We start from the raw sequence: 46,191 nt of genomic DNA on the forward strand, positions 1-46,191 counted from the left end.
GGAGAAATTGGTCCTGTATGTAAGTTTCCTGACCCCATAGAAGTTGGAAGCGGTGAAGATACAATTTCTGTTCTTTGCGCCTGAATATTAGAGACGATTGGAGCTGAAGAATTTTTTTTCACTTGCGTGATTTTTTCTTTTTCAGCGTGATGAAATCCAAGGCCTTTATTAATTGGTCTAAAATCTATATCATCGATGTTAAATTCATCCATTTCTAACTCCAGGTTAAGGTTAGAATCTCATAAAATGCACAAAGCATCAATTCTTTTGCATAAGCCCAAACACATAACCAGCGCTAACGCATACAGCAGTTTGAGAACGGAGAATCCAAGTTGGGAATTGTTTTGTCTTAATATTTTTTGAAGTTATTAACAAAGACTCTTCTTCTGGAGAAAATCCACCTTCGGGTCCAATAATTAACAGGATCTTATCAGATTCTAAAATTGCCTTTCCTTCATTTTTATCTGAAACAGATGAAAAATAGAAAACGTGGTCATATTGGGAAAACAAATGCTCTAAGTTCTCAAAAGTCACTTCCTTCTCAACCGATAGCGCAAATGGATTATTAGACTGAATTAGCCCCGACTCAATTAGTCTTTCTAATCTATCACCTGATTCCAAACCATTTTGTGAATATGCAGACTTTAGTGGAATGATTTTTCCAACACCAATTTCACATGCGTACTTTACGATATCTGAAGAAGCGTCTTTTTTTGGTGGTGCTAACAAAAGGTCTATATGGGCCTTTCTTTTGGCATCATTCACTTGTTCAACAATAAGTGAAACTGTTTTCTTATCGCAATCTACAACTTTGCATGTCGCACGCTGTCCGAGACCATTTAATACTAAAATTTGCTCACCAATTTTAATGCGAACAACTTTTATCAAATGAAACGCTTTATCCTCAGTTACAACAAGGGATGGTTCAGAAAAACTAATATCTTTAAGGTATACTGCTCTCATAATTAGTTTTTGAGTAGAATAGCACTCCAATCACCACGAGAGACTACATCAACAACACTTAGTTCACTATAAGCATCAATTATTGTTTCAACTTGTTCATTTAGAATTCCAGAAAGAACTAAGTAAGAACCATCTTTTAGTGAATCCATTAATGTTGGTTTCTCGCTAATTAGAACGTGCTGAAGAATATTTGCGAATACTAATTCATATTTTTTTGGCTCAAAACGATCTCTTATCACAAGCCTTTGCCCATTTAGCTCATGCTCGTGAAAGTTCAACTCTAAATTTTGAACACAATTATCTAGGGCAGCTTTGTCGATATCAACATATTCAACATACATTTTTTTCATCTTCATCGCGCCAATTCCAAGAATACCTGAGCCACATCCAAAGTCCAAACAGTCAGCACCTTCAGTTAAAACGTCTGCAATACTATCTAACAACTTTAGACATAAATATGTTGTATCATGCTCTCCTGTACCAAATCCCATTCCAGGATAGATATAAATGGCCTTCTTATTGTCTTTGTAATTTTCTTCTTTAAACCATTCTGGAATTACTGTCATTCGTTCAGAAACTTCAATTGGTTTATAGTGTTTTTTCCATTCATCATTCCAATCTTGGTAATCAAGACTTTGAACACTATGAGCTAGCTCTTCAAAACTAGATAAATAGAGAGAAAAGTTTTTGGCCGATTCGGCGTGATTGTCATTGAAGAAGTAAAATTTAAATTTGAAGTTATTTGTTTCTTCATTTGCTCTTTCTTCAACTTCAGAAATAACAGACTCAGGAACATCTCCACCAGAGTAAGCTCTTTCACCTAGCAGCTCATCAACTTGTGGCTCATCTAGTGAAAACTCCTCAATCCCATCACAAGAATATTCTTCAACAGCTTCATATTTAACTTCTTCTTGTAAATTTGGTGCTTTTTCAAAATCAACTTCAACAATAGTAAATTTTTTAATTTCCACAACGACTCTCGATATGTTCGAGACCTAAAAAACTTCCATTAGGATATACGCGAATTCCGCCTAGACAATTTTTATAGATCCATAGATTATTTGGGTGCCATAGGTTTATATACGAATAGTCATCATTTGCAACCTTCAGGGCCTCTCTATAATAAAAGTTTCTTATGAGTTCATCCTTCTCACTTTGGGCCTTGGCCAAAAATGCATCCATTTTCGGGTTCTTATATAGCCCTCTGTTTCCACCCTTAGGGGGGAAGGACTCCGATGAGAATACAAAATTAAGCATTTCTGGGCCTGTAAATCCAACCCATTGCCCTATCATTAGATCAAATTGGGACTTTTTAACACCTTTCATAAAGGTTCCCCATTCTTGAACTGTTAAATGAACATTAATGCCAAACTTCTCAAAATCCTGAATGATTGTTTGAGCAATTTCAACTGTGCTTTTTGTATTTGCCGATTTCCAGTCTAATACAAATAGTTTTCCATCTTTTTGCCATTTTCCATCAACCTTTTTGTATCCGGCCTTTTCAAACAACTTTTTTGCTAATTCAGGATTATAACTATCAATTTGAAAATCCGGATGCATCGATTTAAATGACTTTGAAAAAAGTGAATTAGATAACGTAACATTGTTTTTAAATTTATATTTTTTAATCGCTTCTCTTGATATTAGATGTGATAGAGCTTTTCTAATATTCACATCCATCATTTGTTCTTTTGAGTGGTTGATATTCATATAAACAACATTCGAACTTGGAACAGATAAAAACTTCAAATTCTTTGCATTTTCTTGCAGCCAATTAAATTTACGTGCCGACATATCTGTAACACTAGCATCTATTTCGTTATTTAATAACTTAAGCGCAAGGGTTGTTTCATCTTTAACGACTTTGAATTCAAGATTAGGGTATTCTCCTCTTAGAGATTTAAGTGTAACCGCAAGTTCCTCACTCTTTATTAATTCATAGTCTCCGGCACCTATTATATTTGAGATATCTCCATTGAATGGGGCATCCGGATTCTTAAGCTTTATGATCTTAAAGAGTACTAGATTAGATAAATTATCTAATTTAAATTCATCATAATGAAGTTCAAATTCGTAATCATTAATAATTTTCACTTGCTTAATTCGACCAAAAGCAAATCTGAAGATAGATTTGATGGATGTTTCATCAGTGATATATTTCCAAGAGTTCTCAACATCTTTTGCGGTAATTGTTGAGCCATCCCAAAATTTCTGATTTCGTTTTAATTTAAATGTGATGATTTGCTTATCTCTTTTATGTGATTCTCTAAAAGATTCACACAAGCGACAAGTCGCAGACATATTTTCATCAAAGTCGATTAATGATTTATGAACGAGCCTATTTATATTTTGAGAATTTGAATCCGTTGAAAAGAAGGGATTTAAATTACTAGGTGTAGATGAGATTCCAACTTTAATTGCACCGAAGCTTCCGTGTGAAAACAAAGTAAAAACGGCTAAAAGAATAAAACGGTACAACAATTCTAACCTCTTAATATCTTGAGTTAATTTTTCTGCTTGATGTTATAATTATTACCTTGATCCTTTAATCCGTAAACAGTACATGTTACTAAGACTCTAAAATTATTCATGAGCGGAGATAATTATGTACTTAATTGGCATAGCAGGTGGTTCTGGTTCGGGAAAAACAACATTTGCAAGTAAATTACAAAATTTTGCTTCATTTGATCTCCCTATTCTGCACATGGATTCTTACTATTTACCTAACCAACCGACTGAACATTACACTAAAAACGGCAAGCCCAACTACGATCATCCTGCAGCATTTGATTGGGAACTTTTAAGACAGCATTTACGTGATCTTAAGGCCGGTAAAGATATTGAATGCCCTATTTATGACTTCAAAACATCGTCTAGAAAAGAAGAAACTAATCTCGTTAAGGCCAATAAGATTGTTATCTTCGAAGGTATTTTTACTCTATTTGACATTGATATTCGTGAGCTTCTAGATATTAGAGCATTTCTTCATGTTGATTCAGATATTCGATTCGCAAGAAGATTAAATCGAGATGTTAAAGAGCGTGGCAGAACTATTGAATCTGTAATCGAACAATACTACGAAACAGTTAGACCGATGTATCAAAAATACCTTGATCCACAAAGACAACATGCTGATTTCATTGTTGGCGAAGAAACAGATATTGCAGCTTCAATTTTGGCCGCTAAAATTAGAGAGCTGGCCTTTAATGATGATATGGATCATGGACTTCATAGAGGCAATATTAATTACAAAGATCCAGGACTAAATATTAAAAATGTCTAAGAAAATTACTCTCACGCCAATAGGGGGAGTTGGTCAAATTGGTTCCAACTCTACACTCATCAAATATAAAAACGAAGTTATACTTATTGACTGTGGAATTTTATTTCCTTACGAAGACTTTTTCGACATCAACTATCTTATTCCAGATTTATCCAAAGTCGAAGAAACACCAAATAAACTAATTATAACTCATGGTCACGAAGATCATATTGGTGCAATTGTACATTTCATTCTCCAATATCCAGAAGTCGAAGTGCATGCACCACTTTTTGCGAAGAAATTAATCGAAAGAAAACTTGGGCACAAAAAAATGTCTAAGAAAATTCATCTATATAATCGAGATGGTTATATTGAATGTGATGGCCTTAATGTTCTTCCAATTCAAGTTAATCATTCAATTCCTGATACCTATGGAATGCTACTTAATATCGATGAAACAAGTATTTTCTTTGTCTCTGATTTTAAAATCGATCAAAAGGCTAAATTTGAACCAAATTTTGATTTTGAAAAATTAAAGAAAAATTCAGAAGGGAAGTTCAAAATACTTTTGGCCGATAGTACAAATATTAAAAGTAAAAATCTCCATACACCTTCTGAAGAGGATATTTTTCCTGAGCTTGAAGAAATTATTAAGAATGCAAATGGTCGCATTTTTATAACGTCATTTGCATCCAATGTTTTCAGAATCCGCAATTTCATTTTACTTGCAGAAAAGTACGGAAAAAGACTTGTTCCACATGGTCGCTCAATGATTAATTACATTGCTACAGCAACAGAGTGTGAGCATATTCACGAGACAAAAGTATTAAGAGAGTTAGATCAAATTGATCCTAATGATCCTAAGCTAATCGTTCTTCTTTCCGGCTGCCAAGGTGACTTTAAAGGTGCCTTTAGAAGGGTCGCAAAAGGCGAGGATAGCAACTTCAAAGTTAAAGAAACTGATACTTTTGTGATTAGTTCAAAGGCCATTCCTGGTAGTGAAAAGAAAATCTCACTTCTTATTAACTCGCTCTATGAACTTGGGGCAAAAGTCATAAACAATGACGAGGCCCATATTCACGTCTCAGGTCACCCAGGAAAAGAAGATCTAAGAATTCTCTATGACCAATTCTCACCAGATGTGGCAATTCCAATTCATGGTGAAACTGAATTTTTGTATCAACATGCCAAATGGATAGATGACAATTATCCAAAAACAACATCTCATGTTATTAAAAACTTTGATTCAGTTCAAATCGAAGGAACAAAAGTAACCTTAGTTCCAACCGACTCATCTCCAGAACCAATATTGATTCATGGTCAGGATCTTCCAATCGAAAAGTCGGCCATTTCAGAAAGAAGAAAAATGGCCTGCAATGGCGTGATCTTTATCTCAATTAACAAAGAGAGCTTATCAAAAAGGAAAATTTCTATTGAATGTAATTTTATGGGCCTTCCTTTATTATGTTTAGACCACAAAGAAGTTCTTCTAGATTATCTGCACAACTTTCTTGCAACCAGAAAGGTAAAACTCCTAGAACAAACTAGCGAAGATTTAAGGGTAGAAACAAGACGATTTATGAACAATATCTTAGGGTATAAGCCGATCACTATTGTTCAGTTTGTTTAATTCTCTTATAATATTGAAATGAACTTCTCAGAACAGAAAATTTTAATTTTCCTGGCAATTGCCCTTGTCATTCTAATGATTGGGCTCTTTGTTCTCGCTCTTTTTGCAGTTTATCTGCTTTATAAGAAAACCAAAAACAATCACCACCCAATTGTTTTACCGCCAAAAAATAGAGAACGAGTTAAAATTCACCCTGTTATAGATGCGACTAGTTCAACTGGCCTGTGCTTAAATCACAAAGAACGAAATTCTGTAGGAATCTGCTCTATTTGCGAGCAAGAATTTTGTGCTCAATGCCTCAAAGAAATGGATAAAGTTTATTTGTGCCCAGAACACTTCAAGCTTTATACTCAGAATAAATGGATACCTATTACTAACGAAAAAACGACTCCAGATACGCCACAAAACGGTGTATACATCTATAACTACAAGAAAAACATTTGGGATAAAGATAAAATTCCGTCTTATATCTTAAATGAATATAAAATTAATATGGAAGGTGATTTTGTTGAAACTTATGTTCAATTACATGTAATTGAAGATGATGCTCCAAAGTTAAAATCTGAACTCGTTCTGTTAAAGGATATTAAAAGTGAATAACCCTCAAAACAAAGCTGATTTGCAAAACATGATCAATATGATTATGGAAAAAGAGGCACCAAAAAAGACAATATCTTCTAAGCTCGATAGAGACATTCTCCATATTGAAAGAGAGTTGAGAGATAACTCAATCGCATACGAATATTCAATTCTTATTTCAGAGCTTATTCCAGAAAAGGCCAATGATAAATTTGGGACAGGAACATTTGGACGTGACAAGTACTCACTTGCTTGGAAAATTCATCACGATGGTCCATTTAGAATCGTGCTGACGAATATTGAATATAATAATGAAAAGCTACTGTTAGAATGTCCCGAATCTTTCAAATCTGATTTATGTCCATATCTCCAACGTTTTGTTGAAAATATGGCCCGCGAAGTGAACAACCTACAAAAATAAAAAAGCGCCCCTTTTCTTGCGATCCGGGGCGCTTGTATATTGAGTTGGGGGAACCCAATAAAGACTTAGTTTTCTAGATTTCCTTGAAAATCTCTCTTAACTGAAGTTTCTTCTTTTCTCAAATATGAAGGAGTATCTAGTTCTTCTTCATCAAAGTTGATGAATCCTAGTTTCTCAGCGATCGACTTAGCTCTAGTTGTAGATGAAGTCGATTCAGTCACTCTATGAGTAGGAGCGCTGGCCGCGTGAATATTACCTTCACTTTGGAAATCATTTTGCTTTTGGCTCTCATATTTGTGAGCAGCACTTTGAATTGATTGAACTAGAGGAGAAACTCTTGGAGCTTCAGCTCTTTGCATAGCAACTTCTTGGTGAGCTTCTTCATTCCAAGCATGTTCAAATCTTTGTTCAGTTGCTTCTGGAGCAGCATATACTTCTTCTTCATATACTGGTGCTTCTTCTACGAATTGTTGAAAGCTTTGAACAGGTTGTTGTTGAACGTGAACCTGTGATTGTGGTCTATGCATTTGCTGTTGAACAGGAGCTTGCATTTGTACAGGTGCAACATGTTGTTGAACTTGTTGTTGCATCTGAGCAGCTTGCATTCTTGATTTATCTTTTCCACCAAGACCTGTCGCAACTACAGTAACTTTAATTGCATCTTCTAGGCTGTCATCAATTGCTTGACCGAAGATAACTTCAGCATCTTCATCTGCAGCTTCCATAATAAGCATAACAGCTTCGTTAACTTCGTGCATAGTAAGTGACTCACTACCAGTGATGTTAACGATGATACCTGTTGCACCATCAATTGAAATATCTTCAAGAAGTGGTGAGCTGATTGCTTCTGTAGCAGCTTTAATTGCTCTATCAGGACCAGAACAAACACCTGTACCCATAAGGGCAAGACCTTTATTGGCCATAACTGTACAAACGTCTGCAAAGTCAGCGTTGATATTACCAGTTGTATTAATTAAATCAGAAATACCTCTAACAGCATTTAAAAGAACTTCATCAGCTTTTTTGAAAGTATCTACAAGAGATAGGCTCTCACCAGCAAGGTAAAGTAGTCTTTGGTTAGGGATAGTGATTAGTGAATCTACGTTTTCTTCTAGTGTCTTAATCCCTTGGTCTGCTTGTCTCATTCTTTTCTTACCTTCGAAGAAGAATGGCTTAGTTACAACACCAACAGTTAGAGCACCAAGTTCTTTTGCAAGTTTTGCAATTACAGGAGCTGCACCAGTACCTGTACCACCACCCATACCAGCGGTGATGAATACCATGTCAGAACCTTCAAGAACTTCACTTAGTTGTTCATATTCGTCTAGTGCAGATTTTCTTCCCACTTCAGGGTTTGCTCCAGCACCAAGACCTTTTGTGATCTCAGCCCCAAGTTGAATTTTAACTGGTGCTAAGTTTGCGTTTAACGCTTGTGAATCCGTGTTAGCTACAATGTATTCAACTCCAGAAAGTCCAGATTTGATCATTGTGTTGACAGCGTTACATCCACCGCCTCCTACACCGATAACTCTAATTTTTGCGCCTTCATGTAATCCAGCACTTCCATTGTCAGAAATTTCGAACATGGCGTTCCCCCTTTAATTAAAAAATTTCCTTGAACACTGATCGTAGCGATTCGCTTAATCGACCTATCAGATCCGTCTGATTACCAATATCTTCTTCAACAATAGTGTGACTGCCACCGCGCTTGTTGGCCTCGATGAGTAGTCCTAATACTGTAGAAAATTTAGGATTTTGCATAATATTTGTCATGCCACCAAATGGGTGAGGATAACCAACCTTAGTTGATCTTTGTAGTAAATACTCCCCAAGCTCTGGCATTCCTTTGATAAGAGCTCCACCACCAGTTAATACGATTCCACCAGTGATTTCGCTATCAAGTCTCTTATCAATAATAATGCTGTTAATGATTTCAAATAACTCTTCAGCTCTCGCACCAAGCACTGTAGCAACAATACTTAACTGAACTTCGCGAGGTTTTGTTCCAGGAAGACCTTGAACAGTAATATGAGCAGATTGATTTAATTGTTCAGCTAAAACAGATCCATGATTGATCTTAATTCTCTCTGCCTCTGCGTGAGGGATTTTAAGGGCAACAGCTAGATCGTTTGTGAAATGATTTCCACCGACAGGAATAATCTGTGAGTGAATTAAGCTACCTTCTTTCCAAACTGCGATATCAGTCGTTCCACCGCCAATATCGACGAGGATAACACCCATGTCTTTTTCTTCAGTAGAAAGAACTGCTTCTGAAGAAGCAATCGGTTGAAGTGTTACATGTTCAGCTTTAATACCTGTTTGTTCAACACACTTAACTAGGTTTTGAATAAGTGAAATTGAACCCGTAACTATATGTACGTGAGCTTCAAGACGAACACCACACATTCCTACAGGATTCTTAATTCCTGGAGTATTATCTACTCTAAACTCTTGTGGGATAACGTGAAGAATTTCTCTATCCGATGGGATCACTACAGCTTTAGCTGCTTCAAGAACTCTATCCACATCTTGCTCAGTAATTTCTTTACCTTTAACTGCTACGACACCAGAGCTATTGAAACTATAGATATGACTTCCGGCCACACCGATAGTTGCGCTATGGATATTCACCCCGGCCATTAAACGTGCTTCTTCTAGTGAATTTTGAATCGACTTAACTGTCTTATCAATATTCACTACTGAGCCTTTTTTAAGACCGTAGCTTGGATGCGTTCCAATACCAATAATCTCTAATTCTTGATTAGCGTGTTTGATTCCAACAATTGTGCAGACTTTAGTTGTTCCAACATCAAGTCCTACGATGACGTTTCTTTCCATGAGATTCCTTTCTCACTGTTAAGATTTATTCATTAAATCTACCTATCTATGTAGGAAAAATTTTCCTCATAAATAGGTTACAAAAAAATTTTAGAATTTGTCTTTGAACTTGACAACAACTTTTTTTGGATTTGTAAGGTTTATAATGGCGGGGATTTTTTGCTTCGTCTCCATATAAGAGACTATTTTTCTCAACTTTTGAACTTTTTCTTCCCATTTATCTGGTCCCACAAAGACACTAGAAGGGTGACCCTTAATAGAAAGAATGATTGTTAATTCCTTGGATTCATTGATGATCACTTCAGATAATTTCTTTCTGAAAATCAAATCCATATCTTTAACAAGACTTGTGACTTTTGTTTGAATTTCATCTTCCATCTCACCTACAGGCAGTGCCAAGAAAGGAAGATCGTAATTTAATTTTTGTTCACTTCTTAATAGAACTTCATAAGTAGGATCAAAAAGTTGGCCGTTATCTACAAGGATGGCCTCATAAGATTCAAGTCCATTGCTCTTATAGATTTGAACTTTCATCAGTGGTTCTGGACACTCGTAAGTAAATTTCAAAAATTTTCTTAGAGGATCGTAGCTAATTTTATAATCAGAGATGAAGTGCTTCTCTGCTAATTTTTCATGAAGAATTTTATACTTTAGATCTTTTAATGAGTGATTTGCTTCAAAGTTCTTCATCAATTGAAGAGTAAGCGTACCTGCGGCCCTGGCCGGACAGCTTCCGAAAGAAGTTCTGTAATTAACATCGCCACTTTGCTCATCTACAGCAGCAAATGAAGTTGAACTTAATATGAGTGTGAATAGCGATATCGTTTTAATCAATTTTGACTTCCGTTTCAAAATCAACTCCATACTGGAGTTTTAGTTCAGACTTAACAATTTCAATGAGTTTAACAACGTCATCGTAATTACTGCCACCAAAATTTTCCATAAAATTGGCATGCTTATTACTGACTCGAACACCTTTATACGTTAAACCCTTCAAACCCATTATATCAATAAACATTCCGGCCCTGCAAGTAACAAGGCCTTTACTATTTTTAAAAATACAACCACATGTCTTTTCACTCATTGGCTGAGTTCTATTTCTAAGGTCGAGATAGTTTTTAATTTTTTCTCGAAGCTGTGCATCAACACCGAAATGTTTCATTGTAACTTGAATGATGATGTCACCTTTTTTCAAAAAATTGCAATGTCTATAACTGAAACTTTCACTAGTTGGAGTATGTTCACAAATTTCACCGTCACTATTTACATACTTCACAGACGTTACAAGAGGACCAATCTCACCAAGGTTAGTCCCAGCATTCATCACGATCGCCCCACCTAACGACGCAGGAACACCAGTGAAAGACTCCCAACCAAGTAATCCAAACTTCGAGGCCATACTTGTTAAGGTACTCAACCTAACACTTGCTGGAAAAACATATTCGTCACGAAGTTCATCACAACTTTCTTTTTCAAAGGGAAACTTTAGAATGAGGTAGGGGGCATCACTTTGGACTGGTAATAACTGATTCGCACCCATTCCGATAATTCTTGGAGAAATTTTATTTTCTTTAAAAATTTTTTGAATTTCAATTAATGAATCGACACTTGTAACCGTGACCAAGTCTCCCTTGGCCACAAGTTTCATAGTCGAATATTTTGTAAGATCTGCATCTTTTTCAAACGTAACATCTGAAAGATTTGCGATTTGATTTAAGTAGCTCATTTTATTTTTCGGCCCACTCTCTAGCGATTTTTCCGATAGAACCAGCACCTAAAGTTACAACCGTAATCTGTTCACCATTTTTTTCTAATTCTGCAGATAATGATTCAAGATCTTTTGTCTGAGATAACTTACGAGCAAACTGGGGATGAAGTTTATTCAAATCTTCAATGAGGCGATCTGATGTGATGCCATCGATTGGTTGCTCACTTGCTGGATAGATTGGAGCAATATAGAGCTCATCTGCATAATTAAAACAGTGTAAGAAAAGATTCCAACAGTCTCTTGTTCTCGTGTATCTATGAGGTTCAAAAATACAAACAACTTTTTTTTCTTTTCTTGTTTCTTTAAGAGTCTTAAGTGTTGTCGCAATCTCTGTTGGGTGGTGAGCATAGTCGTCAATCATTTCAAAATTATCTTTTGTCTTTAACAACTGGAAACGTCTTCCAACACCATCAAATTTGCAAATTGACTTAGCAATTAACTCAAAACTTACGCCCATATTATAAGCAATACAAATGGCCCCAAGAGCATTTAAAGTATTGTGCTTACCTGGAAGATTAATATTAATCTTTGCTACAAATTTACCATCATGGTGTAGATCAAATGTTGAGCCAAAAGTTTTGTACTCTACATTTTGAGCAGAAAAGTCTGCTTCAATTTCTACACCAAAAGTTACAGATGGTTTTTTCATATTGGCCTTAATCTGCATTAGCCTTTCATCATGTGCATTAAGTGCACATACTCCGTAAAAAGGAACTTTATTCGCAAAGCTTTCGAAAGCGTCGAAAAGTTTTTCCTCACTTCCATAAAAGTCCATGTGATCATTATCAATATTTGTGATTACAGACATGATTGGATTTAATAGAAGAAATGATCCATCGGATTCATCGGCCTCGGCAACAAGACATTGACCTTGACCAACTTTAGCATGACCATTTAAGTTCTTAACGATTCCACCAATGATATAAGTTGGATCGTAATCACTCTCTTGCATAATTGTCGCAAGAAAACTTGTCGTCGTTGTCTTTCCATGTGTTCCCGCGATAGCAAGACCATACTTAAGTCTCATAAGCTCGGCCAACATCTCGGCCCTTCTCATAATAGGAATATTTAATTCTCTCGCCTTTTTGACTTCAGGATTTTTATCATCAATAGCTGAGCTGTAAACGATGACTGTTACGTCTTGAATATTTTCTTCTTTGTGACCAATATAAATTTCGGCACCAAGATTCTTTAACTTTAAAACGTTTGCTGATTCAGAAATATCTGAACCTGAAACTTTATAACCAAGCGATAGTAGAACTTCAGCAATACCGCTCATTCCAATACCACCAATACCAATAAAATGTATTTTCACATTCTTACGAATTGTAAGCATGATGTACTCCAATTAAAATTATGCTTCTTTTCTTACACCTTGGAGGCGCATTCTGTCACGAAATTCGCTGTGAACATCGATAGACTCATGCGTGCTTTGTTCTTCCTCTTGTCTCATATCTCTATTGCGACTTGCTGATAAAATCAGTCCAATGGCAAAAAAGTTTGCAAGTAATGAAGATCCCCCATAACTAATAAACGGTAAGTTTAGGCCTTTCGTAGGTAGAAGTCCAAGAACGACTCCCATGTTTAATAGAGTTTGTAGTCCTAAGATAAAGACTAAAGAAGTAATAATTAAATATGAAATTTTTGACTGGGCCTTTACGGCCAATCTAAATCCAAAATATATAAGAGAGACATAAAGTGAAATGATAAAGAAGACACCAACAAACCCCAACTCCTCACCGATCACAGAAAAAATGAAATCGTTATGGGCCTCTGGCAAATAAAATAGTTTTTCAATTGAATTTCCTGGGCCTTTCCCAAAAAATCCACCATTCGCAAAACCTATCCAAGATTGAATAACCTGAAAACCACTTCCTTGTGCATTTTTCCAAGGATCCATGAAGGCCAACAGTCTTCTTACACGATATGGTTGAGATACAAGGAGAATAAGTCCAAGTACAAATCCAGATGTTACAAAGCTATAAAACCATTTGCGAGGAAACGAACTAAGAAAACAAGCGAAGGCCACAACCGCGAAACAAATTGAAAATGTCCCAAAGTCAGGTTGTAACAATAGAAGCATCAAAGGATAAACGAGACTGATCGCATATTTAATTTTTTTATTTTTATCGAGTAATGAAAAATTCTCAAAGAAGTAAATTGCAGATAATAAGATGGTGTACTTCACCATCTCACCTGGCTGGAATGATAACGGCCCCAAACGGATCCAACGATTAGCACCTTTTGCGAGGTTACCTAGGCCCGGAACAAAAGTTAGTGTCAAAATAAACGAGGCCGCAATATTTAACTGATAACTAAATTTATACCAAAACTTATATTTTGATTTTGCGACAAAGATACATAGACCAACTGAAACAATAAGATAGATACACTGACGCAACAGGTAATACACTGAAGAGCCGTAAACTTCTTTCGCATACATATAGCTGGAAGAATAAACCATTATCACGCCAATAATCACTATGGCGGCAAGTGTCATTGTGAAATATTTTAATGTGTTTCTATAAGATAAAGTTTCTTCCATATTATCAGTGTAATCACATACGGAAGAAAAAGCAAAGGCCGCTTTTAGGCGGCCTTAACTTTATTAGAGTTGGTATACAAGTTTTTTGAAGTAGTTTCCTCTCTCTTCATAATCACGGAAGAAGTCAGTAGCTTCATTCCCTGGCGAAAGAAGAATAACGTCACCTGTACGTGACTTTTGGTAAGCAAAAAGAACAGACTCTTCAAATGAACCAACGATAAACGTTTGATTGTGAATAGCAAGTGCTCTGTTCATTCTTTCTTTAGACTCACCTACAAGAACAATAACTCTAGAGTTACTTGCTACATCCTCAGCGAAATCTTCAAACTCTAACTCTTCATTGTCTTTACCACCAGCAATTAGGATTACTGGAGTTTTGAAAGAGTGAATTGATTGAATCATATCTTTCATTGTTTCAGCTTTAGAGTCGTTATAGAAACTTACACCATTTTTTTCCATTAAGAATTCAAGACGGTGAGGAATTCCAGGGAATTTCTCAATACATGCTTGGATTGCCTTGTCAGAAATATCTAGGGCCTTACAAGCTGTAATAGCAGCAAGTAGGTTCTCTCTATTGTTTTGACCAACGATTCTCATATTCTTTACTTTGAATTCTGAGTGGCAGTAAATATTTGAGTGGATTCTTCTATCGTGGAAGTGTGTTCCTTGAATCTCATTCATTACGCCCATTTGTACAAAAGATTTTCTTGAGTACCAGTATGTTTGGCAATTTGCATTTTTGAAGAATGCATTGTTAGCAAGTCTATCAAAGTTACAAACAAGAATATCATCTGGTGAAAGAGACTTAATGATTGAAAGTTTTGTTTCAATATAGTCACCAACAGACTTAAAGTGTTTAGTTGGGTAGCTTTCTGAGATGTTTGTGAAAACAACTAATTTAGGGTGAAAGTTTTGTAGCTTTCTCATTTGAGCTGCAGAAACCTCTACAACAACGTAATCAACTTCATCTCTATTAGGTAGCATTGCATATTCAATAAATGGACTCTCTGAAGTTCCACCAATAAATACTTCCTTACCGTCTTGCTTAAGAGTAAAGCCAATCATGTGAGCAACGGTAGTTCTACCGTAACTTCCACAAACAGCAATTACTGGCTTCTTACATAATAAGTTAGCTAGAGCAAATTCAGAATAAACTTCTTTACCGTGCTGTCTTGCAAGCTCTAGTTGAGGAAGTTCCGGGTCTACAGAAGAAGAATAAACAACAACATCAGCTTCTAAGAAATCCTCATCCTTATGCTCACCAAATGACATAGCAGGATTAGGAGTGATCTTTTTAAGTTTTTTTACGGCCTTATTTAAGTCGAAAATTGGCTTAATATCTGTAACTCTGATTTCACAATCAAGTCTATTGAAGAAGTTGATTAGTTTAAAACCTGTTCTTCCAACTCCAACGATTAAAACTTTTTTTCCTGTAAATCTATCCATTATATTTACCTCATTTTTAGAGTTGCTATTGATAAAATTGCTAAGAAAATACTAATGATCCAAAAACGTACGATTACTTTTGGCTCCGGCCAACCCTTTAATTCAAAGTGATGGTGAATAGGCGCCATTTTAAAAATTCTTTTCTTTCTAAGTTTGTAAGAGCCTACTTGAAGAATTACCGACAAGGCCTCAATTACAAAAATTCCACCGATCACAACAAAGAGAAGTTCATTCTTCGTCATCACAGCAAATGTTCCTAGTGCACCACCAAGAGATAGTGAACCAACATCACCCATAAAGATCTGAGCAGGGAATGAATTATACCACAAAAAGCCAACCCCCGCGCCCACAATAGCGGCGGCAAGAACTGTTAACTCACCCGCATTTTCAATGTAGGGGATAAATAAATAAGATGAAATCTCTTTATGCCCAGCTGCATATGCAATAATTCCAAGAGTTGCTGCACTCGTTACAATTGGACCAATGGCAAGCCCATCAAGTCCGTCAGTTAAATTTACTGCATTACTCGAACCCACAATAACAAAGGCCACAAAGAAGATATATATTGTACTCAAATTAATCACTGAACCTTTAACAAAAGGTGTATAAAGTTCAGTATCAATTGAACCTGTTTTCACAGCGAAATAGCCTGCTATAAAGGCCGTTGCAAATTGCCAAAGCAACTTACCCTTGGCCGAAACGCCCTTCGTGTTTTTCTTTAAAACTTTTAAATAATCATCCAAAAATCCAAGAGCGAAATATGAAACCATAACCCCTAATGTAATCACTAGAGGTATTGAGTTAAAGTTTCCTGTAAACAATAAAGTCAAAACAATTGTTCCAACAATAAAGACGCCACCCATAGTAGGTGTTCCTGCTTTTTTAAAATGGCTTTCTGGTCCATCATCTCTAACAACTTGGCCAAATTGTTTTCTCTTCATGTAATTAATAAACAATTGACCCCAAACAATAGATACAATTGTTGCAATAAGAAATGCCGCGAATGAACGAAATGTAATGTAACGGAAAATATTAAAAGCTGAGAACTCTTGACTCAGTGGGTAGAGAAAATGATATAACATAGCGTCTTCCAGACAAGATTAAATATATACAACCCTATCTTATATCTATTATTGACTCTAGTTGTAAAGAGCGGCTTGCTTTTAAGAAGAAATATTCATTATTTGCGTAGTGTAGAGGCCACTCTTTTTTTAACTCATCTGTCGTTTGGAAAACTTTTGAAAACGTACCTCTAAATTCATCAGCGTAGTAATGCGCATAGCGTCCGACAAAGAATGCTTTATTAAGACCAAGTTCATTTAAAAGATTGGCCACCGCATGGTGATGTTGCTCGGCCTGATCACCAAGCTCATTCATATCGCCAATGACAATTAAACTTTTTTCAATATCTAACTTATTTCGCACCAAGTAATTTTTAAAAGATCTCAATGCGGCCATCATTGAAGTTGGGTTAGCATTATAGGCATCCAAGAAGATATGCTTGTTTTTATCAAAGATCCATTCAGAACGATTCAACTTAGGAAGCTTAAAATTCTTTAGGACTTCGATCAAATCAAATGTGTGCCCAGGAATACATGCATTGATTAGCAAAAAGGCAGCAATCAAGTTTTGAATATTGTAATCTTCTTGGATATTTGAATTTTTGAATGAGATTTCGCTATCATTCCAAAACAAATCAACGGACTGATCATCCTTGATTGTAAAAGTAACTTCTTCTCCCAATCTTATAACTCCAGGAAAACTTGGCAGAGTTTTAAGATTCTTATCAAGTGCATTCAGAAGAAATATAGATTCTTTATCGGCATGATCACGAACGTATCTATAAAGAGCACCTTTCTCTTCCAGAATTTTTTCTACTGTTCCAAAAAATTCGATATGTGCGACACCAACACTTGAAATCATTCCAGATTGTGGACCAGCAAGCTCACATAAAAACTGAATTTCTCCAGGGTGATTCGTTCCCATTTCTACAATGGCAATTTTTTGTGAGTCCTCTAAATCTAGTAACGTGAATGGAACTCCTAAATGATTATTGAGGTTCCCTTTCGTTTTAAGTACACAACCGGGATAAATCTTATCTGCAAACGCAAATAACATTTCTTTTGTTGTCGTCTTACCATTTGATCCCGTAATGCCGATTATTCTACCGCCATTACTAACCCATTCGTCACGACGCTTCTTTGATATCTCTTGTAAAAATTTGATCGTATCTGAAACTAGAACGATTTTACTTTCAGGATATTTTTTTGCGATTTCTTCAACACTATTTAATTGAAATGTCTCATTGCTTATTACGGCCAAAGGACATCCCTTTTCTAAAATTTGCTCTAAAAATTTTCCACCATCAAACTTCTCACCCTTTATACCTAAAAAGGCCATTCCTTGTACGAACGCTCTGGAATCAGTACAAAGCTTCAGATCCTTTTTAAAAGAAGGGTTAAATGTATTAGTAATATACTTAGAGTCTTCTAGAATTTTTGAATCAAACATTATTGTTCCGAAATAATTTGTTCCACTATAGAAAAGTCACTAAAAGGAAGTTTCTCACCTTTTACTTCTTGATACTCTTCATGCCCTTTGCCTGCAATTAAGATTATAGATGGACCCTTCTTCGCATCAAAAGCTTTTCGAATAGCATCCGCTCTATTTTCTTCAATAATATAATTGGCATTTTCAACGCCCGGAAGAACATCATTAATAATCGCAAGAGGTTCTTCACTTCTTGGGTTGTCACTTGTAACAACTACAAGGTTTGAATATTTTGCAGCGGCCTGTCCCATTAAAGGACGCTTCGTTCTATCTCGATCTCCACCACAGCCAAAAACTGTAATCAAATACATATTTGGGAATGCACTGGCGATGGCATGACAAATATTTTTAATAGCATCTGGAGAATGGGCATAATCAATTACAAATAAATGATCGCCACATTCATATGCAGAAAATCTTCCCTTTGGAAGCTTTAGACCATAAAGATTATGATTCTTAATTCCTGTCAGATTTTCAAAAAGTTTAGTCGCTAGGAGTAGATTGTTAAAATTATACTTTGCTCTAAAAGCATAAGGGATATCATCTTCTTCAATATAAAAATCAGAGACAATCTCATAAGGAATATTTATCTTCTCAAGCCCTTGATAAACGCTTTCTTCATGCTCTGGAACAAAAAGATAGTTTTTATTTTTCAACTTGTCGCTGATTTTACTCTTTGCTTGAAAATACTCTTCTAATGTCCCGTGATAATCTAGGTGATCTTGTGAAAAGCTAGTCCATGCCCCTGCATCCAACATGACATCATAAAGTCTGTCTTGCATAAGAGCGTGACTACTCACTTCCATAAAAACTAAATCAAATTCATCTTGAAATTTATGAAGAATTTTTCTTAACTCTAAATATGATGGAGTCGTAGCACTGATCTCTGGATAAATCTCTTCATCAGCATCAAAAACGCCAAGAGTTCCAATGGAAAATGCTTTAACATTGTTGAGCTTTGCAATTTGAACAGCTAAGTTAACAGTTGTCGTCTTTCCATTTGTTCCTGTCACGCCTGCGATCTTCAACTTGTTCGTTAGCGGGTAGAGCTTATTACATATTGCTCTTTGACCTTCAAGAAAATCATTCACAACTATATAGTTCGCCTTAAGATCAGGAACTTCTCTATTTAATACGAGTAAACCGGCATTGGCCTTACTACTTCGTTCTAAGAAAACTGCAAGTGCTTTTTCATTTTCATGAATGAAGTAGAATACTAAATCATTCATCGAAGAATTTTGAATATTAGTTGTCGCATTACTAATATTAAAATCCCCATTAATAAATGAGGATTTTAAATTAGGACCTAAAAGTTCGATTAAGTTTTGTTTATTCATAAGTAGGTGGAGTGTAAATTAGCTTAACAACTGTGCTCTCGTCAATCTTTGTTCCGGCCTCAGGAATTTGCTTAGAAACAACCCCAATTCCTCTATGCGATAGCGACAATTGGAGCTTATCTCCTAATGCATTTGCAGATCTCTTATCAAGGCCAATGAAATTTGGAGCTTCACCTCTTCCGAGAATTCTCGTAGATGAGTGTTGGACTTGAACAGTATCGAAGGCCTTAGCATTTTCAAAATTTTCATTATTTGCCAAGTTAGAGAACTCTTTATTTTTATAGAGAATATACTGTGTAACCTTCTTGAATACCGGCGCAGTAACTGTCCCACCATAATATGATTTTCCAGCGCCCGGTTTATCAACATAGACATAAACCACAAATGGATTATTAACTCCAACAGGATATCCTAAAAAACCTGGAATATATCCATTATAGCGGCCTGTTTCATCAGTTCTTTGTGCAGTTGATGTTTTTCCAGCAATTGTATAATAAGGAATTTTCGCTCTCGTCCCTGTTCCATTTTCTACCGCATTAACAAGCATTCTTGTCAGTTCGTTTGCAACGTTCTCAGGAATCACTCTTTTTGTTTCAGGTTTTTCACCCTCTTTGCGCTTAACAATCGTAGGCTTCACAAAAACCCCGCCATTAGCGACTGTGGCATATGCTGAAAGCATTTGAATACCCGTTGTGGCAACACCTTGACCAAAACTAATATTAGACAAACTAAGAGGCCTTACATTCTCATCTTCAGTAAAAATCCCACGAGATTCACCAGGCAATTCAATATTAGTCTTCTCTCCAATACCAAAATTAACTAGCGTTTTTCTAAGTTTTGGAAAAGTTAAATCGAAAGCAATTTTAGTCGTACCGACGTTAGAACTGTATTTGATAATCTCATCAACACTTAACCACTCAAATTGTTTGCGCGATTCGGCCTCAGAAATAATGTGACCTTCAACTTTAATCTGTCCTCTTTCGCAATAATAATTAGTATCACTCTTAGCAATATTATTTTCTAAAGCAGATGCTACAGTTAAAATTTTAAACGTTGACCCTGGCTCAAAAGGATCACTAATAAAAGGAAGTTTTCTCAATTCTGATTTGTAATCTTGTGGTTCATTTGGATCAAAATTTGGATAATTTGCCATCGCCAAAATTTCACCCGTTCTAATATCAATAACGCCAATTCCACCGCGTTTGGCCTCAAATTCATCAACTGCTTCTTTCAAGGCCTTCTCGGCGACCGCTTGTATATCTTTATCAATTGTCAGATAGATATCTTTTGCACGATCACCAATTTCAGTACTTTCATAGCGTACAGGTCTTCCCTTTCTATCTATAATATACTTCATAATCTTAGGCTCTCCCCTAAGATCAGAGTCATAAGCATATTCAATTCCTGAAAGACCGGCATTATCAATACCAACAAAGCCTAAGGACTGAGATAGAAGTTCGTGATTTGGATAAAATCTTTTTGGAACAGCTTCAATATAGATTCCTGGAAGATCTTTGATCTTCTCCACCTGCTCATCAGTTAGTCTCATTTTACGACCCAACCAAGTGAATCGTTCTCTGTTTGATACTTTTTTAACTATTGTATCGTATGAAAGTTCAGGAATAATTTTTGCTAACTTTTTATACTCATCTTTCGGATTTTCCATATTTTTAGGAATTGTAAACAATGAGTATGTTTGAATGTTGATAGCCAATGGGTTTCCATTTCTATCATAAATATTACCGCGTTTGGGATATACTTTTCTTTCACGAAAGAACTGCTTCTTTGCTTTAGTAATCAGTTTCTCTTTATCGAGGACTTGAACTTTAAAGGCCTTCCCTGCCACAATTAAAAAGGCAAACATAAAGCCTAAGAAGATTCTAAATACTAATTTCGCGTTTCTTTCTTTATCGTTCATGGAATTACAATAATCTGATGCTGTTTCGGCTCACTAAGATCAAACTTCTTCGCCATTTTTCTTAAGTTATTAACAGAGAGCATTCTCGCCTTGCGGGCCTTAAGCTCTTTTCCTTCAACTACAACTTGCTCTATATCTCTATTGATACTTGTAATGTTGTAATTAAGTTCAACACCTTTCATTCTAAAAAGAACAAAAAGAATACCTATAATTGAAATTGTAAGAAATATTGGTAGACCTTGGGAACTTAAAAATATTTTTTTTAATTGTTCCTTAGCTTTGGTTTTAAATGCCGAAGAAGTCGGCACTGCCTTCTTCTTTTTCTTGATAACGGCCATATTCACTCCTTGAATAAAAAGCTGTTAATTACCTTTTAGGTGCTCGTACTTATTTTTGGATTTTTTCCTTTCAATCCTTTCTAATATTCTTAGTTTAGCACTTCTTGATCTAGAATTCTCTAAAATTTCTTCTTTTGTTGGTACAATTGGTTTTTTAGTTAATTGCTCACAAGGAATGCTGCCATCTGTCATATTTTTAAATGCGACTTTTGTAATACGATCTTCTAGTGAATGAAAGCTAATTATTGCTAATCGGCCACCAACTCTTAGTAAAGGTAATACTTGATCGAGGAGCTCTTCTAATACTTGAAGCTCTTGATTTACTTCAATCCTTAATGCCTGAAAGCTCTTCGTGGCCGGATTGATTCCATCGTAACGCATTTTCTTTGGGTAACAATGAAAGATGAGATCTTCTAATTGTTTCGTTGTCTTAATTGGCTCAACGGCCCTTTGTTCAACAATCCTCTCTGCAATTCTTCTTGCAAACTTTTCTTCTCCGTATTCGCGAAGAATTTTTTCCAATTGAATTTCAGAGTAATTATTAACGATATATTCAGCCGTCATGATGTCGTCATTATCGACATCCATTCTCATGTCGAGAACAGCATCACTTCTAAAAGAGAATCCCCTCTCACCTTTATCAAAGTGATGAGAAGAAACACCAAGATCAAGAAGGATTCCATCAAAGCCACCTTGTTCGATGATGTCTTGTCTCTTCTCTTTTATATATGTTGGAAAATTGCGAAAATTAGAATCAACAAGATCAATTCTTGAGCTTGCATTTTCTTTTTCGATTCTATTTCTTCCGTTATTCAATGCATCTGGGTCTTGGTCAAAACACACAAGTTGATTTTTAACATTCTGATGAAAAAGCGCAAAGCTATGTCCACCACCACCAAATGTTAAATCGGCATAAAAAAACTTATCGCGAGACTCTTCCTGAACTTCAGTTAGAGTCTCGATACATTCTTTTTTTAATACTGAGTAATGTTGTGTGTATGTCATTATTTAACTAAAACCTCAATCCATTGCTTTTGCTCTTCAGTCATTCTTTCCTTCGGAGTCATGATTCCACCAGCGTTCTCTTTAATCACATTGATTGGATTTGTATAAAGATCTGGAAGAACTTTCAAAAGAAGTTGTTGAGCAGCAGCGTTGTTTTGGTGCATTACTTTCATAATTTCTTCAACTGTACAGTGTTCTTCTTTCCAACAATCGTAATCAGTAACCATGGCCACTGTTGCGTAAGACATTCCCGCTTCTTTTGCGAGATATGATTCAGGAACATTAGTCATACCAATAACATCTGCACCAAACGATCTATAGATTGCCGACTCTGCTTTACTAGAAAACTGTGGACCTTCAATACAAATATAGCTCCCACCTCTGTGATACTTAAGTTCAAGCTCATCACAAAACTTTGCAAGTCGAGATTGTAGCTCTTTGCAAATCGGCTCGGCAGTAGATACGTGAGCAACAATTCCATTTCCAAAGAATGTTCTCTCTCTCTTACCTTTTGTCCAATCGATGAATTGATCAGGTAGTACAAATGTTGTTGGATTGTGTTCTTCTTTCAAAGAACCTACTGCTGATACACTTACGATCACTTCAACACCTAATTTCTTAAGTGCGAAAATATTCGCTCTATAATTTACTTCATGTGGCAAATAGCTATGGTTTCTTCCATGTCTTGGAAGAAAATAAAACTTATTACCATTATATTCAGCTTCAAAAATTTTATCACTAGGGGTACCAAAAGGTGTTGAAACTTCATGTTCAGCTACAATATTAAACCCTTCAAGTTTATATACACCGCTTCCACCGATTACGCCTACCGCCTTCATAGAATCCCCTTGTTTGACGAGATAATTGTTAGATGCCACAATTTTATACTCATCATGTTAGAATGGAAACTCTATTTAGTAGTGTAGGGGCCAATAGAAAAGATTACATTATGATGAAAGATCAAATTCACGACATAAATCTTCATTATAAATCTCTTCTTAAGAAGATTGGGCACCATAATGCGCGAAAACTGCGTTATAAAAAAATTCTAACCAGTGCTTCGAAAACATCATCTCGTGAAATTTTTGAGAAGATTTGTGATTTTAAAAATGGCATTTCACCAAATGACTTAACAGATCTTATAAAAAAAATGACCAATGCAAGTACTTGGATTGGTCATACATATTTGCGCTATCTAATTTCTCACGTCAATTTCACAAGCTATGGCAATAGCATTTCTAATTCAGATAAAGTTGAAGATATTTTAGAACACGTTAGGCGAGGAATACCATTAAATGGAAGATACTCCCACGATGATATATTCAAAGCAATCTATGATGAATGTGAATTACGTCATTATTTTCCAGATCATAAACCTGCGCTAAGAATTCCAAAAACAAATGTTACCGTTGTCCTCATTTCTGGTGTTCTTAATGAAATTTTTTCTACTGCTGCTTTTGAAAGAGGAGCCGATCATCTTTGTCAAATCAGTCACGCTAAATACATTACTACAAATGTAAAAGGGACAAAGAGTAGTGAACACAATAGTGAACTCATTGCAAAACAGCTAACAAAATATATTGATGAAAATCCTGAAGAGAAACTTTGGTTAATTGGCTTTTCAAAAGGGGGAGTAGATGCTCTTCACTTTATGAGAAATCATAGAATATTCTGCGAAAGAAATGTCATCGGACTCTCGACTGTTGCGAGCCCAATCCTAGGTTCAGATCATGTGAATAATAAATTCATTGGTGTTCTTAATCAGCTTCATAAGTTAAGTGACAATCCTATCTACAAATATATAGAAGAGACTAGGGGAACACTTGGTCCAGAATTTCAAAAATCACTTTCATCTTCTCACCAACGAGTGTGGTTTCGTCATAATCATCAAGAACTTCCCAAGTCACCGTTTTATACTTCTGTAGCTTTTGAATCAAGCTGGTATGAAAGTCATCTTTGGATGATTCTTACAAAACTCATTTTTAGAAGTCGTAAAAGTAATGATGGGGTAGTGGATGTTGAGAATGCAACCTTCCCAAGCTATTTCAACGGGATCAATTTAGGAATTTTACGAGGGCATCATTTAGTTGGGACTCGTTCAAGCCACTTTTGCCAAGAGGCCCTAATGGAATCCCATCTTATTTTTTTAAAATATTTAGGCCTTATTGATTAATTAAGGCCACCTTTCAAATTCATAAGAACTAACTTTGAGATACTTTTTAAAGTTTCAAATACTCCATTTCCACTGACAGCAATACCATCAAATTCTGGGGCATCCCACTTGTTAAGCTTCTCTTTCAAATCTTCCACAGAGACTGCGTTTGGAAGATCACGCTTGTTCCATTGAAAAACAAGAGGAATCGTTGAAATATCATAACCTTGCTCTTCTAAATTTTTCTCAAGGCCACGCAAACTTTCAATATTAGCTTCCATCCTCTCAACTTGTGAATCTGCAACAAATACAATCCCATCTACTCCGCGAAGAATCAGTTTTCTTGAAGCTTCATAGAATACTTGTCCAGGTACTGTATACAGGTGAAAGCGAGTTTTAAAACCTCTTACTTCACCAAGTTCTAGTGGTAAAAAATCAAAGAATAGAGTTCTTTCATTTTCAGTGTTTAGAGTAATCATTTTACCCTTATTATCGCCACTTGTTTTTTGATACACATATTGAATATTAGTCGTCTTTCCACCTAGGCCCGGACCATAGTAGACGATCTTACAATTAACTTCTTTAGTGTTGTAATTGACAAAAGACATCCCAATCCCGCCCTAGTTTCCAAATGCAAATAATGAATCAACTTCATCATCTGTAATATCGTTAAATAAAAAATCACTTTCACTTTTCAATACCGGAGTTTCATTATTATCTACAAAAACTTCCTGTAAAAAATATTCAAGCTGATCTCTTGTTGTTCTTATTTTATTTTTAAGTTGTGCTGGATTTGTCATGTCTTTGAATACTAATCCAAGTTGATACTCAGCACCTGCATGTTCAACTGGAAGTAGATATAAACCACCTGAACTTGTATCAAAACTTAAACGAAAATCATCTTCATCTTTAGTATTTGGAATCATGTCAATTAAGGCCTTCGCCGCTTGCCACAAACCACTTGTTAGAGCACCAATGGCCTCTTTTTCAATTTCATTTTGAAAATAAGATTTCGAATAAAGAAGTACACCGTCCCTACGTGCAAAGATAACTGCAAAATTATCTACGACTGAGAAGTTTGCTACATTTTCGAAAAAGTCATTCACAGAATTTATAAACTTTTCTTGATTCACAATGTGACTCCTTTCACATTACATTTTTCTTCTATTCTCTAGCGCCTTTGAAATTGTGAGAGAGTCCAAGTGTTCTAAGCTACCACCCATTGGAATCCCAAACCCAATTCTATCAACGACAACATTGTCCGGTAACAATCCCTTGATATACGAACAAGTTGCATCTCCTTCAACTGAAGGATTTACAGCTAAGATAACAGTTCCGACACCTTCGTTTTTAATTCTCTCTACGAGAAAATCCAAATTCAATTCATCTGGACCCACACCAAGAAGAGGATTTAAAACGCCACCTAAGATATGAAACTTCCCATCATATTGACCACTGCGCTCGATCGCAAGCAAGTCACTGGCCGTTTCAACAATACACAGATTAGGGGAGTTAAAGCGCCCCTCGTTGCTACATATTTTACAAATATTATTATCTGAAAACATACCGCATTTTTCACAGTGCTTAAGATCACATAGTCCATCCATTGCTTTAGCAAAGGCATGGAGTTCAGTCTTCTTCCACTTTGTCAGAAAAAGTACTTGTCTTAAGGCCGTTTTTTGACCAACTCCCGGAATTTTCGAGAATTGGTCAACTAAATCCATGAGTGTCTTAGGTAGTTCCAACGTCTATTCCTAAAATAGTCCAGGGATATTTAATCCACCAGTTACTTTAGACATCGCCTTTGAAACCATATCTTGTGATTCTTTAACAGCTTGATTAACAGCAGTAAGAACTAGTTCTTCTAATGACTCAACATCATTTGGATCTACACATTCTTTATTAAGTTTAATTTCAAGAATTTCTTGCTTTCCATTAACTTTGATTTTTACCATTCCACCACCAGCAGAGATATCTAGTTCACGAGTTTCAAGCTCTCTTTGTAGAGTTGAAATCTTCTGTTGCATCATCTGTGCTTGCTTCATAAGGTGATTCATATTTTTAGACATCTTGCCTCCAATTATTTTTTATCAATTACGACTTTATCTACTTTTGAATTAAAAATATCCTGAGCTGAAACGATTAGAGGATCATTTAAAATTTTCTCTCTTTTTTCATTCAGCTTTTTTTCTTCATCCATTTCCTTGATATCTGCCCTAGAAATAAAATTTTCTTCCTCAGACTCAACCATCATAATATTTAGTGAAACATCTTCGCAGTTGAAATATTTTTTCAAGTTATCAACAAGTTTTGCACGAGATTCACTTTCATTAATGTAATCGAAGAATACTTTTCCAGACTTTGAAAAACCTAATTCGACCATAACGCGTCTACCGTCATAATGAAGAGGCGACACAAGGTTGCCTTGTTCAAGATTTGAAGCGGCAGCAGGTGATATACCACCAAGAGCGCCAAGAAATCCTTCCCAAGTTTTCTCTCCATCAGATGTCAAAACAGGAGCACTCACCGATAGCTGGAATCTAGCAACAGCTTCTTCATCCATTTGCGGCCCTTCTTCGGCCTGACTCATAGATTTTTCTTCTTCTATTTCTTCTAGGATCTTATCAAATTTGATTTCTTTTCTTTCTTCTTGAATAGGCTCAGGAGCTTCTTCTTTTTGAACCTCTGCTTGAACTTCTGTAGTCTCTTTCAAAACTTCAACTTCAGTTTTGATCGATTCAATTGGTTCTATTTTTTCAGTTTTTTTTTCTGTTTGTATTGATGGAATCACTGCAGATGAAGTTGCACCATCAAAGAAAGATCTTCTAAGGGCCAGCTTTTTTAGAATTATTTCTAATGATTTAACAGGCAACAACGAATCCATCACCCAGTTTGCATCTTTTGAAATTGTCTCGTAAATCCACATTGACTCAGCTGGTGAAACATCAGCAGGCATTTTCCCAGAATCAATAAGTTCAAAAATATAATCAAGAACAGATGTTAATAGATTTTTAACACTGATATTTTCAGCAATAATCTCACGAACTTTCAATGAAACCGTTCTTTCATCTCCTACAAGTATTCCTTGCACTAGATCCTTAACGGCAGATATTTTTGCAATCCCTAATGCAAGAGAAACACGATCCTCTGTTACATTATTGTCTTCACAAAAACTAAGAACTTGATCAAATAATGAGAGCGTATCTCTAAATGATCCATTTCCTTGCTTACAAATAATTTCAATAAGCTCATCATTTTGAAATGAAATCCCCTCAACATTTGCAATATGCTTAACATGTTTTACAAGATCGGGGAGTGCTGCATTTCTGAAATCAAATCTTTGACAACGCGAAAGTACCGTTCCCAATAATTTTTCAGGTTCAGTTGTCGCTAAAATAAAGACCGCATGCGCTGGTGGTTCTTCGAGTGTTTTCAACAATGCATTGAATGCATTAGTTGAAAGCATATGAACCTCGTCAATAATATAAACTTTATATTTACCAACAGTTGGAAGATATTGAACGTTACTAATTAAATCACGAACATCATCAACAGAATTATTAGATGCCCCATCAATTTCGATTACGTTCATCGACGATTGAGAATCAAAATCTTCACATGAATTACAGTGGCCACACGGATTGCCATCATCCTGTCTGTTTTCACATCTAAGCGACTTGGCAAACATTCTTGCGATGGTTGTTTTTCCAATTCCGCGAGTTCCAGTCAAAATATAAGCGTGCCCAATTTGATCGCGAGAAAGCGCATTTTGCAAAGAGCGCGTGATGTGCTCTTGACCGATGACTTCTTCGAATCTCTTTGGTCGCCATTTTCTGGCTAAAACCTGATAAGACATAGCGTTACCCTAATTGGAATTTACAATTTAAATCTTGATAATGTTAGCTTATTGGAAACGAGTTTGACAGGATTTAATGAGGTTTTGGGGCAGCCGATCCATACAACACAATACCTCTACGGCTACCGTTGCTTCGTTCCCGACCTGGCGGAGTTCACCAAGAAAATACTCGCTGTAGGATCGACTACCGTGTGCATCTTATTGATTGGAGGTCTTTGTGTCAACCCTATTAAAGTACGATTATGGTACATTAACTATTTTCTAATAGTGGCCCTTGATTTCTCTGGCTGACTATCAAAAGTTGGAATTTCTTTTACTGTGTCTCTACTTTTATCATTTATATCAAATCGTGTTGGCTCAGAATAATGATCTTTAGAGTCTTCAATATTCATGGGAACAACAACAACTATTTTCTTATCAATATATACATAGTTTTCAGGAAGGTTAGGAATACCTGGATACTGAGCAATGAAGCCAAGATATTTTTTCTTATCAACAAAAACAACTTCCTGCCCGTCGATCATGACATGATTTGCTGGTTGGTTCGCAATACCTGGATAGAAACTTGGATTCGTATTTATCTCGCTGGCCTTGAGTACAACAACATCCTTTCCTTCTATAAAAAGATGATTCTCTTTTTTGCCAGCAATTCCGGCGCTCTTTTTTAAATAGCTATCATATTCTGAGTCCGGAACAATCAAATAAGGATAGGCGATGACCTCATCTTTTTCATTCATAAAAATGTGGTTCGCTGGCCTAGTTGCAATTCCAATTTGTGTTGATAAAAATTTATCGTATTTATGAAAGGGGACAATCACTGATGTTTTATTATCGATGTACAGATACTCGGCAGGTTTATCATTTAATCCACCATACTTCTTCTGCAACAACTGCGCATTTGCATTCATTGATAAAATCAAAGCTACTAATACAAATTTGGATACTTTCATGGTCTCTCCCTCTTTCACGTATCGGAGTAGACTTCTTTTTTTAAAATATTTTTATTTAAAAGTGCTTTAGCTTTACTGAAAACAGGCAATTGGCCAAGCGTCAGCACTGGCGTATCATATTGAAGAAGAAAAGTGCAGATAGAGCAATGGCGGAGAACACTGAAAGCGAGAGCTTTCAGCAAGATTAGCCAAACGTCAGTGCTGGCGTATCAATTTGAAGTGGATGATATGAACAATTATAAAATGGCGGAGAACACTGAAAGCGCGAGCTTTCAGCTAGATTAGCCAAACGTCAGTGCCGGCGTATCATATTGAAGAAGAAAAGTGCAAATAAAGGAATGGCGGAGAACAAGGGATTCGAACCCTCGATACGTTGCCGTATACACGCTTTCCAAGCGTGCGCCTTCGACCACTCGGCCAATTCTCCGTAGAGAAATTTATAACATTTATCGTAATTTCTGTCTAACCTTGTTTGTAGCTGTACTTTCCTCTTTTCTCACGAAAGAAAGTGGATAAAAGCTTAGAGCATTCAAAGTGTAAGATGCCACCAGTTACTTTGAAAGCATGATTGAGACGATTGTCTTTATATAGATTGTAATTGAGACTTAGGGCGCCGCCTTTTGAATCATAAGCACCAAAAACAACGCGCTTAACTCTTGCTTGAACCATGGCCGCAAGACACATTGGGCACGGCTCAAGAGTAACGTAGAGAGTACTATTAATTAGACGCCAATCTCCAATCTTTTGGGCAGCGGCCTTTATTGCTAAGATTTCGGCGTGGCCGCAAGGATCATTATTTTTTTCTTTGAAATTACATTCTTTGGCCAGCACTTCACCCTGAGGCCCTACGATAACTGCCCCTATAGGGACTTCATCTAATTTATAGGCCCTATTGGCCTCTTCAAGGGCCATTTGCATATACCAAAGATCATCTGAAACTTTCAAACAAGATTATCCTTTGAAAATTTTTGTTCGCGTACAAGTCTTTTCTTACTGCGCCAAAGTGTATTTAACTTTTTGTAATCTTCTTCAATTCTTTCTAATGAGTCAAATAGTCTGAGCCCATATATATTAGGTCTTCCAATTGAATAGTTTCTTTTACTCACAATTTCACATTTTAGTGAAACCTCTGTTCCACCTTCATGAAAAAAGACTTTAACGATTTCACCTGGCTTGTAATTTTCAAATGACTGGAGCCCAAGCGCCATTCTTCTCACATCAACAATTCGTCCTTCAACTTTTTTACCATCACTTTCAATATCAATCTTCAGGTCTGTTCTAAAGCGAAAGTCATATTCCCACCAACTCACGACTGGGTAGTACAGTGGAGAAGATAGGGCATACATCTGAATACTTTGAAATATAAGCGCCAGTACAAAAACGTAAATGATATTAAAGTGACCATAGACAAATATGCCATCATAAAGATGAAATAAGATATCGAGCATTATAAATAATGAAAGTGTCCAGTATGTGTAATAAAATCTCTTCAGTGATCTATAGTAGAAGCTATAAAAAATGGTGAGACCAATTACTTTTGCAAGAGGATAAAGAATATCACCTGTATAAACAGCAACACTGACCTCTCCAAGAACTAACAAAAAGAACACGCCCCAAAAAAGAATCTGAATTTTATTGTGGTCTTGACTAAGATTTAATTTTTCTAGAATTTCTATCATAAAACTATAATAGCTTTAATCAATGCATTTTCATAGATGGGCCCTGAGCTTCTCTGGCTATTCCTTCATATATTTTTTCAAATAACATATTCTTCTTAATCGGTTTGGCCAAATACTCATTACATCCGGCGGCAAAGCACTTCTCACGCTCTGCTGAAATAGCATGAGCGGTAAGCGAAATAATGTACGAATAAGGTATTCTATTTTCTCGTTCAAATTGACGGATATGAATAATGGCATCATTTCCATTCATAATTGGCATCTGAACATCCATGATCACTATATCATAGGGATTCTTTGAATACGCATCAACGGCTTCTTTACCATTCAAGCAAAAATCAACTTCAATATTTAATTTCGCGAAATAGAGTTTCAATAAATTAATATTATCTTCTGCATCGTCTACTACAAGAATTCTTAAACCTTTGTTCTGATTTATCTGTTCAACATAATCAATTTTGTCCTTGTACGTCTGCTTGATTTGAACAATATTTCTTAAATGTATAATAAATTTAAACGTTGTTCCTTCATCTACCTTAGAATCGACTTCCATTTGTGAGTCCATTAGTTTCAAAACTTTTTGGCAAAAGCTAAGACCCAATCCTGTCCCACCAAAATTTGCAAAAATAGATGAGTCCTGTTGAGAAAAAGGTGTGAATAATTTAGATAAGTAGTTTTTTGCAATACCAATACCTGTATCTTTGACAGAGAAAATATATCTCTCGCCAGATTCTCTCTCCATAGAAATTTTCACATAACCTTTTTCTGTAAACTTCAATGAATTACTCAATAAATTAATGAGAATTTGTCTTATATGTACAGCGCTACCTTCCAAGTATCTTGGTACATTTTCATCAATAGACAACAATAGCGAAATCTCTTTTTTATCCGCCCTATATTTAAACATTCCGATAACATCTTCTATAAGAACCCTCGGTTCAAAAATCTCTTCGTGAAGTTCAAATTGACCTGCCTCAATTTTACTAATATCCAAAACTTTATTGATAATATCTAGAAGGTTATTACTTGCGTTGGAAATACTCCCTATCAATTTTCTATGATGATCTGGTAAATCACTTTCTTCTAAAATTTCCGTTGTTCCAATTATGGTGTTTAATGGCGTTCTGATCTCATGACTCATTGAAGATAAGAATTGACTCTTCAACTTTTCGGATTCAAGTGCTCTTTCTTTTTCATTTTTTAACTTTTGTTCAAAATCATTAACTGAATCAAGCATAGTTCTAAGTTTCACGATCAAGTGGCCGAGACCAGTTCTATTCCATGATTTTTTAAACATGAAGCTTCTATCTCCTCTGGAAATTGCTTCAATGCCTTCTATGGCCTCATCAAGTGGATACAGAAGAAATCTATATACATATGCAAAGAAAGTTAGGCCGGTTAGAATAAAAAAGATCACTATGAAGTAGTTATATCCTAGTATGCGACCAATATCATTTTCTAAAGAAGCTGAAGAAGTTGTTATAATCGAATCAATTTCATCTGAGAAATAAATAAGATTATCATTCAAGTTATTGTTCAGGTTGAATAAATCTTCAATCAACTCATCAGTATTACTCTTATCACCTTTTTCAATTCTTCTTAATAACTGCGAAGTTGTTATATTAATATCGCGTACTGAATCTTCTAATGTAATTAAAGATAAATAAGCATATCGTCTTTGTTCATCATTAAAACTTTGAGAATTAATGATCTGCTTACCTTTGGCCAGTTCAATTTTAATTTTTTCAATATTTGCTTCAATATCTTTTTTTATTTTAGATAAAGCGAAACTACGGCCAGATTCCAATTCTCCATTTTGACTCATCTCACGGCTCAATAAGCTTACATTTCGACTGTTCTTTAACAGAAGATCAATAATATTATCAAAAACTTTTGTGAGAGGGATTTCATGCTTAGTGATTAGACCAATATCGCTATTGACCCGACTAATAGAAGAAAGTGTGAAGACTGACATAGCGACAAAAATTAGAAATACGAATGTACCAATAATTAAAAATCTGTATCGCGTTTTGTATTTTCTTTTCACCATAATAGAACCCAGTTTCTAGGGAAATTCTATCATGGTGAAAACTATAACCAGCTTAAGAAAACTTCATTTTTATAGATTGAAATCCTATGATTTCCTATGAGTCAAAAGAGTTCCTTCTTTATTTATAAGGACTTCCCCATAATCTTTAACTAAAATGGGTTTTTCTGCCTTTTGGAACAACCTTATCTTATATTTGCCTTTTGGAATAAAAGCACTCGTGAACTTAATCGTACTAGGCAGGGTAGACCATGATCGTAAATCCGCTCTTTCCGAGTACTCAATCCCCTTATTTGCAGCAACATATGATGCGGCCCCAGCAAAATAGCCTAATTCATTTCCAAGACTTTTGGCCGATGATTTATAAGTTAGATATGCTGCAACTAGTGCTGCCATATGTTTTCCAGCGACTCTGGCACCTGTTCTCGCAGTAGTCGCCACAATCTGATTATCAAGTGCTAGCTCGGCCATTTCCGAAAGAGGATCTACGGCCACGAGGTCAATCTTTTCTTTTTTTCCATTTTCAATTTCAAGATAGTATTCAGCAGAATCAACCTTTCCTTTAATCGCAGGTAATTCGAAAGATATTTTTGGATTCGCCCCCACACTAATATGAAGAATTTTTGCTACAAATGAAAAGAAATCATTTTTATCATTAACAGTTGTAGGTATCGCTACGAGATTAAGCGGGAAGTCTATTTTTTTTGCATATTTATCAGAAATAAAGTTTTCTTCTAAAACAAATGCAAAATTCGCAAACTTATTAGCTTTAACCTCTTTTTCTCTGGAAGCTAGCAATGTAGATAATTTTTTATATTCATTTGTTTTTTGAACATAAGTTCTTTCAACTTCGGCCAATTCTTTGTTAGGTAATTTGTCGAAATCTTTTTTGAAGAGTTCATTTTTTTCATTAAAGGTTTTGAAAAAATTATAATTTTTAAATAATAAATCTACTGCACTTCGATAAAGTCCCATCGCGATTTGTCTATCATCGCGTGTTCCAATTCTCTCATGAATAAAGGCACCTAAAAGTTTCGCAATCAAATCATCTTTAAATACAACGTGGCCTAACCCTTTTTGAGTCATTTGACTTAAAAGCGAGTTCCACTCGATTAATACCGACCTTGCGGCAAAAAGGTGGAATCTTTTTTCTTTTGCATCTAATGTCTTTGCCGCAATGATTTTTTTTGATTTTTCTTCTTTTCCATCTTCTGACATATGAACGACTTCATAACTTTCATACTCACCCTTTTCACTTAATTTAAAATGAATTAGGGCCTGATAATAACGTATATAAGACCTTTCAAAGAGATCTCCATAATAGTTATCTTCACTATCATTCAAAAAGGCAGATTTTAGTTTTTTACTAATACTAACGGTGAATAGCTTATCAGATAATTCTTTTGCTTCATCAAATGCTTGAAGGGCCTGATAGAGGTTCCCATTTAGATATTCAACTGTTCCAATCTCGACGAGTTTAAGGAGCTTCGAATTGTCGTCAGCATAAAAATCTTTTGCAAGAACTACTTTTCTGGCCCCTTCATAATTTGCAGTTTTGATTTCGGTCTTCAACTTTTCCAGTGATTTACGTGCATTATTAGTCGCACAACCAAAAAATAAAAAGACGATTACTAAAAAGTGAAGACCTTTAATCATTTATTACCAGCCTGTAGAATTTTTTTCAGAAAATTTATTAACTTTCGCTCTTGTTCTTAAAACTTCGATTCCTTTTTCAAGGTCTGTCATTCTAATATTTACAGAGTATTCTTTAATAGTTTTCCCATCCCTTGTTTGTGGTTGCATTCTGACGGCACCAAAAATTAACAGATCAGCACCTGCTTGTTTACCAATATTTTTGATTTGAGCGGGATCAACCATTCCATCGTTTTGATATTGAATTTCTTTCAAAAGTTTTTCTCTGGCATCAGCATCAATTAGTACAAAATCCCCTGAACTTGAAAATTCAGTTAATAGTTCATCGTTAAAATCCCCAATAGGAAAGTATGGATTTGATGTTACGTTTTGAATTTCAGAAATGAATACCTTTGGTTGACGCCCAAGTTTAGCAAGGTAGCGTTGAAAACCTTTATGCTTTGAAATTTGTTCTAGTGTTTTCTTTACTGTAATTTCAGTATCTTTCGCCACCCACTTGTCTGTAATTTCCATTGCCAATTCATCTGATTCGTCAGCTGAAACTCTTTGCGCTTTAAAACCACCACAAGACGTTACAACAAATGATAGTGCTAACAATAATAAAAGACTTTTCACTTTCATAAATACTCCTAATTAAAATTTATCTTTTTCAAGTTTTTGTTTAAATAATCACTTACTGATTCAATCGCTTTTGAATAGGCTTGATCATAATCTCTTCCAACTGTTTGAAAGGATTCTTTTATTGTATTTTTCTCGCCTTTTTTATTCTGAGCTGTAATTTCTAGAATAAAATTATATTTTTCAAAACCATCAACATTCATGTACATTTTTTCGGGATAAAACTTCCCTAAAAGATCATGAGATTGATTATTGGCTACACTCTTATAGCCTAGGGCAGAAAGCTCTTTCTTTACGAGGCCTGAAACAAGCTTCTTTCCCTCTTCTTCAATAGTAACTTTCACCAGTACATTTTTCGTTATTTGTTTCTTTTTAGCAAACATCTCTTTAAATGAAATCGGCGCCGGTAGCTTTGTCTTACTTACTAAAAGATACCTTTCATAAATACTTTCTCTTTCGATATATCTTTCTTCCATCTCGAAAATATCTTTGCCATCCTTCGAAGAAGAAAGTGTTTTAATCATTTCATCAAGTTTTGTTATTTCATTTCGCAATATTTTGGCGGCATTTTTTTTATTTAAAACTGCCAGTGCATAATAATTCGTTTCATCTTCATCTGTTTTTCTGATGTCGATTCCACTTATGGCACCTTCTGTTATTTCTTCTATTCTCTCGCTTGAACTTTCACTAACTTCTTTTCCAACCAATGAAAGTTCACTTGTAAATTTCGATGAAATCTGAGTTTTGAAGTATTTTAAAATCTCAGCTCTTGCATTGGACTTCGCAAGTGATTCACTTTCTCCAATTCCAACAGCACAGATTTCATTATCTTTCTTACACAATTTTTTATCTGTATCGAGTTTATTAACCCACTCAGGAGAAGCCGCGTATATACTCAATGAAAGCATCATTAATGAAAGGACTGAAATTTTCATATTAACTCTTTAGAAAAGGGGCCGAATGACCCCTTATAGTTTTGAACTTATTCGTCGTCTTCTACTTCGACTTCAACTTTCTTTTCCAGATTTACAAAAGCTTGTTCAGCACCTTCTAGTGCTTTTTGAGCTCTTTTCTTAACTTCTGGTTTTTCAATTTCACCAAAAAGTTTTTGCATTGATCTGTTAACGGCCTTGCTTAGATTTTTCTTACTCATTTTAACAAGAGCGTAGCAGTTGAACTTTGTCTCATCTTCATCTGCACCTAGAGCTTTTTTATATCTTCTCTTTTCCCAGTAAGTTTTATGAGTTGAAGCTCCTACGATGAATGATTGAGCTTCTTGTGCAAGGGCCTCTTCCATATACTCAGACGCTTCATCTCCTTCATCATTTTGAGTTGCCTCAGTGTATGAGTTTTTAATGAACTGAGCGATTTCTGCAGCAATGCGAGCATTTGCTCTAGCTTCTGCTGATTTCAAACAAAGTCGCTTATTTGCACTAGATGACTCATTTACAAAGTATCTATGATCTGCTGCTTCTGATTTTTTATCACCTTTAACTGGCTCATCAATCCAAGTCGGAACTGATTTTTCAGAAGCATCAACTAATACGTAATCTTTTTGAAACGTAACTTCTTCTTTCTTGTCTTCTGACTTCTCTTGCTTAGAAGAACAAGAAACTGCAACTACTCCGACCATTAACATGATTAGAATATTCCTCATACGACCTCCAATATCTTATTAAGGATTTTAAATATAATTAATTCATATATTGTAGAAGAATTCTCGATATGCTCAAGGACAAGTTTGTTCGTTTTTTGTTTTTTTATGCAAATTTATAGTTTATTTGATCTAAGCGCCATGCGACATCTACATATCTTTGACTAAATTGCTAAGGAACTGTGATTTTTTGATTTGAGTTTCTTGCTCTAAAACAATTGTTGGCTCTTCCGCTCTTTCATTACAATCCATAATATTGCAACGTTCACAGGTTTGACCTACTAATTTTTTAGTAACACTCTCATCATTCCAAAAACTAACTTGTCTCTTAAAGTAATCATCCATCAAAATACCGATAGTGATACATGAGTTTGTTTCTGGCATTATTTTAGAAGGGCGTGCGATTGATACACAAAAGTATTCAACATTTTGACCGTTAATTAATGATCGTTGTATTCCAAGCAGTGGAACATCATTTTTGTTCTCAGTCATTTTTTTGGCGAGATCTTTTAATAGAGTGATTGTCACCCAACGACGACAATAATGTTCTTTAAGTCTTTGACCGTGAGGAGCGTGCATCTGGGCCAAATGTAATTCTCTTGTGATTTTGAAAGCATTTGGTCTTTGCTCAAAGTCATTTGTACATCTTAAGAAATACAACTGATTCAATCCGAAGTACTCTGGGAGTATTTGTGTCATTCTGTGCATGAGCACTTCCGAACTTACGCCGTATTTAATCAGAAGACTTAAGAAGCTCTCTTCTTTAAAACTTTTATTTTGAAAGACCTCTTTAAGATCTTTTACAAAACTATGGGCCGGAAGACTCAAAGCTCCAGAAAAATATGAGGCCCTAAAATCGCCAAGGATTTGTGCAAAATCTATGGCCCCTTCTTGTTTTCTTCTTACTCCCAGGTAACAAATACCAAGCTCTTTTCCGAGCGTAAATTTTTTCTGAGCTTCCGTAAGATCTTTATTAAGAAGGAAAATATTCTTTCCTTTTTTTGCCTTAAAATAACTTCTCGTTGATTTAGTTTCTTCATGATGACTTAAAGACTCTTCATCAATGACATAATCAAACTTCTGAATAAGAACATCTTTCAATTGTGATGAAGTAAAATTATTCTCATTCAATCCAAACTCTTCACGTGCTTGGAGAGAAAGGTTCTCTAAATCTACAAAGTAATTATTATAACTTTCCTGATAACTTCTAAGAACAGATTGCAGAATATTATCAACTGTAATGTCATAACTTCTAGCAAGCTCTAAAACAGCGACAAGAAATGATGAAAATTTTTCTGGCGAATTGGACATTAGATCATAAATATCTTGATCGTTAATTCCAAACATTTCGGCCGGAAATTTGTTGAACAATTCACTTTCCACAAACTCAGTAAGTGGGTGAAGAGATTTTCCCAATTTCGTTGATGATAAATGATCGGCACTTACTTTTAATACATCTGCAATAGCATTGATTTTTTCTAGCTTAGGATATTTCTTACCTTTTTCAATTTCGTTTAGATAAGAAGCTGATAGACCCGATTTTTCAGCAAGTTCTTTCAAGCTTAAATTAGACTTCTTTCTAAGCTGCTTGAGCTTAATTCCAAGAATAAACTTGATAACATTTTTCTTTGCTGTTTTTACGTGATGATCCATGCTCACTATTTATCCATTTTTTTGCGTTTTGAAAACAGCCACTTAGATTTGTTTATAAAAAGAGGGGATTTAAAAAGATGGCGCACCCTGAGAGAGTCGAACTCCCGACCTTTTGATCCGTAGTCAAACGCTCTATCCAACTGAGCTAAGGGTGCGCAAAAGATCTATGAACTCTTATTTCTAATGAAATATGCACAAAAAAGCAAGCAAAGAAATTGTGCTAAGGCGCTATTTTTACGACTTAGCACATGAGATTTAAAGTAGTGCTCTCTCTTCACTCACTCGGCCTGGCATAATCATGTAAATACATGGAACTATGACAAGTGTAAGTAATGTCGAGAATAGCAGCCCCCCAATTACCGCTAGGGCCATTGGAATTCTTGTTTCAGCTCCTGGTCCTAAGGCAAAGGCCGCAGGCAATGTTCCCGCAATCGTTGATACCGATGTCATAATAATTGGTCGCAATCTAATAGGGCACGCCTTAATCAGTGAATCCCTCACACTCATTCCCGTTGCTCGCATTTGATTTGTAAAATCAACGAGAATAATTGAGTTCTTTTTAACAATACCCATTAAAAGAATTAATCCAATCATTGAGTACATATTTAATGTTTGATCTCCCAATTTTAAGGCCAAAAAAGCACCTGTGAAACTAAATGGTAGTGCCGATAAAATCGTAATTGGACTTACGAAACTGTTAAACTGTGAGGCCAAAATCATATAGGCAATTAGCAGCCCTAAAACAATAACAAAGATTAAACTATAGAATGAGTCGTTATAAGTTTTAGAGGCCCCACTTTCAATGAGAGTGTAACCTTCTGGTAGTTCTTTACTCAATTCATTTCTAACGTAATCGAGTGCATCACTTTGTGTTATTCCTGGTGCAAGGTTAGCCGTTAAAAGAATAGCACGAGCGCGGTCTTCACGAGTAATGGCAAGAGGACCTGTTCGTTCAACAACTTTTGTAACATCTCCTAAAGAAACTAGCTGACCTCTGTTATTTCGAACCATAATCTTTGAGATATCACTTTGCTCTTTGAGTTCACTGTCAACCATCTTAACTTTAATATCGTAGCGTCTCCCACCTTTTGAGAACTTTCCTGCAACGACACCAGAAACCATTGATTGAATCGTTTTTCCGATATCAGCAACTGATACACCACGTTTAAGTGCTTTTTCTCTATCAGGAACAATGTGAAGTTCTGGAATTTCACCTTTGTAATTTGAGTCAACTTCAACCATAAGTTTAGAATCAGACATTTGCTTTTTAAGGCCTTCAGAAATTTCAATCAATTTCGGCCAGCTTGCGCCGCTAAGACTAAATTCAATAGGGTAACTTGCCCCTGTACCAAACCCTCCTAAAGATGGGTCACGCACGAAGGCCATTATCCCTTTAACTTCGCGTAGCTTTGTTTTCAGTTGATCAGCAAATTGCTGCTGTGTGAGCTTCTTATTCAATTCTTTATTTGCAGGTCTCTCATCAATTGGATGAAGAGTTACGTATCCAAAAGCAGTATTTGATTCTGTTCCAGTAAATCCACCAATAGCAACGAAATAGCGCTTTATTTCCGCTTGTGCCATAAGGATAGTCTCAATTTCACTTACTTTCTTTTCAGTATATTCTAAAGAAGATCCTGCCTTCGTTTTCATGAAAAGAATCAAACGGCTTTGATCTTGAGGGGGAACGAATTCACGTTTCAAACTTTTAAAGATAAAAATCGTACTTGAAAAAACAACAAGACAACTAATTAGAACAAGCCATTTATAATCAAGGGCCTTAATCAGTACGCGCTCATAAAGCGCCTCACACCAATTCATAGCTCTATCAATCCATCTTTTCCCTTCGTTTTTATCTTCACCAAGCATAAAAGATGTTCTCATCGGAGTTAGAGTTACAGCATCAATAAATGAAAATCCAATTGCTATACAAATAGTAACGGCAAATTGATAAAAGTACTTACCGACAATTCCACTCATAAAGCCCAAAGGAAGAAAAATTGCGATAATGGCCGTTGAAGCAGCAAGGGCAGCAAAAGCAATTTCTTTTGTCCCTGAAAGCGAAGCCTTAATTTTTGATTCACCTTCCTTATATTTTCTGGTGATATTTTCTAAGATCATAATATTGTCATCTACAACAAGACCTACTGCGAGTGTCAAACCTAACATTGTGAAGGTATTGAGTGTAAATCCAAAAAATTTGATCCCCATGAACGTTGCAATGATTGCTGTAGGAATTGAGAGAACAATATTAAATGCAGCCCCTAGTGAACCTAGGAAAATCCAAACAACTAATGCTGTTAAAACCCCTGAAAGTATTAAAGTAAATTTCAATTCTTGAATTGAGTCTTCAATAAATGTTGTCCCGTCGAAATTAATACCAATAGAAGTACCTTCTGGAAGGGAGTTAGAAATTTCAACCATTTTCTCTTTAACTAGTTTTGCAACATCGACAGCATTAGAACCACGCTTCTTTCTAAAGCCTAATCCTATTGACGGTTCACCCATAACACGACTTATTCTTCTTACATCATCAAGGCCATCTTCAACTGATGCCACTTCCTTTAGTGCAATTGGAGAATAAACAGGAGAGCCACCGCGCTGATTTATTGTGATCTGCCCAAAGTCTTCTACTGTATTAGATTCACCTAAAACACGTACGTTGAACTCCATATTTGTGTTCTCAAAAATACCTGCAGGATACTCTTGGTGCTCTTTTCCAATTGCATTAACAATATCTAGTACTGATAAATCATATTGTTTTAATTTTTTTTCTGAGGCCCAAACTCTCAGATTTGGCTCGACATATCCACCAAGAATAACTTCTGATACACCATCAATTGTTTGAAAACGATCTTTAATTTGATCACGTACAAATGTCATTAAATCTTTTTTCGACATTTGCTTCGTTGTGATACTTAACCACAAAATAGGACTGTCTTCAGGGTTTGATTTTCTGACAACTGGAGGTTCAACATCTGACGGTAATCTTCTTTGTGCGGCCCCTAAAATAGATTGTACTTCTTGAACAGCAACATCAATATCCTTATTAATATCAAATTCTAAAGTTACTTGAGCACGCCCTCTTTTGGCCTCAGATGAAATTTTTTGAATCCCTTCAACTGACAAAAGAGAACTTTCCAAGATATCAATTACATCAAGCTCAACAACTTCTGGTGCCGCCCCCGGCCACTCAATTGATATACTGACTACAGGAAAATCAACGTCTGGTTTTTCACTTACCCCCAAATCTTTGAATGATAATAATCCAAAGACAATAAAGGCCGCCATGATCATCCATGCGAATACGGGTTTTTTTATAGATATTTCTGTTAACTTCAATTTATTTCTCCGTTAAAACTTTAAGTTGATACTTAGAACTCAGAACGCTGTAGTAAGTTCTCGCATAAACTTTTTGGCTATCAATATATTGATTCATCGCTGATATAACATCTAAGTTTGTAATCAAACCTAGCGAGTATTCTTTGACTGCTTCTTCATAGTTAAGTTTATTTGCCTTCATTGCCTTTTCATTAAGTTCAAGTCTTTCTTTTCCTGACTCTATATCTACATTCAATGAGTCAAAAATTTGAGCAACAGCTTTCTTTGCTCTGACAATCTCGATTTCACTTCTCTTTAAATTAATATATTGATCAGTGACTGCCGCACTTGTTTTACCACCCTGATAAATCGGAAAAGTGAGTGTAATTCCAGCATCCCAATCTCTATCTGAATTTACATTAGAGTTTTCAAGGTAATAATTTGCTTTCAAATTAATAGTGGGAGCGTGATCACCTCTGGTAATTTTAATTTGTTTTTCAACAACCTGCTTAGATAAATCAAGAGCGATGAGGGTAGGGTAGTCATCAACACTAAAAGACTTATCGATTTTGATATTATCATTTTTTGTGTTTTCTATAGTTTCTTCATCTGTGAGCCTAATTAATCGTGCGATTTCAAGTCTATTGATCATCAATGTGTTTTCAATATCCTTAATACCGCTTTGTACACTAAAGGCCTGTGCTTTTGCCGAATAAATATCACTCTTTTTTGATTTACCAATTCTTGCTCTACGTTCAATTTCTAGAACTCTTTCGTTAGAGATTTTTAAAAGTTCTTTATGTATAGAAAGTTCTTTTTGAGTCTGTAGATATGAAAAAATCGAACGGACTAGTTTTTGCTTTGTCTCACGACTTACTGATTCACGAAGATTTTGTTCTGCTTTTGATAACAACTTTGCAGCTGATAAAGCATTAAATTCCTTTAATCCTTTAAATAATGGCTGAACAAGTTGCAAATAGACATTATGGGCATCATAACCGTTAGCATTTTCACCATCACTATATTTTGTATAGGCCCCATTTAAACTAATATCTGGTAGGATATTACCCAAGAGAGAATCTTCATTATTTCTAACTTGTTTTACTTTCTCATTTGCAATGAGAACATCTTCATTCATCTCTACACGCTTTAATGCTTCTTCAACAGTAACAGCATTTGCGTTTGTAGCGATTAATAATAACAAAAATATTTTAAACACTATGCCCTACCTTCTTCTGTTTGAATGATGCGCTTAGGATACGGATGATTTATTCCTTCTTCCCTAAACTTATTTAGAATATCTATTTGAATTTTATTTTTCGTTTTTAGGTAATTTTCTTTTCTCACCCAAAATGAAAATTGGATATTAATTGAAAAATCAAAGAAGCCCTGAACTATAAAGAGTGGCTTGGGTTCATCAAGACATAAAAGATTCTTGTCTACGACATCATTAAGAAGCTTTTCTACTCTTTTAAGATCTTCTGAAAATGAAAGGGGTATTTTCAGATCTACACGACGAATATCAAAATATGAAATATTTGTGATTTGAGACTTCATTAAAGTTTCGTTTGGAATTCGAATCATAAGATTATCAAACGTTCTAAGCTTCGTGCTTAGCAGATCTACAGAAAGAACATCTCCGGTTGTATCACCAACAATAATTGAATCTCCGACTTTAAATGGTCTCTCTGACCAAATAAAGAGTCCACTAATCAGATTTGATGCTGATGTTTGTGACGCAAAACCGATAGCGACAGACAGGATACCCGCAGCACCCAATAATACTTTTAAATTTACCCCCATTATATTGAGCGCAACAAAAATAACAAAAAGGTTCAGGGTATATTTAATTATCTTCGTAATAATCAGTTTACGTGTATCTGAGAACTTTTTTGGAAGTATTCGAGAAACAATTTTTACGATCGCGGATACTGCTGTAAATCCCATTATTAAAAAGACAATACCTTCAATATATAATTTATAGTTTTCAACAAAGTTATTCATAGCAACCTTAAGATTGAATCATCAGCGACAATGCTCTAGATATTAAATTTCTACCACTCTCTCTTGATGGAGATATTTTTTTCAAAATTCCGAAATCTTCTTTTACTGGTTTATTCGTATGAATCTTCACGTCTCCATCAGAGTCAATTCGCATAGAAATACAATCTGAAAAGAAATAACCTTCTTCATTTGTATAAAGATTCAAAATTCCGTTCATAAGTTTGATTCTTTCTATTGGGACATGCCCATGTGTTTCGTTCTTAATAGTAAACTTACTGATATATCTATAAGGATAAAATTTTAAATCTTCGTAATTGAGAACGCCTTTTGTCTTCGCAGCAAAACAAATTTCACCATGAGTAGAATCAGGGCCAAGCCACGTCTCTGACAGTGTTACTATAGGAACACTTTTAAGAATTTCATTGCCGTTTACTTTTACATGAATCCACAAACTCGTATTTACATAAAGACTCATTTGCCTCTTACTCGGCAATTGAATTGGTTTGTCTGGTCTAAAAATAATATCTTTTTCAGGAAGATGAGGAGAGAAAGATACTTTCTCAATTTCACAACTAAAAGAATATCTTGTTAATTCAGCGGATGGATCGATCTCTCCACTATAATGATCTACATACTCAATTTCAGTATCATTTAGTGAATTTGTATGAACAGTATGTACTCTGAGTTCGCCATCTTGCGCCTCAATCCATAAATACAGAGGTCCAATTCTCCAATATGATGTTTGACCAATTTTTAACGAAAAATCATGCCACAAAAAATCAAATTTTTTTTCTACTACAACCATAGGCCCTCTTGAATTAACCTTAAAATTGTACACTGATCAAATTTGACATGCGACAAATATATTTAGAATTTACAGAGAATTAACACAACTAAATGATTCCTCCATCCTTCATATAACGCAATAGGTTTAAGCTCGACATACTCAAGCTGTAAATACTTTGTCCTGGAATTGTTGTGTCACTAAGTAGAAAGAAAAGTTCATCTTTAGCAAGAGGTCTTTGATGTAAAAATAGCGGATCATGAACATCAAATGGAATTCCTCCTAATGCACCTTTTTTGCGTGAAGTGTATCTTTCAAAAGTTAAGGGTGTCCCAATGCTATAATTTTGCAGCTCTATGACTTTTTCTTGATCGAATACTTTTTTAATTAATGAACAGAGCAATTGATCTATTTCACTCTTTAACTCCCTGTATTCTTTACCACGCTTAATCTCCTCCCAATTTTTAATGGGTGTGTGATAAGAGATTGTCAGTGTCCTTTTGTTAGAATTTGTTCTCGCTTTATCCTCACAGTGACTTAGAGAGATAAAAATTGAAGAGCTACCAGAGAGTTTTAATCCTGATATGTGTTTTTGAAAAAAGGAACCTATAATTTCTTTTTCTGTTTCAATTGTATAATAACCTGTAATGGCCGACCATTTCTCTAGGCTGTTTCGAGGTTTTAATTTCAAGTCTTTTTTTAATTTCTCATCGACAAGATCCAAAAAATTAAAAATGGGTATCGCACTGATTAGATAATCATATTCTTCACATCTACGATTAGTAGTAACTAAAACTTTATTCTTTTTTCTTTTTTCAATTTTTATAATCTCTTCACCTAGATACACATTCCCGGAATTGTCATAAATATTGTTTCCAAGACTTGTCATCAACGAACTCATACCACCTTCGATACTCCACACATCTATTGGGTACATTACCCCTAAGACTCCAAAAAGGGCCGGTACATTTTTTGTTGTTCCTTGTGTAGAGATCATTAAAATTTCATCGAATACAGTTTCTAATTTTTTCGAACATTTATGTTTTTTTAAAAACTGGTCATAAAAACTTGTCGTGAGATAGGGAAGAAGAGCAAGTTTCACACTTAAATTTGTTAATACCAACTTTGCCAAGTTTTGATAATTTAAAAACTGTAGATAAAAAATCTCCGGCATCAATTTTTCAATTTTAGTATTCAATTCTAAAATTTCATTCCAAAATTCA

41 protein-coding genes, 2 tRNA genes, 1 other RNA gene and 1 pseudogene are annotated in these 46,191 nt (G+C 35.4%); 5 read left to right on the top strand and 40 right to left on the bottom strand.

Features of this window, described 5'->3' with window-relative positions:
- The 4 genes from M899_RS17070 to M899_RS17085 all read right to left on the bottom strand — a co-directional run.
- Positions 1-212, bottom strand: a 212-nt coding sequence (locus tag M899_RS17070) for a hypothetical protein (protein WP_021272758.1), incomplete at its 3' end; no start/stop codon positions are given.
- A 46-nt stretch (positions 213-258) separates the two neighbouring features.
- Positions 259-963 (bottom strand): RsmE family RNA methyltransferase, encoded by a 705-nt coding sequence (locus M899_RS17075; RefSeq protein ID WP_034730239.1) that lies wholly within the window; start codon positions 961-963, stop codon positions 259-261.
- 2 nt (positions 964-965) lie between these two features.
- Entirely contained in the window at positions 966-1,934 is a 969-nt protein-coding gene (locus tag M899_RS18140; RefSeq protein WP_021272750.1) for a 50S ribosomal protein L11 methyltransferase, read from the bottom strand.
- The gene (locus M899_RS17085; RefSeq protein WP_034730242.1) at positions 1,924-3,444 is read right to left on the bottom strand and encodes an ABC transporter substrate-binding protein; all 1,521 of its coding nucleotides are present in this window, start codon (positions 3,442-3,444) and stop codon (positions 1,924-1,926) included. The genes M899_RS18140 and M899_RS17085 overlap by 11 nt, the downstream gene beginning before the upstream one ends.
- Positions 3,445-3,568: 124 nt before the next feature.
- Here M899_RS17085 and udk point away from each other — a divergent pair, with 124 nt between their 5' ends.
- From udk to M899_RS17105, 4 genes are read left to right on the top strand one after another with little or no spacing between them, the layout of a single operon-like run.
- Positions 3,569-4,246, top strand: coding sequence for a uridine kinase (gene udk, locus M899_RS17090; protein WP_021272748.1), 678 nt, complete (start codon positions 3,569-3,571; stop codon positions 4,244-4,246).
- The gene (locus M899_RS17095; RefSeq protein ID WP_021272787.1) at positions 4,239-5,855 is read left to right on the top strand and encodes a ribonuclease J; all 1,617 of its coding nucleotides are present in this window, start codon (positions 4,239-4,241) and stop codon (positions 5,853-5,855) included. The genes udk and M899_RS17095 overlap by 8 nt, the downstream gene beginning before the upstream one ends.
- Positions 5,856-5,873: 18 nt before the next feature.
- Entirely contained in the window at positions 5,874-6,455 is a 582-nt protein-coding gene (locus M899_RS17100; protein ID WP_021272768.1) for a hypothetical protein, read from the top strand.
- Entirely contained in the window at positions 6,448-6,855 is a 408-nt protein-coding gene (locus tag M899_RS17105) for a hypothetical protein (RefSeq protein WP_021272776.1), read from the top strand. Before M899_RS17100 ends, M899_RS17105 begins: the two co-directional genes overlap by 8 nt.
- A gap of 539 nt (positions 6,856-7,394) precedes the next feature.
- Here M899_RS17105 and ftsZ read toward each other — a convergent pair.
- The 14 genes and pseudogenes from ftsZ to mtnP all read right to left on the bottom strand — a co-directional run.
- Positions 7,395-8,441 (bottom strand): annotated as a pseudogene (gene ftsZ / locus M899_RS17110) (cell division protein FtsZ); the annotation flags it as partial.
- Between the two features lie 16 nt (positions 8,442-8,457).
- Positions 8,458-9,693 carry a cell division protein FtsA gene (ftsA, locus tag M899_RS17115; RefSeq protein ID WP_021272785.1) on the bottom strand — a complete coding sequence of 412 codons (1,236 nt, stop codon included), beginning with the start codon at positions 9,691-9,693 and terminating at the stop codon, positions 8,458-8,460.
- Positions 9,694-9,783: 90 nt separating this feature from the next.
- Positions 9,784-10,545 carry a cell division protein FtsQ/DivIB gene (locus M899_RS17120; protein ID WP_155897255.1) on the bottom strand — a complete coding sequence of 254 codons (762 nt, stop codon included), beginning with the start codon at positions 10,543-10,545 and terminating at the stop codon, positions 9,784-9,786.
- Positions 10,520-11,419 (bottom strand): UDP-N-acetylmuramate dehydrogenase, encoded by a 900-nt coding sequence (locus tag M899_RS17125; protein WP_021272769.1) that lies wholly within the window; start codon positions 11,417-11,419, stop codon positions 10,520-10,522. The genes M899_RS17120 and M899_RS17125 overlap by 26 nt, the downstream gene beginning before the upstream one ends.
- Position 11,420: 1 nt before the next feature.
- The gene (gene murC / locus M899_RS17130; RefSeq protein ID WP_021272753.1) at positions 11,421-12,797 is read right to left on the bottom strand and encodes a UDP-N-acetylmuramate--L-alanine ligase; all 1,377 of its coding nucleotides are present in this window, start codon (positions 12,795-12,797) and stop codon (positions 11,421-11,423) included.
- A gap of 18 nt (positions 12,798-12,815) precedes the next feature.
- The gene (ftsW, locus tag M899_RS17135; protein ID WP_052610377.1) at positions 12,816-14,006 is read right to left on the bottom strand and encodes a putative lipid II flippase FtsW; all 1,191 of its coding nucleotides are present in this window, start codon (positions 14,004-14,006) and stop codon (positions 12,816-12,818) included.
- A gap of 63 nt (positions 14,007-14,069) precedes the next feature.
- The gene (gene murD / locus M899_RS17140) at positions 14,070-15,452 is read right to left on the bottom strand and encodes a UDP-N-acetylmuramoyl-L-alanine--D-glutamate ligase (RefSeq protein ID WP_021272774.1); all 1,383 of its coding nucleotides are present in this window, start codon (positions 15,450-15,452) and stop codon (positions 14,070-14,072) included.
- A 5-nt stretch (positions 15,453-15,457) separates the two neighbouring features.
- On the bottom strand, positions 15,458-16,534 hold the full coding sequence (gene mraY, locus M899_RS17145) for a phospho-N-acetylmuramoyl-pentapeptide-transferase (RefSeq protein ID WP_021272775.1): 1,077 nt from the start codon (positions 16,532-16,534) through the stop codon (positions 15,458-15,460).
- 34 nt (positions 16,535-16,568) lie between these two features.
- A complete protein-coding gene (murF, locus tag M899_RS17150; RefSeq protein WP_021272747.1) occupies positions 16,569-17,963 on the bottom strand; it encodes a UDP-N-acetylmuramoyl-tripeptide--D-alanyl-D-alanine ligase in 1,395 nt (464 codons plus the stop codon).
- Positions 17,963-19,339, bottom strand: coding sequence for a Mur ligase family protein (locus M899_RS18145; RefSeq protein WP_021272766.1), 1,377 nt, complete (start codon positions 19,337-19,339; stop codon positions 17,963-17,965). The genes murF and M899_RS18145 overlap by 1 nt, the downstream gene beginning before the upstream one ends.
- Complete coding sequence (locus M899_RS17160; RefSeq protein ID WP_021272761.1) at positions 19,332-21,257, bottom strand: penicillin-binding transpeptidase domain-containing protein; 1,926 nt, start codon at positions 21,255-21,257, stop codon at positions 19,332-19,334. The genes M899_RS18145 and M899_RS17160 overlap by 8 nt, the downstream gene beginning before the upstream one ends.
- Positions 21,254-21,595: a hypothetical protein gene (locus M899_RS17165; RefSeq protein ID WP_021272751.1), complete on the bottom strand. Its 342-nt coding sequence runs from the start codon at positions 21,593-21,595 to the stop codon at positions 21,254-21,256. The genes M899_RS17160 and M899_RS17165 overlap by 4 nt, the downstream gene beginning before the upstream one ends.
- Positions 21,596-21,619: 24 nt before the next feature.
- Positions 21,620-22,600 carry a 16S rRNA (cytosine(1402)-N(4))-methyltransferase RsmH gene (gene rsmH, locus M899_RS17170; RefSeq protein ID WP_021272755.1) on the bottom strand — a complete coding sequence of 327 codons (981 nt, stop codon included), beginning with the start codon at positions 22,598-22,600 and terminating at the stop codon, positions 21,620-21,622.
- Positions 22,600-23,439: an S-methyl-5'-thioadenosine phosphorylase gene (gene mtnP, locus M899_RS17175; protein ID WP_021272759.1), complete on the bottom strand. Its 840-nt coding sequence runs from the start codon at positions 23,437-23,439 to the stop codon at positions 22,600-22,602. Before mtnP ends, rsmH begins: the two co-directional genes overlap by 1 nt.
- Before the next feature lie 62 nt (positions 23,440-23,501).
- On the opposite strand from mtnP, the gene M899_RS17180 reads away from it, so the two are divergent.
- Entirely contained in the window at positions 23,502-24,773 is a 1,272-nt protein-coding gene (locus M899_RS17180; RefSeq protein WP_021272767.1) for a hypothetical protein, read from the top strand.
- On the opposite strand, the gene M899_RS17185 is transcribed toward M899_RS17180, so the two are convergent.
- The 22 genes from M899_RS17185 to M899_RS17285 all read right to left on the bottom strand — a co-directional run.
- Positions 24,770-25,360 carry a GTP-binding protein gene (locus tag M899_RS17185; RefSeq protein ID WP_021272754.1) on the bottom strand — a complete coding sequence of 197 codons (591 nt, stop codon included), beginning with the start codon at positions 25,358-25,360 and terminating at the stop codon, positions 24,770-24,772. The two genes, M899_RS17180 and M899_RS17185, sit on opposite strands and share 4 nt — an antisense overlap.
- 12 nt (positions 25,361-25,372) lie before the next feature.
- Positions 25,373-25,885 carry a roadblock/LC7 domain-containing protein gene (locus M899_RS17190; RefSeq protein WP_021272772.1) on the bottom strand — a complete coding sequence of 171 codons (513 nt, stop codon included), beginning with the start codon at positions 25,883-25,885 and terminating at the stop codon, positions 25,373-25,375.
- Positions 25,886-25,903: 18 nt separating this feature from the next.
- A complete protein-coding gene (gene recR, locus M899_RS17195) occupies positions 25,904-26,497 on the bottom strand; it encodes a recombination mediator RecR (protein WP_021272756.1) in 594 nt (197 codons plus the stop codon).
- A 9-nt stretch (positions 26,498-26,506) separates the two neighbouring features.
- Positions 26,507-26,821, bottom strand: a complete 315-nt coding sequence (locus M899_RS17200; RefSeq protein WP_021272764.1) for a YbaB/EbfC family nucleoid-associated protein — start codon at positions 26,819-26,821, stop codon at positions 26,507-26,509.
- Positions 26,822-26,832: 11 nt separating this feature from the next.
- Positions 26,833-28,608: a DNA polymerase III subunit gamma/tau gene (gene dnaX, locus M899_RS18150; RefSeq protein WP_021272749.1), complete on the bottom strand. Its 1,776-nt coding sequence runs from the start codon at positions 28,606-28,608 to the stop codon at positions 26,833-26,835.
- 89 nt (positions 28,609-28,697) lie between these two features.
- An RNA gene (gene ffs, locus M899_RS18155) (signal recognition particle sRNA small type) lies at positions 28,698-28,793 on the bottom strand.
- 69 nt (positions 28,794-28,862) lie between these two features.
- Complete coding sequence (locus M899_RS17210) at positions 28,863-29,558, bottom strand: hypothetical protein (protein WP_021272786.1); 696 nt, start codon at positions 29,556-29,558, stop codon at positions 28,863-28,865.
- Between the two features lie 339 nt (positions 29,559-29,897).
- Positions 29,898-29,985: transfer RNA gene (locus tag M899_RS17215), tRNA-Ser, on the bottom strand.
- A gap of 35 nt (positions 29,986-30,020) precedes the next feature.
- Positions 30,021-30,503 carry a tRNA adenosine(34) deaminase TadA gene (gene tadA / locus M899_RS17220; protein ID WP_021272770.1) on the bottom strand — a complete coding sequence of 161 codons (483 nt, stop codon included), beginning with the start codon at positions 30,501-30,503 and terminating at the stop codon, positions 30,021-30,023.
- Entirely contained in the window at positions 30,500-31,237 is a 738-nt protein-coding gene (locus M899_RS17225) for a PilZ domain-containing protein (protein ID WP_021272778.1), read from the bottom strand. The genes tadA and M899_RS17225 overlap by 4 nt, the downstream gene beginning before the upstream one ends.
- A 19-nt stretch (positions 31,238-31,256) precedes the next feature.
- Positions 31,257-33,287: an ATP-binding protein gene (locus tag M899_RS17230; RefSeq protein WP_034730252.1), complete on the bottom strand. Its 2,031-nt coding sequence runs from the start codon at positions 33,285-33,287 to the stop codon at positions 31,257-31,259.
- Positions 33,288-33,371: 84 nt separating this feature from the next.
- Positions 33,372-34,940, bottom strand: a complete 1,569-nt coding sequence (locus tag M899_RS17235; RefSeq protein ID WP_021272781.1) for a lipoprotein — start codon at positions 34,938-34,940, stop codon at positions 33,372-33,374.
- 3 nt (positions 34,941-34,943) lie between these two features.
- Entirely contained in the window at positions 34,944-35,558 is a 615-nt protein-coding gene (locus tag M899_RS17240; RefSeq protein WP_021272780.1) for a hypothetical protein, read from the bottom strand.
- Between the two features lie 8 nt (positions 35,559-35,566).
- Positions 35,567-36,490: an LPP20 family lipoprotein gene (locus M899_RS17245; protein ID WP_021272782.1), complete on the bottom strand. Its 924-nt coding sequence runs from the start codon at positions 36,488-36,490 to the stop codon at positions 35,567-35,569.
- A gap of 47 nt (positions 36,491-36,537) precedes the next feature.
- Entirely contained in the window at positions 36,538-37,212 is a 675-nt protein-coding gene (locus tag M899_RS17250; RefSeq protein ID WP_034730255.1) for a hypothetical protein, read from the bottom strand.
- A 147-nt stretch (positions 37,213-37,359) separates the two neighbouring features.
- The gene (locus M899_RS17255; protein ID WP_021272757.1) at positions 37,360-38,862 is read right to left on the bottom strand and encodes an XRE family transcriptional regulator; all 1,503 of its coding nucleotides are present in this window, start codon (positions 38,860-38,862) and stop codon (positions 37,360-37,362) included.
- A gap of 78 nt (positions 38,863-38,940) precedes the next feature.
- Positions 38,941-39,017 (bottom strand) — tRNA-Arg (locus M899_RS17260).
- 100 nt (positions 39,018-39,117) lie between these two features.
- Positions 39,118-42,201, bottom strand: a complete 3,084-nt coding sequence (locus M899_RS17265; RefSeq protein WP_081653879.1) for an efflux RND transporter permease subunit — start codon at positions 42,199-42,201, stop codon at positions 39,118-39,120.
- Between the two features lies 1 nt (position 42,202).
- Positions 42,203-43,384, bottom strand: coding sequence for a TolC family protein (locus M899_RS17270; RefSeq protein ID WP_155897256.1), 1,182 nt, complete (start codon positions 43,382-43,384; stop codon positions 42,203-42,205).
- A gap of 14 nt (positions 43,385-43,398) precedes the next feature.
- A complete protein-coding gene (locus M899_RS17275; protein ID WP_021272784.1) occupies positions 43,399-44,184 on the bottom strand; it encodes a mechanosensitive ion channel family protein in 786 nt (261 codons plus the stop codon).
- 7 nt (positions 44,185-44,191) lie between these two features.
- Positions 44,192-44,989 carry a hypothetical protein gene (locus M899_RS17280; RefSeq protein ID WP_021272765.1) on the bottom strand — a complete coding sequence of 266 codons (798 nt, stop codon included), beginning with the start codon at positions 44,987-44,989 and terminating at the stop codon, positions 44,192-44,194.
- An 88-nt stretch (positions 44,990-45,077) separates the two neighbouring features.
- Positions 45,078-46,191 (bottom strand): FAD-dependent oxidoreductase (locus M899_RS17285; RefSeq protein ID WP_021272771.1); only part of this gene is annotated, 1,114 nt, incomplete at its 5' end.

It is taken from the genome of Bacteriovorax sp. BSW11_IV (assembly GCF_000447755.1).
GTDB lineage: Bacteria > Bdellovibrionota > Bacteriovoracia > Bacteriovoracales > Bacteriovoracaceae > BSW11-IV.

Excerpts from the sequence above, each read along its gene's own strand:
- M899_RS17075 (WP_034730239.1), bottom strand. The coding sequence starts at position 963 with ATGAGAGCAGTATACCTTAAAGATATTAGTTTTTCTGAACCATCCCTT.
- udk (WP_021272748.1), top strand. The coding sequence starts at position 3,569 with ATGTACTTAATTGGCATAGCAGGTGGTTCTGGTTCGGGAAAAACAACA.
- M899_RS17095 (WP_021272787.1), top strand. The coding sequence starts at position 4,239 with ATGTCTAAGAAAATTACTCTCACGCCAATAGGGGGAGTTGGTCAAATT.
- M899_RS17100 (WP_021272768.1), top strand. The coding sequence starts at position 5,874 with ATGAACTTCTCAGAACAGAAAATTTTAATTTTCCTGGCAATTGCCCTT.
- ftsA (WP_021272785.1), bottom strand. The coding sequence starts at position 9,693 with ATGGAAAGAAACGTCATCGTAGGACTTGATGTTGGAACAACTAAAGTC.
- M899_RS17125 (WP_021272769.1), bottom strand. The coding sequence starts at position 11,419 with ATGAGCTACTTAAATCAAATCGCAAATCTTTCAGATGTTACGTTTGAA.
- murC (WP_021272753.1), bottom strand. The coding sequence starts at position 12,797 with ATGCTTACAATTCGTAAGAATGTGAAAATACATTTTATTGGTATTGGT.
- ftsW (WP_052610377.1), bottom strand. The coding sequence starts at position 14,006 with ATGGAAGAAACTTTATCTTATAGAAACACATTAAAATATTTCACAATG.
- murD (WP_021272774.1), bottom strand. The coding sequence starts at position 15,452 with ATGGATAGATTTACAGGAAAAAAAGTTTTAATCGTTGGAGTTGGAAGA.
- mraY (WP_021272775.1), bottom strand. The coding sequence starts at position 16,534 with ATGTTATATCATTTTCTCTACCCACTGAGTCAAGAGTTCTCAGCTTTT.
- murF (WP_021272747.1), bottom strand. The coding sequence starts at position 17,963 with ATGTTTGATTCAAAAATTCTAGAAGACTCTAAGTATATTACTAATACA.
- M899_RS18145 (WP_021272766.1), bottom strand. The coding sequence starts at position 19,339 with ATGAATAAACAAAACTTAATCGAACTTTTAGGTCCTAATTTAAAATCC.
- M899_RS17160 (WP_021272761.1), bottom strand. The coding sequence starts at position 21,257 with ATGAACGATAAAGAAAGAAACGCGAAATTAGTATTTAGAATCTTCTTA.
- M899_RS17165 (WP_021272751.1), bottom strand. The coding sequence starts at position 21,595 with ATGGCCGTTATCAAGAAAAAGAAGAAGGCAGTGCCGACTTCTTCGGCA.
- rsmH (WP_021272755.1), bottom strand. The coding sequence starts at position 22,600 with ATGACATACACACAACATTACTCAGTATTAAAAAAAGAATGTATCGAG.
- mtnP (WP_021272759.1), bottom strand. The coding sequence starts at position 23,439 with ATGAAGGCGGTAGGCGTAATCGGTGGAAGCGGTGTATATAAACTTGAA.
- M899_RS17180 (WP_021272767.1), top strand. The coding sequence starts at position 23,502 with ATGGAAACTCTATTTAGTAGTGTAGGGGCCAATAGAAAAGATTACATT.
- M899_RS17185 (WP_021272754.1), bottom strand. The coding sequence starts at position 25,360 with ATGTCTTTTGTCAATTACAACACTAAAGAAGTTAATTGTAAGATCGTC.
- M899_RS17200 (WP_021272764.1), bottom strand. The coding sequence starts at position 26,821 with ATGTCTAAAAATATGAATCACCTTATGAAGCAAGCACAGATGATGCAA.
- dnaX (WP_021272749.1), bottom strand. The coding sequence starts at position 28,608 with ATGTCTTATCAGGTTTTAGCCAGAAAATGGCGACCAAAGAGATTCGAA.
- M899_RS17210 (WP_021272786.1), bottom strand. The coding sequence starts at position 29,558 with ATGAAAGTATCCAAATTTGTATTAGTAGCTTTGATTTTATCAATGAAT.
- M899_RS17225 (WP_021272778.1), bottom strand. The coding sequence starts at position 31,237 with ATGATAGAAATTCTAGAAAAATTAAATCTTAGTCAAGACCACAATAAA.
- M899_RS17230 (WP_034730252.1), bottom strand. The coding sequence starts at position 33,287 with ATGGTGAAAAGAAAATACAAAACGCGATACAGATTTTTAATTATTGGT.
- M899_RS17235 (WP_021272781.1), bottom strand. The coding sequence starts at position 34,940 with ATGATTAAAGGTCTTCACTTTTTAGTAATCGTCTTTTTATTTTTTGGT.
- M899_RS17240 (WP_021272780.1), bottom strand. The coding sequence starts at position 35,558 with ATGAAAGTGAAAAGTCTTTTATTATTGTTAGCACTATCATTTGTTGTA.
- M899_RS17245 (WP_021272782.1), bottom strand. The coding sequence starts at position 36,490 with ATGAAAATTTCAGTCCTTTCATTAATGATGCTTTCATTGAGTATATAC.
- M899_RS17250 (WP_034730255.1), bottom strand. The coding sequence starts at position 37,212 with ATGAGGAATATTCTAATCATGTTAATGGTCGGAGTAGTTGCAGTTTCT.
- M899_RS17255 (WP_021272757.1), bottom strand. The coding sequence starts at position 38,862 with ATGGATCATCACGTAAAAACAGCAAAGAAAAATGTTATCAAGTTTATT.
- M899_RS17275 (WP_021272784.1), bottom strand. The coding sequence starts at position 44,184 with ATGAATAACTTTGTTGAAAACTATAAATTATATATTGAAGGTATTGTC.
- M899_RS17280 (WP_021272765.1), bottom strand. The coding sequence starts at position 44,989 with ATGGTTGTAGTAGAAAAAAAATTTGATTTTTTGTGGCATGATTTTTCG.